The organism is Mycolicibacterium elephantis DSM 44368 (genome assembly GCF_004014805.1).
In the GTDB taxonomy this organism is placed as follows: domain Bacteria; phylum Actinomycetota; class Actinomycetes; order Mycobacteriales; family Mycobacteriaceae; genus Mycobacterium; species Mycobacterium elephantis.
In genome coordinates, this window is the sequence record NZ_ATDN01000012.1 from 1 (window position 1) to 57,671 (window position 57,671).

Here is a 57,671-nt window from a genome sequence, read left to right on the forward strand (position 1 = left end):
ATTCACCATCAAACTGAGCCGACATCAAGTCCGATGAAAAATCGAGGCTAGCCAGCGCGGTGCTCCTCAGCCCCGAAACCCCACCACTCCACGGGACTTACCCGCATATCCCGTAGGCATATTCCCCAGCCATTCAACGACTGTGAGATCGTGCGTGAAGCGGCCTGACTACAGTACGGCGCCTTAGATCACAAAATGTCACGATAAACTTGTGCCGTTTCCGCGGCGCATCGGTCCCATGAAAACGCAGATATACGTGCGAACCCGCGCACCCGCAAATCGGCTTGCAAACTCTCCGTCGTCACAACGAGCTCCAGTGTCGATCTTAGTTCTTCTGCATCGCAGGGATCAAAATAGGCGCCAGCGTCTCCTACTATTTCGGGAATTGAGCCTCCGCGACTGCACACTACCGGGCATCCGTGGCTCATCGCTTCGAGCGGAGGAATGCCGAAGCCTTCGTATTTCGATGGGTAGACGAATGCAGCCGCTGTTCGATAGCACTCTGCCAACTTTCGGTCGGATCCACATTCATAGCGCACACGGTCGGCTATACCCAATCGTTCAATCTCTTTACGCTCGTCAAGCTGCAGCGGATGACCGCCGAAAGCTACCAGGTCGAACTGTCGTAATGTCGGAGAACTGCTAAAGGCCTGCAGCACCGTGCTGAAATTCTTATAACCACCACGGTGACCCACGTAGAGAAGCGATGGTCTTTGCCGGGACCCTCGCTCCTCTGCATCCTTGATTTCACTCGTAAGTGAATAACCAAGGTGTACAACACTGGTTTGTGCCGCATCTATGCCGTAAAGATTAATAAGATCACGCCGTGTGGTTTCAGAGATGCAGATTATATGGTCAGCACGATTCACGGCGGCACGCTTGGAGGCGATTACACGCTTAGCGTTGGGCAAAAATAACTCGTGGATCATGTCGTGGACAGTTATCACTCGCCGTCGGCCCTTGCCCACAGGCACCATAGAGTAATAGGTCTCGTGTACGATATCCGCATTCGTGCTCGACCAAGCGATTGGCTGCGCAATGCGATTCGCAACCCCGACCATATGTCTAATACCGGCAAAATCTGCGTGCACGTACCTTCCCTGTCCAAAACGGCGCGCTGAATCAGCCATTAAATAGTTATTTATGTAAACGGGCGCGACGATACGTACTTCTGACACGGCGTCGGACGGCAGGCGGCTCGCTAGCTCGAAAATATAGCGGGAAACACCACCATATCGCTGCATTGAAAAAATTCGGTGGTCGAATGCAACTTTCAAAAGGTCGGAACCTCCTTATCGGCGCAGGGGGCGCGCGCCAAATCGAAATAGGTGAGGCCGATAAGCCCCTGAATGCCATCCATTCTGTGCCACGAAAAATATAGAAACCTCGCGACGATCGAGCTGGCTAATCGGTGCCGCTCAACGACGCCAAGAGGAAACATCTCGAACCCACCACAGCCAGCCGGCCTCAACGAGATCGATCGTCGACTCCATCAGCATCGATGCGGGAACGGTGCGCAAGGCTCAATGCGAAAAGAGCCGCGAACGGCCAATACAAATACCGTTCGACTATCCCGTTGTTAAGTAGCCCAAAGCCGAGCACGCCTATAGCTGAGATGACAAGTATCGGCACAAACACCCCCCGGGTCGAACGTGGCCGCACCAATAGTGGCCGAGTTAGGCATGTATAGAAAACGATAAAATAGAACACTCCACCCGACGTTAGAACTATTAGAGGAACCATTTCCCCATTCCAGCTTCCTACACCAGCGCCGAATAGTGGGTTCGTACCGAGTAGGTCGATGCCTCGTTCAAGGTTTGCTATCCGCGCAGCGTTCGATATCTGTCCCGACTTGCTGAAAAATCTAGAGCTGTCCAAGATGATGGGCACAAAAATGATCGCAAGTGCCGCCGAGAAGGCCAGCATGGGCGGCACCCAAAGGTGGATCCGCTTTGCGAAGACCCCGAGGAACGCCAACGTCACGACGGCTATTACGGCACCACAAAACAGGGCACCACGCGAGCCACTGAGGTATATCGCGTACATAGAGATAGGTAGCGCCAAGACCATGCCAACCTTCACATATTTTCGGGTTGCTCCTACCAGGTAGATCAGCATGGGTAGCGTATTTGCAATCGTTTGCCCGAAAGAATTGGGGTGATTCGCCAAACCGGTAGCTCTGGTGTCGGACACAACGTGATACAAAAATGGAAGATGGCTTAAAAAAGAGCCCTTACCAAATACGTTTAATTCGACCACTCCATAAGTTGCACTAATAGCTGCGCCAATTGCCCAAAAGCGTATGATCTTTTCGACAATAACCTTTGCATTCTCGCTATTCTCTGCCGCAGAAGCCACGATTATTGCTACGGCAGTTATAGAAAATGCCATCCGCGCTATTAACGGTAATGCACCGCCCTGCTCAGCCCCAACCGCATTACCTACTACCCACTCTCTCCATTGGGAAGGGGTTCGAGTCGCTCTCAATGGGTCTCCGCGCACGACGGACCCGACCAAGGCTATAAGAAGAAGGACAAAGGGCGGGAGCACCGCCCACGCATATATCGGAAGTCTGCGACCGTTGTGCACGGAGACCAATATCGCGAAAAACACCCCCGCAACGAGCAGGTAGTCAGCCACGTTGACACCTGCAATTCGTACGCCGGTCCATGTGCTCGTGAGGGCAGCGCAATATGCCAAAATCTGGCTAGCAGTCCGCGGTACGCCCTTGCTCACCGAAAATCGGTTCCTACTTGCACCTGAAGCAAGGACCGTAGCTTGATTCACGACCATCCTTCCGTGGCTCAACGGTTTCCGTGTCTCTTCGGTGACTCGGACACCGCTAGTCTGCACCAGGCAGTCGCGCTATGACAGGCGATTGGTAACGCTCCAGACGTCTAAAGCGATCGCCCTAAGGGTGCTGGGCGTCCCGCCAGGGAAATTGGATCGCATCGGGTTGTTACTGACAGCAGAAACTAGACGCTGTCTCGTTGCTGTGCAGCGGCCGATACCTGGGTCGCCTTTAGCTAGTGCGATTCCGGGCCCGTTTCTTGTCTGATGAACGGGGTTCGAGTCCTTTCTTGGGGGTTGATGGTTTATCTGGCTCTTGCGACCATCTAGAGTCTTGAGGCCTAGTCGCATGCTGCCGACCCACGCCGGCTAAGCACCCCAGGCCCTACATTCTCGTAGGGAAGGCGCGATTCATCCACGGCTAGCAGGCGCCACTTTGGCAAACGACGTCGGCGCACCACAACGTAGCCGCTCCAGGGCAGCCCGCTATCGCGACCTTGGTAACGGGTGACATAGTTTCCGCGTGCAGACGGGCACTGACAGACGTCCCGGACCTGAGTCGCCAAAGTGGTCGCCGCCCGAATCGGTCACACGGCATTGGAATGCTTAGAAGTTCCTTCGACGTCTACACGACAAAGGAGAACTTCCGGGCTCTCTACCGGAATTAAATGTCCGTACCAGGGCCAGAGCCTCAAATTTTGTGTGTCCGGAGCCCTCCTCGCAACACACACCCTGCCGGCAAGTATGAAACTACGACGCAATGCTCCAAATATCCGCTTCGGGTATTAGCATGGCGGTGTGCCAAACCACGCAGGGATTGATCACGACGTCCCAGACGACAACGCCAACGACGCGCAGCCGCAGAAGGCTGCTCGAACTGCGACTGACACCGAGCCTTCCCGGGAGATCACGTCGGCGAGGGAAAGCACACAGCTACGGCTTATCTCTGCGCTTCCAATGCTGTTGGGTGTTTCCGTTCTCGCCGTAAATCTCCTCGTAATAATCAGGCTCTGGCGGAGCATAATCAGATTGCCCGGTGTCGTGGCGCTCGCGTTAACCGTGACGAGTTTGCTCGCCGGCCTCTTCTTAATCGTTTACGGCCTTACACTTCGGCGTCTTGATTCTACTGGAAAGACGATTTCAGCGGAGTCGCGAGCGAGCTCCGGTCTCAACGCAACAGGCACCTACGCCAGGTGGATTGGAATTCCGATGCTTGTGGCGCTATCGGCCTCGGCAGCGACAGTCTGGGCCGCAGAAATTGCCAAACCCAAGCTGCCAGACCCCGCAGATATGAAACCTTGCATCGAACTTTATCAACAGGCGCTAGCCATCCATAAAGAAAACCCCCAATTTAGGATGCCGGCCGGTGACCGTGACAACGCCAGGTGCACAATTAATTATGTGTTGGGTTTGGCGTAATACTCGGTGATCTGTTAAGTAATTTGCAGCTAGTCCATCGTCCGAAATTCTACGGTCGGTTCACTCCGACGGCGAGGTTGCACGAGCCACGACTCTCACGTAATCGACTAGCTCGATAACGACACACCCGCCCAATCCAGTAAGAACCCCGCCCAGAGCCATAGGCACGCTAGCTGAGGCTGCCCCCAGGCTAACCAAAGGCAACCCCACTGCGGAGCCTATAATGACAGCCTTTGCGACCACCTGAAGGCGTCCAAAGGTGGCCAACGCGGCGCGCGCGAGTGTGGCTTCAAAAAAGCCTACCGAAACACATAATGAAATCAATAGAATTCCGGGCCACGACACTGACACATGTTCTTTTCCCAACCAGTCAATAAGATGAGGCGCCACTATCAACGTCATCGCAAACAGGAGGAGGGCGAAACTACCCGCGCCTGCCAGGGCGATATTTGCGCGCCGGACGCGAGTTGAATCACTTCCCCGGGGGACCCAACCCTGCAGAACAACCACTGCGGGTATTGCCACAGCGTGGATCTGCCGAATTACCTTGTCTGCCAGCGCAAACACTGGTTGAATACCGGGCGCAATTAAAGAAACTATGGCAAGGGGAGCCGCATTGTATGCCGCACCGCCCAAGGCTGAAATCATGCCGTGGCGGTTGAGTACGAGGATCTCGGTTGGCCTGCGAAGCCGAATCACCTCCGCGCCATTTCGCGTTGTCTCGAGAACAATCCAAACCGATGAACAAGTAAACCCCGCGAACATTCCTGCGGCCATACTCATAGGTCCCACCACGGCGCTATGCCCTATCTGCATTAGAGCTACGCCTAACAAAATTCCTGTCACACGTGGGATTGTTTCTAACACCAGGAATGGAAGGGGGCGAGCGAGGCCCACGAAATACCATTGCGCGGTGAGACCCACACTGGTCATGGAAACCGCGCCCACGGCCGCGAAATGTGGCGTACCGGGAGCGAGCAGATAGGCGACAACTGCAGCTGTTGCCGAAGCTGGGAGTGCAAGTAATAGCCGCGTATATACGGATTCAAGGTATTCGGCTCGCCTCACCCCCGCGGGAGCTCGGGCAATTCTCGCCGGGCCGTACCAGCCCCAACCGTAGAGGACGGCCACCGCGGAGATGGCGCCAACAGCCTGTCCGAGCGCTATCGACCCCCAGGCTGCAGCTCCACTTGCTGCGATCATCGCAGGAATCAAGACCAAAGCTGCTGCTGCAAGCAGCAGAACGGATGCTCCGAAGCCTATTAGCTTTCGTAGGCCGGAGCCGGCAAGCTTTCTGCCCCCGATTGACGAAAAGAGACGACGCGCTCGACGCATGGGTGGGCGTCCTCAGATAATCGATAATTTTCGATGCAGAACACCGATGATTCTAGAATCCCCAACACTTGCCAGAGGTGGCAACGGATGCGTGCCCTTATGTCGAATTGAACCCCGAAAACCGCGGGAGCTTTGCGCGTGGACCGGACGACCGGTGACCTTGACGTGTTGGACGTAAGTCGCGCGGCTTACACCGTCTGCCTTCAGGAAACCGCCTCGCTGCATGCGGCCCCGCATCGTCAAATTTTCTCCAGCAAATACGAGTACTCAACGCCGATGGGAGTGGTCGCTTTTCGTGCGTCGATAATTCGCAGGCTCGCGTTTTTTACCGAACGTTGGATCCATTGCTGCGAAACCGCCACGCCGCCATTCGCGCTTCGGAACTGGCGAATGAAGCCCGGCAGACCGCGTCTGACAGATGCAGTCACGATGACGTACCTTGATGTGACCCTGGCGAGCTCCCTAATTACCTCTAATTTTGCTGACTCAGGAAGGTGCTTCAACAATGCGTGGCAGAAAGCGAGGTCAAAGGTACGATCCTCAAATGGGAGTTGTTCTGCAATGCCCTCCTGGAACTCAATCCTTATACCTCCGACCGAAACTGTTCTCGCCTTTTTGAGCATCGTGGGGGACGCATCGACCGCCACGATTCGATCCGGTTGTAACACCGCAAGGTTGGGCAGCCACCGTCCAAGCCCAGTCGGACAGTCCAATATGTCTTGTACCTCGGACTTCGGTATCTGAGCGATTAAACTGTTGACTGCGCGCTGTTCACGCCGGTACCGATACCGTCCCAGGACGCCGCTGAAGCGGTTCCGCATATAGTTTTGGACTACATCCTCCGCCAGATAATTCTTTCGGGCCGCGTAGCCAACGTTTTCATCGGGACTTTGCGCGCTCACGGCGTACCTCCATGGTCTCGTCAAAAACAGCGACCCTCGCATCGCTGAGAACGTCTGGGCTCACTGTCGCCACTGCGCGTTGCCGGGCCCCCCTGCCGAGAGCACGCCGAAGTTCGGGGGAAGCAATAAGTTCCTGCAGGCAATCCGCGAGCCGCGCCGTATTCCCTGCGGGAAAAACTCTACCTTCCCCGTTCGACACGATTTCCGGGAGAATACCGCTGTCGCTGACTACGCAGGGCACGCCCGATGACATCGCTTCGAGAACTGCGCGGCCGTCGTGCTCCTGATGATCGGGCAGCACGCGCGCAGGCATGACAAACAGGTCGATATCAGCCATGAACAGATGTAGATCGTCATTATTGATGGCTCCGACATGATGTACATCATCCGCCGACATAATTGCTGCTTGAGTAACCGGGTCGGTGATTCTCCCGGCGAGCCACAACTCGATTGGAACCTCACTACGCTCACGAACCTGTTCAAATGCGGCTAGCAACTCCGGTACGCCTTTCGTGGTGCCGATTTTGCCAACGAAACCGACCCGCAACTCTTTCTGACCAGCAGTTGCCTCCACCGGATGGAAACGCGAAACATCTATCGGAAGGTGAGGCTGAACGTAGACCGAAGACTCTCGTGCGCCGAGCACCCGAATGTAGAGGTCCCGCGTTATCTCACTCGCGGCAATGATCGCGCTAGTCCTGCGTATACCCCACCGAGCAATCAGGCGCTTACCCCTGCCTAGCAACGAATTCGGGGCACGAAAAGTATTCTTTTTGACAATGAGGATGATGCGCGCGCGAGACCGTGCGGCAAGTAGGTTAAGCGCTACCTGTACGAACTGCACATGCCAGGCGTCATAATCCACGCACACGATGTCCGGCTTTGTAGACCGGAGAGTCTTTAAGAGACCGCGCAAAAGAAATTGCGACCGGCCCAATTGTACTGCAGGAAGTGGAATTACATCGAGCAAGTGTGCTTCATCATCCCCCGGGGGTTGCAGCGCTCCATTAGTGTTCTCTCGTGGACCCACAAGGGTCAAGTCAACCCGCCTGCCGAGTGAAGCAAAAGGTGTAATTCTGCCCGGCTCGTTATATGCGTGACTGACGAATACTACGCGGAGTCGACCAGTCTGCTTGGGTTCTGGCCGCATTTTGCTCGCTCTCGTGAAGTTTGCGTCTAACAAATTCTCACTCCCTGTACGGGACCATTCCAAGAAGCCCGTTACGACTCATCAGAACCCGTTAGCAGTGCCCTGACTAAGTGCTACGCAGCGAAGCGACATGCTCGCGGTACCACGCCACTGTGCGCTCTAATCCCTCCCGCAAGTCGATTGTCGGCACCCAGCCCATTCGGGCAAGTTTAGATACATCTAGGAGCTTCTGCGGGGTCCCATCGGGCTTTGAAGCGTCCCACCGCGTCTCACCCACGAAGCCGACCACCGATGCGACTGTTTCAGCGGCCTCTCGTATCGTGACATCCGTACCACTGCCGACATTCACCTGTTCGGGACCGTCATAATGCTCTAGGAGGTGCAGGCACGCATCAGCCATGTCGTCTGAATACAGGAACTCACGTCTTGGCGAACCAGTTCCCCAATTGGTAACTGACGCTGCACCGGACGCTACCGCCTCGTCATAGCGTCGAATCAGTGCGGGCAAAACATGCGAATCCGTCGGTGAAAAATTGTCATTGGGCCCGTAGAGGTTCGTCGGCATCGCCGAAATCCACGGCAAGCCATACTGGCGGCGCACAGCTTGAACGTGCAAGATGCCCGCGATTTTGGCGATCGCATATGCGTCGTTCGTCGGCTCAAGATGGCCGGTGAGCAGAGAGTCCTCGCGGATGGGCTGCTTCGCGAACTTTGGGTAGATGCAAGAAGACCCGAGAAACAGTAGGCGCTCAACTTCGACTTCACGAGCTGCGTCGAGGACATTGCACTGAATGCGCAAGTTTTCGCTTAAGAAGTCCACGGGGTAGGTGTTGTTCGCGAAGATTCCACCAACCTTCGCCGCGGCCAGCACGACGTACCTCGGCTTGGTTTCAATGAAGAAGTCGAAAACCTCGCTACGAATCTTGAGGTCAAGTTCCGCTGACGTCTTACCAACGATATTCGTGAACCCCGCGGCCAGAAGTCTGCGGACAATTGCCGAGCCGACCAACCCACGGTGCCCTGCGACATAAAATGTTGCCCCACGGTCGAGCGCAGCCGGTGTGAAGCCTACGCCAGTGGTCATCCCGCGACTGCCCCACGAACTGTCGGCGTTTCCCAAGTGTCCAGTTGCACCGTGTCGATCCACGGCCTACCCGCATTTTCGAGAGCCTCGACATCAGCGTCTACCATCAGGCGCGCAAGGTCGCGTCCGTTGACGGTGGGTTGCCAGCCGAGTTTGGTGCGGGCGCGTGTTGAGTCGCCGATGAGCGAATCGACCTCCGTGGGGCGAAGGTAGCGCTCATCGAACCGGACGTGATCTTCCCAATTGAGGCCGGCATGCGCGAATGCAATCTCAAGGAATTCTCGCACGGTGATTCCCACGCCCGTTGAAAGGACATAGTCGTCGGGTTCATCAGCTTGCAGCATTCGCCACATTCCCTCGACATATTCCGGAGCGTAACCCCAATCCCGCACGGCATCGAGATTGCCCATATAGAGGCACTCCTGCTTACCGGCCTTGATCGCTGCGACTGCACGAGTGATCTTGCGGGTGACGAACGTTTCGCCACGGCGGGGTGATTCGTGATTAAACAAGATGCCGTTGGCAGCGAAAATCCCGTAGGCCTCACGATAGTTTCTGGTAATCCAGTAGCTATAGAGCTTGGCGGCCGCGTACGGTGAACAGGGCGCGAACGGGGTGTTCTCGTCCTGCGGCGACGGCGTCGTCCCGTACAGTTCGGAGGACGATGCTTGGTAAAAGCGAGTTTCTATGCCCGAGAGTCGGACCGCCTCTAGCATCCGAATAGTTCCAGTCCCAGTAGTGTCTGCTGTGTGTTCGGGCTCGTCGAACGACACGCGCACATGAGACTGCGCGGCTAGGTTGTACACCTCAGCCGGCTTAATATCGGCGAGGAGCGTCACCAAGCGTGCACCGTCACTGAGGTCTCCGTAGTGCAAAAACAATCTTGCATCCGGTGAATGAGGGTCAACGTACAAATGATCGATGCGCGAGGTATTGAAAGTAGAGGCTCGGCGGATGACCCCATGTACCTCATAGCCCTTGTTCAGCAATAGCTCCGCCAAGTACGAGCCATCCTGACCGGTAATGCCAGTAATCAAGGCACGTTTCGTCATAAATACCTTCCCCCGTTGCCAGCGGCAGTGCCGCCCCGCAGTCGATTAAGCACCCTACCGACGGCGGGCCAGTAGCTCCTCCGCATCGCCAATCGGACTGTCTCTTGACAGTACCCAACTTGGCGACTCGACGAAGCATCCAACGGGACAAAAGCCCGCCTGCCCGATGAAGGTCTGCAGTCACCAATGGCCCTGAAACCGCGGCGATCCGCGAGCCAGTGGCCGGCCTCGACCTGCACCAAGGCAGCGTCGACCCAGTTGCCAATTGCAGCCTGCGCGTTGAGACCTTCGATGCGAGATGCTGTCCGCCCATAGGAGTGCTGCCACCCTCCGATTTGCAGGGCGCGAAAGCCACGGCCCATCGATAGCGCAGCACCGACGGCTTGGAATTTGGATAGTACATACGAGAACACCCCCGCAGCGGAGGCAGATGCATCACCGGTCACCTGAAGGCACCCTTGCGCCGCCTTGAGATATTTACCGCGGGTTCACTCACGACTTCGTCGATGACTCGACAAAATGCCTCAATGGCAGCATCCGCATTCAACACCTCCATACGATAGCGACGACCCGCCGCACCATATCGTTCTGCCTTATCACCGTCATCCAGCAATGTAAGAGCGGTGTCAAGAAGCATTTGCGGGTCGCCGGAAGGCACCACGACGCCAGCCCGTGACTCCTCGATCTCTCCTGCGGTAATACCGTTTGGGTCGGTAGCGGCGACTATCGGGCGCGCTGCGTCAAAATAAGAGGTGAGCTTGCTGGGCACGGCCATTGTGGCGACACCAGGCAGCTCATTCACCAGGAGGCAGTCGGCCGCGGCAAGCGCGCTCCTATAGTCAGCTTCGCTGAGAGGGTCGATGAACTCAATCCGGCGAATTCCCCGCGCCAACTGTTCTAATCGCGCTCGTTCACCTCCGTCCCCTACTAGTACGAACTTGATCGGCGCCTGCTTCTCATCGGCCAGCCGTGCCGCTTCGACTACGTTCTCAAGGCCCTGCTTTGCACCCATATTGCCCGTGTGCACCGCCAACAAGGTGTCCGTTGGCCACGAGAGCCGCGCTCGCGCATCAGCCTTCGAGACTTCAGGCGCCGGTTCGAGATGAGTCCAGTTGCGGATGACAGTAATTCGATCACGTTCGATGCCTACGTCTTGACTTAGGTAATCGGCAAATCTGGGGTGGATCGCGACGACCCGATCAGCTGAACGAAGTACAAATCGTTCAACCAGCTTTGTAATGGTTACAGCGACACCCCCTCCCTCTTTGGTTTCGACCATTCCGAGCGTGTAAATGTCCTGGACCCAAACGACGAGGCGTGGCCGCCATGGGGTTAGTCGCAGCCGCAATACCACGAGTGCCGTCGCAAAAAGCGCCGGCGAGACGGCCACGGCGACCGAGGCAGAACTAACGTTTCGGAAAAATAGTCTCACCCCCAAACTGAGCTCAGACAGGACCCGCCGCATTCCTCGAGGAGGGCGTGGGACGTAGTGCCGGAGCCGATGAACAGTGACTCCCGCAATGTTCTCGGTTGTCTTCCATTGTCCGTAGCCTGGCCGAATCTTCCACTCAGGATAAAAGGGGTGTGCAACGTATGCCGTTACGCGATGTGCCCGGCGGCTGAGACCCGCTGCCAATGCGCCGGCATATGGCGCCACACCCGTCGCATCTGGCGGGTAGTGCAGACTCAGTATCGAAATTCGTTCCCGCGCACGACATGACATTACAAACCTCCGGCGGTATGCATCAATCCAGCGATTTCGTTCAGACGGAAATTTCTCAGAATCCTGAGATGGCAGACAATCGAACTCATGCTGACCGACAAATGGTCGTGACCAATCGCCCAAGCGGCGGGGTGTGTAGGACTTGGTATGTGGTGCCGTGACCAGGCTGTAGATCGATGCCAATATCGGTCTCAGTAGGCGCCACTGCGTCCGAACACGACCTTTGGTGTCTGCGCGATGATCCGGAGATCCCACATTAGGGACCAAGACCGCACATAGGCGGAGTCTAAATGCTGGAGATCTGCATACGTCAGGTCGCTACGGCCACAAACCTGCCAGAGTCCGGTGATACCCGGCTTGACATCGAGGCGAGCTAGCGCGGCACCATCAATGCGATCGCACTCCTCGGTCGGCAAGGGCCGCGGGCCGACCAATGACATCTCACCGCGTACCACGTTGATGAGCTGAGGCAACTCGTCAAGGCTTGTTTTACGGATGAACGCGCCAACGCGAGTAACGCGGGGGTCATCGGCCATCTTGAACAGTGGTCCATCTACTTCGTTGTGCTGTGCGACCGTATTGCGCCGCTCCCACGCATCAGCGGTCATCGAGCGGAACTTGAAAATTCGAAATGGCTTCCCGGCCTGGCCGCCTCGCTCCTGACGGAAAAACACCGGTCCTGGACTGTCCAGCTTGATCGCTAGTGCGACAATGAGCATAACGGGCGAAGCGACCACCAATGCCAGAGTCGCAAGCGTTACATCCATGAACCGCTTCAACATTCGCTCACTTGCTGCTAAGGACACGGTGGGCAAATGCATCAGCGTCAAGCCATGCAACTCCTCCGCTTCGCTACGCCAGTTGTGCAACTCAAAGTAGCGGGGAATTTCCGATACCGGCACCTGGCCTTGAAGCTGACGCAGCGCTTCGAGCACGATCGCGTCACTAGTATTCGGAAAGGCGACAATAACGCGATCGATGTTGTTGGCAGCGCACACAGACGATAGATCGGACAGCTCGCCGAGCACGTTAGTGCCCGTTGCCACGTTGTCGTCAACGTGACCGACAACGACTGTATCCGGACACCGTCGCAACCTCGAGGTCAATCGATCGGTGATCGGCCCCGTCCCGATGATTAAAATACGAGTCACCGTCGGGTCGAAAAACCGCACCACCATCCGCCGGCCGAACGGGACCAGCGCAACGGCAGGCAAGGTCATTGCCACCGCAGCTGTCAAGGTCATTCGGCCACTTTCGAGAAAAATTGCGCCGCCAGCGAGGGTGACCAACGCAGCCGTCGGTACGCAACGGGCAACCACCATGGGTCGCCACCATCCGCTGGGCCTCAACCGAGAAGCTGGCCGCCGGTATAAACCGTGCAGGTGCAGTGTCACAACCATCGCAACTACGGCTAGAACGATCTCTCGGAGCCCGAGATCTCCTGCACGCACTGGGCTTATCTGGCTGAGCGCCACGGCACCAAGGACCGCCGAACCAGTCAGAGTAGCCAAATCCGCGCCCTGTAGAAGGTTGCGATGTCGCCTGGCGAGCTGGGGCGCCTCGGGGCATGGCTTGAGTTTATCTGTTATTCGTTGCGGCGCCTGCGAAGTTCCCCCGCCCAACACTACTTCCGACGCGGGACGTGTCGCGACCAGGCGCGTGCCCGGCGCCACAGTCGCTTTCGGAGGCGTCGCCTCAATGGTCATTTTTCCCCCAGTATTTGAACGCAGTTACCAGCCGAAGCCCACCAAGCGCAGACCCGACTCCGCGAAGCTCGTCCCCGGCAAGCAGTTTCGGCCATCCAAGACAAGATCGCCGCGCATAACACGATGCAGGCGCGCCGGATCGATTTCGCGGAATTCCGGCCACTCCGTCACCACTACCACTGCGTCAGCGCGGTCAGCCGCATCGTAAACATCGGACGTGAGTCGGACCGTATCGAACTCTTCGGGCAGCGCTTTAAGTACCGGGTCGAAGGCTGAAACAACAGCGCCGGCAGCCAACAGCCGTCCCGCTATGTCTAGCGCTGGAGCATCGCGAAGATCATCCGTCCCTGGCTTGAAAGTCAAGCCAAGCAATGCAATTCGGCGACCCTTCAAGATGTGCAATTCGCGCTGGAGCTTGCGTATCGCGCTCGCACGCTGCAACTTGTTGACTTCGACGGTGGCCTGCAGGATCGAAGGCATGTAACCATACTCCTGGCCCGTCGAAGTCAGCGCCGCGATATCCTTACCGAAACACGAACCACCCCAGCCCACACCAGGATTGAGAAACGCGGTACCAACCCGATGGTCGGCGCCGATGGCGGGAAGCACCTCGCGGGCGTCGGCACCGAAAAGTTCACACAGTTGTGCCATCTCGTTGGCGAAACTAATCTTCGTCGCCAGAAAAGCATTAGCGGCATATTTGATCATTTCCGCGGATGCAAGTTCGGTTGTGATGAGCGACGGTTTGACGTTGGGCCGCCCACCGTCGAATGACTGGTCGAGAACGGGCTGATATAGCTCGGCCACGCGGGTGACGTCCTGAATGGCGCCGCCCAACACAATCCGATCTGGGTAAAGGAAGTCGTCGATTGCACTTCCCTCGCGCAAGAACTCGGGGTTCGAAACGACGTGGAAGGACAACTCTCGATTACCCTCCAACGCGTCCTCGAGAATGGTCCGTGTCCAGTTCCCTGACCCGACCGGAACCGTTGATTTGTTGACGATCACCGCGTCGGCAAGCAGATAGGGAGCCAAGGAATGGATCGCGCTTTCAAGCTGGGTGAGGTCTGGTGATCCATCGGGACCCGGAGGCGTTCCGACGCAAAGAAAGACGAACTCCGCGTCTGACAACGCCTCGGCGGGGCAATCGGTGAACCGCAGGCGACCCGTTGACAACATTGCTGTCAACATCTCTGGGAGTCCGGGCTCATGGAAGGGCGCCTGTCCATTGTTGAGCTGACCAGCACGCGCCGAATCTGCGTCGAGGCCGCAAACGATATGTCCCAACGATGCCAAACAGGTAGACGTAACCGCTCCGACGTAGCCGGTGCCAATCACGGCCACTTTGTGGCGTGAAGACTCCTGCTTTTGATGCACCTTCTGAAGTGCCGACGATCCAACCCGCGATGGGCCCGCGGTAGTGTTGCGGAACCAGTCGATGGTTTCTAACAGACCATCTCGCACATCTACCTTAGGCTCCCAATGAAGTTCTGTGCGGGCGAGCCCAATGTCAGGTTGGCGCTGAGACGGATCGTCCTGCGGACGATTAATGAATTCCACTGGAGCGTCGGATCCGGTGAGTTCGCGGATGAGAGTTGCTAACTCCAGAACAGTCATCTCGTGCGGATTACCGATATTGACTGGACCTGACAGATCGGAGAACAACAGCCGCACTGCCCCTTCTACGAGGTCGTCCACGTGGCACACCGACCGCGTCTGGCTGCCGTCGCCGTGAACAGTGAGAGGGGCACCAGCCAGCGCCTGACAGATGAAATTAGGAATTGCCCGACCGTCATTTGGCCTCATCCGCGGACCGTATGTGTTGAATATGCGCATGATCGCGGTGTCAACACCATGCTTCATGCGGTACGAATGAGTTAGCGCCTCGGCAAAGCGCTTCGCCTCGTCGTAGCACGCACGCGGACCAACCGGATTTACATTTCCCCAGTAGCTCTCAGGTTGGGGATGCACGAGGGGATCGCCGTACGTTTCCGACGTCGAAGCCAATAGGTACCGTGCACCCTTTTCCTTCGCCAACCCGAGTGTGTGCAGTGTCCCGAGCGACCCGGCCTTCATGGTCTCGATCGGTAGCTCTGCGTAGTCCACCGGTGAGGCCGGAGAGGCGAAATGTAAAACGTAGTCAACCGGTCCCGGGATCGACAAATAGTCGCTGACATCGACCTTCATGAGCCGAAAGCCGTCACGCCCCTGCAAGTGGGCAACGTTGTCCGGGCTACCAGTGACGAAGTTGTCGATGCACACCACATCGATGTCGTGTGCTAGCAGTCGTTCCGCGAGGTGAGAGCCCACAAATCCTGCGCCCCCGGTAATTACTGCCCGCCGCCCCATACTTCCCCCTGAATCCGCCTCAACCAATCGCGGCCCCGTGTATCAGCCGTTACAACGTCGACGCCACTGGTGCAGCACGCGTGAACCCGCCCCGTAGCCGTCCGTTACGGCTGTGTCGCTGAGTACTTGCGATTGGACGGCCCACACATGCAAACCCGCAATGCGGTTCTAACCCGCCTTCTCGCCGTTCCCAGCTAGACAAACAGCATATTAACTGAAGCTGGCCGGAGGTATCAGGGGTTTCCCTATGATTCACCAAGCTCTCGTAAAATTAACGTAACCGTCATTCCAGAAACTCCGCTGCTGATGACCGTACGAGCGCCGGTAGGGTCCGATACGAGGGCGCGGGTGCTTAGCCATACCGCTTACCGCGGTGGCAGCTGACGGCGAATTATTGGGTTAGCTGGGCTCAGCGCTCGGACTGAACTTACCAGGATGTCAATAGCAGCGTTCCACTTCTGTGATAGCCGGCGGCAACGGCGCCCCATCACATACCCCAAAAATCCCCGCGGCCTTACCGATCGCATCGCGAAGGGATGCGTGCCGTTCCTATTCTGAAGCGGTCAAAGGTCGGGTACTACGACGAGTTAGGATCTGACCTCGTCGCCACCGCGTTGGCGGCGCCCCAAAGCCGGCAGCGATGTCGACTGGTGGTGCGGATTCAGTCACGCTTAGCGACGCAGCACCGCAGATGAGCCTACGAACTTTACTCTGCCGTTCGGATGCGGCTCCGATATGCCGATCACCCAACGCACGCGCGATCCTCCGACTACATCAGGGTCTGTCCCGGTAGCAAGCCTCGGTGTTGACGCCGGAGCCGGTGTGCCGGTTCACTGCCCTCGGAAGTCGTTTGAGGCACCCCGAGGAGTTGCACTGCTAGTACTTTTCGTTTGCACTGGAAACATCTGTCGCTCCCCGTTGGCGGAACGACTTGCCGTAGCCCACGCCAGGCGACTGGAGATCTCGGGATTTAGCGCGTCAAGCGCCGGGGTGCGCGCGGTAGTCGGTCATCCAATACACCCACATGCCGCCCACGTCCTACGGCAGCTAGGCGGTAATGCTTCCGACTTTGCTGCACGACAGCTCACAGCCAAGATCGCCGCAGACGCCGACCTTGTACTGACAATGACGAAGGCTCACCGCGACGCTGTTTTGGAAGTTGCTCCACGGCAACTCCGTAGGACCTTCACACTTAGTTCCGCAGCTCGACTCGTCTCGGACTTCAAAGCACGAACCTTCGACGATCTCGCGGCACTTCGGCCCCGTCTTCCCACGGACGAGATGTTGGATATACCTGACCCGGTCGGCCAAGGCCAGGAGTTCCATACGCTTATCGGTTCAGAAATCAACGCTCTCCTCCCGCCCGTACTTCAGCTTTGGCGTAATACCGCAAGCTAATCCGACCGAAGGGATACGTTTTAGTCTATGATCGGCCGGTTGTTCGATCCACCTGTGGGCACGCTCGTCGTTCCGGATGACTGGGGTGGTGCTTGACGACGGGTAACGTATGTCCTAGGTCCCGCATGCAGAGAGGACATGCCGTCCTTTGCCCGTCAGACTTCGTGTTTCCCTAACGGTCACCGCAATTGCCGTTCTGCTATTCGCGATAGCCGCACTACTCACTCGGGCAAAGGATCTGTCGAACGTCGTCGAGCTCATGCTCGCGGTCACGTTCCCATACACTCCGGCATTGGCACTTCTTGGAGTCGTACTTTGTTTGCTGTGTCGTAAGGTTTTCCTAGCGGTCGCCGCGGTCGCTATCGTAGCGGCGGCTGTCTCAGCCCAAGCTCTTTGGTATTACGCTGGCGATCCAGCAGACGTCGGGCAATACGCCGAGATCCGATTAATCTCATCTAACCTTCGTAAAGGGCAGGCTGAGGCATCACCATTTGTGGAACTCGCGAAGAATAGCGCAGATGTGATCGCAGTGTCGGAGTTGACTCCCGAGGCGGTGCAACGCTTCAAGGCAGCGGGCATCACGGAGGCATTCCCGTTCTCGGTACTGAAACCGGCGGCAGGTGCCGGAGGAATTGGCTTATGGAGTCGAACCCCGCTCGACGGAGCATCTCTCGCACAGCGCCAGCACACCAACATGGTGGCCGCGAAACTAGAGGTCTCCGGCGTGCGGTTCAAACCGCTGGTGGCCAGCGTACACATCACGTCACCGGTCACGGCCGAGCCAGGTTCATTCGACGCATGGCAAAAGGGGGTGGTCGACACGCAGCGGGACTTGGAAAATTTCGCCGAACTCTCCGAACCCGCCGCGGTCGTAGTCGCCGGCGACTTCAACAGCACACCGGATATGCGGCAATTTCGTGATTTACTTTCCAATGGTTATCGAGATGCGGTGAAGCAGACGGGAGCAGGCTTCGCGCCCACCTTCCCGTCCAACATATTGCCCGGGCCCCTTCTTGTGATCGATCACGTGCTGATCCGTAACGCAGCCGCCTCGTCGATTCGCACGGTAGATGTCCGAGGTTCCGATCACCGCGCTCTGCTGGCTAGCATTCGAGTGCCTCTCGACCCGACCGCGCCATAAAGCCCGTCGAAGAGAGTCGAGCCGGTACCTGTACCTCCCCGAAACGTCTCATCAGCGCACGCAAAATCTCGGCGACCAATCGGCGGGCTCGCGCCGCCACGGGCTCCGCAAGTCATCCTGCGAACTGCAACGTTTGTGCATCCGCGGCGGAAGCGTTCGGACCCGCCGTTATCATGGCTTTATGTGCAGTAGGCCCGATCCGCGGCTCTAGCGAAGTCTTGACTCTCAGCCAAGCTCCACCCCATGTCATCACCTATCGCGAACGCGACGCGCCACTTGTTCGCGTTCGGCCGGGTCTTGTTCAGGCAGTAATCCTTCGCGGCACGGATCACCTCCGTTTTGTTCGCAAAGGGCACCCTCTCTAGATCGAGTAGCTCAATAAACTCGTCGTCGTCCTGGCCGGCGTGTGCAGGCGCGACGGACAAAACGCCGCCGAACGCCACTAGAAGAGCTGCTACCGCTGCGCTTGCGCTACGTCGAAAGAAAGTCGATTTCATCTAACCCCCTGCTTCCCCCAGTCGCTTCTGCACTATGTGTTAGAGCAACGTGTTAGAGCAACCGAATAGATACCGTACCTAACGACAGCCGATTTTTCCCAATATCAAGGGTCTCGCGGTGAAAACGCTTCCTCTCCGGAGGATTCACGATGCACTAGAACGAACGTTGTATTGCTACAACGCCACTCCACCTCAGCACGCCGTACGGATCGCCGGCCATGAAGCGCGTCCCAGCCGAGCTGGCGCCCTCCGTCAGTATCGACGCTGTCTCCCAGGTGATCGTGAGGCTTCCGCCTGACACAAGCCCGTTTTCTTACAGAAGTAGACACAGCTCTTCATGGGTCTGGCTCTTCTGGCACTGCTCCGGATGCGCCTTGATACTGGCCGCCCTCTTTTGTTCCTTCTTGGCCTTCGTCCCTTCCGTGGTCACCGCTGAGTTGCCCGGGTGACCCGGGGTGGCAACGGAATTCGTGTAGTTCAGATCGAGCCGGTATTCATTCTTTCCGATGGTTCCGCCCGCGAGAGTCGAGAAAGATCGACTTGTGCCAGTTGGTGACGGTGCAGTCATCCTGCAGCGCACTCCCCTGCACGGTGGCCACAACCGGCTTGCCGTTCCGCTTGGCGATCTGCGCTGCGGCATCGGAGTACTTCTTCCCGATGTAGGGATCAGCAGACGCTACACCTGGCCCGACCATCACCGAAACCGCCACAGCACCGACGACAGCCAGGATGCGCACGGCCCCACTTCTCATCGGCATTCCCCTCTTCGGGAGATGTTGCGGTCAAACGCTGCCCAACGCCGTTACGCCCAACCACGAGCAGGAGTCAGCGGTCCGCCTAGTCTTGACAACCTTCTCCCAGCAAACCACCAGCTACCTCACAGCAGCTAGGCGCTCTGGTTCAGCACCGGCGGCCGCTTGACGTCGTCCTGGCGCAGATCGCCGGGGAAGCACGGGGAGCTCCCGATCAGCGAGGGCGCCTGGGTCGGGTCGGGCCGGGCCTCGATGTGGAGCACGTAACCGTCTGGGGCATAACCGAACCGGTTCGGCTTGGTGAAGCCGTCGCGCTCGAGGACATCCCAACCCCAGCTTTCCCAGATCCCGCCGACCTGCGCGATCAACGCCTTCACCTCCGTGTCCGGCGGCACCTTCATGTCCCGCCAGTCCTCGAGCTTCACCGGCGCGTTGCGGTCGGCGGGCTCGTCCTCGCAGTACGTCGTGCCGTCACCGACCATGTAGCGCGTCCCGTCCAGGCTGAAGCCCTCCGGCAGCGCGTCGATCGTCTGCTGCATATAGCGCAGCACCGTGTCCTGCGCCTCCTGCTGGCTCGTCGGGATCTTCGGATCGGCGGGAACCGGCAACTGCTCCATGGGACCTCCTGGGATCTCGGTGGCGCCCGACGGCGTGGGCGGCCCGAGTGGACCTGGCTCGTCCGACGAGTTTCCGCAGGCAGCGACCCCCGCCACGAGCAGTGTCGCGGCGGCTGCGGTGACGAGCGTTCGGCGCATCATGGTGTGAAGGTCGGCGGTGTGACGTCAGTTCTTCCGGCAATGATGCGGCCCATGTTATCCAGCGCCGGGTTGCCGGCGCTCCAATAACTGCTGTGCGCGTCGACCGTGGGGGTGCCGAACGGGCCCGCTGCCCCCGGCGCCGCCTCGAACGGGATACCGCCGAACCGGCTGTTCATCGGGTCCGGGCCCAGCGTCGCGTAGGTGGCGACACCGATCATGTCGTTCTCGGCGCGCGACGCGAACACGTTGGCCCCCGACGCCAAACTCAGGTCGCTGGCGTGGTCGGCCAAGATTCCCGGACTGCCCACCGCCACAACGTTGTTCACGTCCAGATGGTTACCGTCCAGCGCCGCCGCCCCCATCAACGTCGAGCCGTAGCTGTGCCCGATCACCGTATCGATCGACGGCACCGCCTCATGCGACGCGCGCAGCCCCGCCTGAAACGCCGCCAGGTCGTCGCCGCCGTCGCGCGCATATCCCGGTGACGCGGCCTCGAACAGGTTCATCGGCCGGTCGTACCCCATCCACGTCGTGACGGAAACGTCACCGGCCTGCAGGTTCGGGTCGGCCCGCATCGCGGCCAGATACATCTGCTCGGACTTCTCGGCGCTGAACTCCAGCCGGGTCAAGTCCTGACCGGTGCCCGGCACGAACGTCGCGTTGCGCTTGGCGGTGTCGGGGTTGCCCATCGACACCGCCGCATGGCCCTCGTCGTCGATCAACCCGAGCAGCCGCGGCACACCGTCGCTCGACTGCAGTTCACCCTGAACGGCCTTGTAGCGGTTCATATCCTGGTGCGCGGCGTCCCAGCGCTGCTTCCACTCCCGGTAGGCCGGCGGATTCGGGTTCGGGCTGACGGGCCTGCCGCCGGCCGCCCACGCCGGATGCTCCTGCGCCAGCCGGTCGATCTCGGCCTGCGTGTCGCTGATCAGCTCGCCCAGATGGCGCCGGTTGTACTTGTCCTTGTCGAGAAACGGCATGCCCGGGTGGTTGCCGACGAAGTGGTCCTGCTCGTAGAGCCAATCCTTTTCGGCTTCGGTCAGCTGCTCCCAGCGCTCGTTGAACTCCTCCGGGTCCTCGGGCAGCGGCTCGGCCACCGCCTCCGGCGAGAAGTCCGGGATCGGCAGATCGCCGTCGGCCATATCGATCGCGCGGGCGAGCTCGTCGTCGACCTGGTTGGCCTCCGCCAAGATCGCGTCCAGCCGGGGCTGCAGCTGCATCATCTTCAGCTCGGCCTCGATCGGCGACGCGCCCGCCATGCCCGGGCCGGGCAGCACCTGGTTGCTCACCGGGTCGATCGCCATGCCCAGGCTCTCCGCGTCGTCGCGCAGCGCCGCCAGATCCGCCTTGACTTTGTCGATGCCGTCGGCGGCGTTGGCCGCGGCCCGGCCGACCACCAGCTTCTCGTCGCCGTTGAGCTCGAGTTCGCGCCGGATCTCGTCGTTGGTCTGCCCCGCGGCGTCGGCCGCGTCACCACCCCAGCTCTCGAACGCCGGCAGCGACGCCAGCACCTCGGCGGTGTGAAACGACGCCTGGGCACTCGCCTGCGCCGCGTGAAACACCTGACGCACCGACTCGGCGTTCCACCGATCGATGTCGGCGACCGTCAGCACCGTCACGGCAGGTCACAGATTCTGCTGCGACGCGAGCCGTTCGACCTCCGCCTTGACTTGCTCAACCTGCTCGGCGCTGTGCTGATCCGTCGCGCCGTACTCGGTGGCCGCGCACTTGAGCGCCTGACCGTGCTCGACGACCCGGGCCTGCAGCGCCGCGTCGGCCGCCTGCCACTTGGCCAGTCGCTTCGCCATCGACAGCGCCGACCGGCCCGTCCAGCCGGTCTGCGCGGACTCGATCTGACCGTGCGCGGAGGTGTGGCCCGTAGCCAACTCCGCGGCCTGACCGTCCGCCTGCACCGCCGATGTGTTCAGGTGCGACAAATTGGCTCGTAGGTGCCCCGACATCCCGTATACCTCCGCCACGACCGAATCAACTCAGACTACCGGCCCGCAAACGGGTGTCCGCGCACCAATTTCGCTCGCGCGACGCCGATCAGACCTCGGCGAAGTTGCGCGTCACGGTCGGGTCGACCGGGATGCCCGGGCCCGTCGTCGTCGACACGGTGACCTTCTTCAGGTAGCGGCCCTTCGACGACGTCGGCTTGGCCCGCAGGATCTCGTCCAGCGCGGCGCCGTAGTTCTCGGCCAGCGCCTTCTCGTCGAACGACGCCTTGCCGATCACGAAGTGCAGGTTGGCGGCCTTGTCGACGCGGAAGTTGATCTTGCCGCCCTTGATGTCCTGCACGGCCTTGGCGATGTCGGTCGTCACCGTGCCGGTCTTCGGGTTCGGCATCAGGCCACGCGGACCCAGGATGCGCGCGATACGACCGACCTTGGCCATCTGGTCCGGGGTGGCGATCGCGGCGTCGAAGTCGAGGAACCCGCCCTGGATCTTCTCGATCAGGTCGTCGCTGCCGACGATGTCGGCGCCGGCGGCCTCGGCCTCGGCGGCCTTCTCACCGACCGCGAACACCGCGACGCGCGCGGTCTTACCGGTGCCGTGCGGCAGGTTCACGGTGCCGCGCACCATCTGGTCGGCCTTACGCGGGTCGACGCCCAGCCGGATCGCCACCTCGACGGTCGCGTCCTGCTTCTTGCTCGACGTCTCCTTGGCCAGCCGCGCGGCCTCCAGCGGGTGATACAGCTTCGAGCGGTCGATCTTCTCGGCGGCTTCGCGAAATGCCTTGCTCTTCTTGCTCATTGATCTCTCCTGTAGTTAGAAGTTGTGGTCATCCGGGCCGATGCCAGCCCTGCCACTTGTCCGTCGAAATAGCGTTCCAGGTTGCTGAACGCTGATGTCAACCGCCCGGAATGCTATTTCGGCGAAGTCTGCTATTCGACCGTGATGCCCATCGACCGGGCGGTGCCGGCGATGATCTTGGCGCCCTGCTCGATGTCGTTGGCGTTCAGGTCGTCCTTCTTGGTCTCGGCGATCTCGCGCACCTGATCCCAGGTCACCTTGGCGACCTTGTTGATGTGCGGCTCCCCCGAGCCCTTCTGCACACCGGCGGCCTTCAGCAGCAGCTTGGCCGCGGGCGGGGTCTTCAGCTTGAAGTCGAAGCTGCGGTCCTCGTAGACGGTGATCTCCACGGGCACGACGTTGCCGCGCTGGTTCTCCGTCGCGGCGTTGTACGCCTTGCAGAACTCCATGATGTTGACGCCGTGCTGGCCGAGCGCCGGACCCACCGGCGGGGCGGGGTTGGCCTGCCCGGCCTGAATCTGCAGCTTGATCAGCCCGATGACTTTCTTCTTCGGGGCCATTTCTTCCTCTCGTTTCCTTGCGATTTGTGTGCGTTTTGTTGCGGTGAGCGCGCCTTAACGCACACAAATCGCTACTAAAGCTTGGCTACTTGGTTGAAGGTCAGTTCCACAGGTGTCTCGCGGCCGAAGATCGACACCAGCACCTTGAGCTTCTGCTGTTCGGCGTTGACCTCGCTGATCGACGCGGGCAGCGTCGCGAACGGCCCGTCCATGACCGTGACCGACTCGCCCACCTCGAAGTCCACCTCGATCGGCGCGCGCTCGATGCCGGTGTCGGCCGCCGCGGCCGCCGTCGACGCCGCCTTGCCCGGCTTCTTCGCCGCCGCCGGCGGCAGCAGGAACTTCACCACGTCGTCCAGCGACAGCGGCGACGGCCGGGACGTCGCGCCCACGAACCCCGTCACGCCGGGGGTGTTGCGCACCGCGCCCCACGACTCGTCGTTGAGTTCCATGCGCACCAGGATGTAGCCGGGTAGCACCTTGCGGTTGACCTGCTTGCGCTGGCCGTTCTTGATCTCGGTGACCTCTTCGGTGGGGACCTCGACCTGGAAGATGTAGTCGCCGACGTCGAGGTTCTGCACGCGGGTCTCGAGGTTCGCCTTCACCTTGTTCTCGTAGCCGGCGTAGCTGTGGATGACGTACCACTCGCCGGGCAGGCTGCGCAGCTCCCGCTTCAGCGCTTCGGCCGGATCCTCTTCTTCCTCTTCTTCGGCGGGCTGCTCGGCGGGTTGCTCGGCAGCCGCGCCGGCGGGGGCCTCGGCGGCGTCGGCCGCGGGCGCCTCGTCGGTCACCGCGTCGTCGGCGACGTCGTCCTTCGTGGCCTCATTGGTGGCATCGTCGACGAGATCGACGGCCTCGGCCGAAGGCGTGTCGCCCTCGAAGCTAGTCACGTGTCAGTCCTCTCACTTCATCCGCTCGTCAGCCGAAAACCAGGTTGACAAGCTTGCTCAGGCCATAGTCGGCAGCAAAGATCATCGCGACCATGAACGCCAGGAAGACCAGCACCACCGTGGTGTAGCTGACCATCTGCTTGCGGTTCGGCCAGATGACCTTGCGCAGCTCGGCGACGACCTGCTGCAGGTAGGTCCAGACGAAAACCAACGGGTTGCGCGACGGGCCGTCACCGCGCTTCTTGGCGGTCTTCTTCTTTTTCCCCGACCCGTTCTTGGTCGGTGCGGCCTCGGTTCCCGTGGCCAGGTCGACGGCGTCGCTCTCCCCCTCCGCGGCTGCGCCGCGCCGCGACCGCTTCCCGGTCGGCCGCGCCGGCGTGGCCACCGCGGTGCGGCCGTCGCTGCTGCGACCACCGCCGGGCTCAGGGTTGCTGCCGGCGCCTGTCGAATCCGGGCGTTCCGGCTCGGAATCGCTCACCGCATGCCTTTCGTCTTGGTCGTGTGGTCACCTTCCAGTGTCCACACTTGTCGAGTATTCAGTTGAGCAGGGGCGACAGGACTTGAACCTGCAACCTGCGGTTTTGGAGACCGCTGCTCTGCCAGTTGAGCTACGCCCCTTCAGGATGGCACGGCAGGCAACCATCCGGTCCGGGGCTCACACAATTTGCGCGCTCCCCGATTCGGTGATCGAAAACCGATGGACAGCGCGCTTGGACTGGGAAAACCCCGAGCTACGAGTGTAGCGCGCCACCCGAGTCAGTTACTAATCCGCCGCCTTCGCCTCGGTCTCGGCGGCCTCGGCGCTGTCGTGCGTGACGGGCTTGCGCGTGACCTGGCCCGTCTTGGGGTCCCAGCCCGCCGAGATGGAGTTGTCCCCCTCGTGGCCCATCAGCGTCGTGAAGGACTCCATCACCACCTCGCCGCTCGGGTCGGTGAGCACGTTGCGGGTGGTGACGATGTCGGCGCCGAACCGTTCGTCGACGGTCTCGATGTGCAGCACGCCGGTGAGCGCGTCGCCTTCCTTGATCGGCCGGTGGTACTTGAACTTCTGATCCACCTGCACGATCTGCATGGTCTCGAAGCCCACGTCGTTGTGCTGGAAGAAGTGCCGCTGGATCATCACCGCGAAGATAGACATGAACGTCAGCGGCGCGACCAGCCCGTCGTGCCCGGACGCCTCGGCGGCCACCACGTCGTAGCTCTGCGGGTCCTCGGCCTTGACCGCGTTGGCATACTGGCGGATCTGCTCGCGACCCACGACGAACGGCTCGGGGTACTTCCACACCATGCCCCGGATGTCGATTTTGAGGGCCATGAGCTACGCCAGCTTCGCGACAGCGATCGCGCGGCCGAAGATCTTCTTCCCCCCGGCGGTGGCGGACAACGCGATCGTGACGGACTTGGTCTCGGGCTCAACGGATTTCACGCGGCCGTTGAAAACGATCTCGGCGCCGACACCGTCGTTGGGCACGGGCACCACCGCGGTGAAGCGCACGTTGTACTCGGTGACCGCGGCCGGGTCGCCCACCCACGAGGTGACGTATCCGCCGCCGAGGCCCATGGTCAGCATGCCGTGCGCGATGGCGGTGTCCAGGCCCACCTGCTTGGCGATCTCGTCATCCCAGTGAATCGGGTTGAGGTCGCCGGAGACCCCGGCGTAGTTCACCAGGTCCTGCCGCGTCAGCGGGATCACTTTCTCGGGAAGCTGATCACCTACCTTCACCGAATCGAACTCACGCAGTGGCATCGCTGAAACCCTCTTCTCCCTCTTCACCCGTGCGACCCGCCAGGGTCGTGTACGTCTCCTGCACCAGGTCACCGTTCTCGTTGGTGACGACGTTCTTGGTCACGATGATGTCGGCGCCGTGCGCCTGCCGAACCGAGTCGACGTAGACGTCGCAGTAGAGCTTGTCCCCGGCGAAGATCGGCTTGATGTACTTGAGCACCTGATCGACCTGCACGATCTTCATGTCGGAGAGGCCGATGTTGGCGTGCTCGAAGAACGCCACCTGCGCCATGTAGCCGAACACCGAGGTGAACGTCAGCGGCGCGGGCAGCCGGTCGTGGCCCAGTTCGTCGGCGACTTCTTCATCGAAGAACACCGGATCGTCGTTCTTGACCGCGGTCGCGTACTCGCGAATCTTCTCCCGGCCGACGATGTAGTGGTCGGGATAGCGGAAGTGCATCCCGACGATCCGCTGAGACAGAGACACGCTGAGCGGAACCGCCTACCGCGACTCTTTATGCGGCTGATGCTTGCCGCAGTTCGGGCAGAACTTCTTGATCTCGAGCCGGTCGGGATCGTTGCGGCGGTTCTTCTTAGTGATGTAGTTGCGGTGCTTGCACACCTCGCAGGCCAAGGTGATCTTGGGCCGGATGTCGGTGCTGGAGGCCACTTCTTCAGTCCTTTATCTACGCGTCCGTTGTGCTCTTGTAGCGGTGGGGGGACTCGATCCCCCGACCTCACGATTATGAGTCGTGCGCTCTAACCAGCTGAGCTACACCGCCATACCGGCGCCGCCGCCGCAAGCCAAGTAACCCGTCGCTTCGCTCGCCCGGCTGTCCACCGAGCCCCCTAACGGAATCGAACCGTTGACCTTTTCCTTACCATGGAAACGCTCTGCCGACTGAGCTAAGGGGGCCGCGACCCGCAACCGTACCGCGGGCCTTAAAGAGGGTACAGCCTCGCTGATTGGCGCGCCAAACCGCTGGTGATCGCGGGGGTCGACGGCCGAGTGCGTCACCGGTCCGGGGGTCGACGGCCCAGGCCGAGTGAGTCGCCTGTCCGGGGACACATCCCTCAATGCCAACCTCTGAGCGAAAAATTCGCGGAAGTTACGCACCGCGGTAGTAGGTGAGCGAAAAATTCGCGCGTAGCTTGGCACTTCGCACATCATCCCCCAGAGCGGCCGGGCGGGCTGAGCCGGACCCGCCAGCACCGTCCCCGCCCTGAGCGGCCGGGCGGAACCCGCCAGCACCCCGCCCTCCGCCGTTTCGCGCAATGCGCGCGCCAGGGGTGATAGGACAAACACGTGACCGATTCCGATGTGGCGCGGGTGGCGGTGTACATCGACTTCGACAACATCGTCATCTCGCGCTATGACCAGATCCACGGGCGCAACTCGTTTCAGCGCGACAAGGCCGCCGGCTTCCACAAGAAACCCGGCCGGCTGGCCGATGCCCGCATCGACCTCGGCGCCATCATCGACTTCGCCTCCTCGTTCGGCACCCTGGTACTGACCAGGGCCTACGCCGACTGGTCGGCCGACGTCAACGCCGACTACCGCGACCAGCTCGTCGCCCGCGCCGTCGACCTGGTCCAGCTGTTCCCCGCCGCCGCCTACGGCAAGAACGCCGCCGACATCCGGCTGGCCGTCGACGCCGTCGAGGACATGTTCCGGCTGCCCGACCTCACCCACGTCGTGATCGTCGCCGGCGACTCCGACTACATCCCGCTGGCCCAGCGCTGCAAACGCCTCGGCCGCTACGTCGTCGGCATCGGCATCACCGGCTCGATCAGCCGCTCGCTGACCGCCGCGTGCGACGAGTACGTCTCCTACGACGATCTGCCCGGCATCGCCCCCGTGCGGCCGGCGCCCAAGCGGCGACGCACCAAGGCCGACGCCGAGGAGGAGCCCGAGGCCCCCGACCCGCAGGCCGCGGCGACGGCTCTGCTGGAGCGCGCGCTGCGGATCGGGCACGAGAAGGACGACGCCGAGTGGCTGCACAACTCGGCGGTCAAGGCGCAGATGAAGCGGATGGACCCGTCGTTCTCGGAGCGTTCGCTGGGCTTCCGCTCGTTCAGCGACTTCCTGCGCTCCCGCAGCGACCTCGTCGAACTCGACGAGAGCAGCACCACCCGGATGGTCCGGCTGCGCAGTGACGAGTGAGCCGCCGATACCCTCTTGGCATGGCTAACGACGACCGCCTCTACTTCCGTCAGCTGTTGTCGGGTCGCGACTTCGCGGCCGGCGACATGATGGCCCAGCAGATGCGCAACTTCGCCTACCTGATCGGCGACCGCCAGACCGGCGACGCCGTGGTCGTGGACCCCGCCTACGCCGCGGGCGACCTGGTCGACGCGCTCGAGGCCGACGGCATGCGCCTGTCCGGAGTGCTGGTGACGCACCACCACCCCGACCACGTCGGCGGGTCGATGATGGGCTTCGAACTCAAGGGCCTGGCCGAGCTGCTGGAGCGCGTCAGCGTGCCGGTGCACGTCAACAGCCTTGAGGCGGATTGGGTTTCGCGGATCACCGGGATCGCGCGCAGCGAGCTCACCGAGCATCAGCACGGCGACGTGGTCAAGGTCGGCGACCTCGACATCGAACTGCTGCACACCCCCGGTCACACGCCGGGCAGCCAGTGCTTCCTGCTCGACGGCCGCCTGGTCGCCGGCGACACACTGTTTCTCGAGGGCTGCGGGCGCACCGACTTCCCCGGCGGCAACGTCGACGACATGTTCCACAGCCTGCAGGCGCTGGCCAAGCTGTCCGGCGACCCGGTGGTCTATCCCGGGCACTGGTACTCGATGGAGCCCAGCGCGTCGCTGTCGGAGGTGCGCCGGACCAACTATGTGTACCGGGCGAGCAACCTCGACCAGTGGCGAATGCTGATGGGTGGTTGATCTGCTGCGATGACGACGGCCCCGCCGACGGACAACGACACCCGGAGGCTCATCATCTCCTACACGGTCGCGTGTACGGCCCTGCTGGCGGTGCTGGTACTCCTCGTCATCTACGGGTTGTTCATCAACAAGGTCGCGCTGGTCGCGGAAGATGAACCCGAAACCGGAACGCCCACAAGGGAAGTCGCGACCGGCGGCTGGGTGGCCCCGCCGTCGTCGTCGGCCGTCGACGCCGGGGTCGACGGCGACTTGACGTTCACCGTGCAGGGCTTCGAGGTCGACGGCTCCCGCGTCGTCGTGCACCTGACCGTCGCCAACGTCGGAAACGCGCCGGCCACGTTCCTCGGCGCCCGTCAGACCCTCAAGGCCGACGGCGCCGTCTACTACCTCGACGACGAGGCGACGGCCGCGCTCGGCGGCGACCGCGTCGAGCTGGCCGCGGGCGGCAAGACCGACGTCGCGCTGGCCTTCGCCGTCCCCGCGGGCTCCGCGCCGGATGCCGTCGAACTGCACGCCGACTCCGCCAGCCCCGGCGTCGAGCTGTCGCTGTCCTAGTGCCCGACACCCTCTACGCCGACGTCTCCGAATGGCAGGTCGACGTCGACCACAGCTATCCCCACCGCGTGCTGGCCATCCGCTCCAACGACGGCACCTACCGAGATCGCCGGTGGGACAACAACTATGCGTGGTGTCGACGCTCCGCCGACAGCGGCCGGCTGGCATTCTTCATCGTGTACTTCGTGTGGCGGCCCAACTGGCGCCAGACCGTCGAGACGTTTCAGGAGCAGGTCGGCGCGCCGCATCCGAAGATGGCGGTGATGCTCGACGTCGAGTCGTGCGGCGGGAAGATCCGCGGCGATCACTCGGCGGGCATCAACGCCGCCTGGCGCGCGGTGGGTGCGTATGTCGGGTCGACGGCGAAGGTGCTCGGGTACGGCAACGTCGCCGACCTGAACCGGCTGTGGCCGCACAAGCCGCCCGGCATCCGGCTGGTGGTGGCGGCCTACGGGCACAACCCGCCGTATCCGGGCAAGCTGGCCCACCAGTACACCGACGGCTCCGGGCACGGCGGCGGGCTGCCCGAGGGCACCCCGCCGTTCGGCCGCTGCGACATGAACTCCGCCGACGGACTCGCCCCCGACGATTTCGCCCGCGCATGCGGGGTCTCCACGACCGATTCCGCAGAACCGGCCATCCAGAACGCGAAGAACCGTCGTGAAAACCGGCGATTTTAGCGAAATGCGCATAGACATCGCGATCTTTGCCAGTCAGACTGAAACGAGCGAATCAACCGAGCCGTGGGGGGTTCAGGGTGAAGAAGCTCGTGTTGTGTTTCGACCGCAGAGGCGGCGATCCGGCACAGCGGGAGGCCACCAATGCCGAACGCTTGCTGCGATTGCTCGACGAGGGAAACGAGCAACTCTGCTGGCAACACACCGGTGAGCCGACGCCGCACCGGTTGCCGCGGCGCGGGGCGGCCGCCGACGACGCCAGGACGGCGATTGCTGAGGCCTACCGCTTCCTGGTCGACCATTGGGAGCCCGACGACCGCATCTTCATGTTCAGCTCCGGGCGCGGGGCGTACTGCGCGCAGGCGCTGACCCGGCTGCTCGGCACGGTCGGGGTGCTTCCGGACCTGATGGATTACGTGCTCGACGCGTATGCGGTGCCGCGCACGTCGCGCACGCCGCAGGACTGGCAGCGGGTGGCGCACGTCGCGGCGGGGTTGTCCTCGCGCCACGACGTCAGCGTGCCGGTGTGGTTCCTGGGGATGTGGGACACGCTGCGGATTCCGGGCTTCACCCGCCGCACCACGCCCGCGCCGGTGCACAACGTCGTGCTCGGCCGCCATGCCGTCGCGATCGACGGGTTGCCCGGTGAGCGGCTGGTCACCACGGCGTCGGAGCGCATCGAGGAGGTCTGGTTCCGCGGCTCGCACTGCGACATCACCGGCAGGCCGGGCGCCTGTCGGCCGCTGGCCGCGATCGCGTTCGACTGGATGCTCGACGGCGCGTTGCGGGCGGGGCTCGAGGTTTCGCCGCAGCTGCGGTACGCGCTGCCGGCGCCCACCGAGTGCGACGCGGTCGCGGGCGGTCCGCACCGGCTGGCGCTGCGCCGGCTGCCCGACGACGCGGCGGTGCACTCCAGCCTGGACGTCTACCTGCGCACGCATCCGGAGTACTGGCGGCGGCTGCCCGCGCGGGTGACGTGGGCCGATCCGGAGTGGCTGGCGCGCGGCGAGCGGCTGATTCCGCTCAGCAAGACGGTGGCGCAGGCCCAGCTCGCCGAACTGGTGGCGCTGGCGTCCTGACGGCCCTTCGGCGCTAGCATCCTGTCGAACACCCGTCGTTCGAAGGAGAACCGATGACCAGCGCCGTTGGCTACGACCTCACCGAAGCAGTCGCCACCCTGACCATGGACGACGGCAAGGTCAACGTGCTCGGCCCGACCATGCAGGCGGCCATCAACGACGCCCTGGACCGCGCCGAGAAGGACAACGCCAAGGCCGTCGTGATCGCGGGCAACGAGCGGGTGTTCAGCGGCGGCTTCGACCTCACGGTGTTTCAGTCCGGCGACGTCAAGGCCGGGCTCGGGATGCTGACCGGTGGCTTCGAGCTGGCCGTGCGCTGCCTGACGTTTCCCAAGCCGGTGATCATGGCCGCGACGGGCCCGGCGATCGCGATGGGTTCGTTCCTGCTGCTGTCCGGCGATCACCGGGTCGGCCAGCCGAAGTCGAAGTGCCAGGCGATCGAGGTGGCGATCGGCATGACGATCCCGATCGCGGCGCTGGAGATCATGCGGATGCGGTTGACCCCCGCGGCATTTCAGCGCGGCGCGTCGATGGCCTCGACATTCGCCGGTGACGAGGCGATCGCGGCCGGTTGGCTCGACGAGATCGTCGAAGCCGACCGTGTGCTGCCCCGCGCGCAGGAGCTGGCCGCTCAGGCGACGTCGGGGATTCACGCGGGTGCGCACCTGGCCACCAAGATGAAGGCGCGCGAGTCCGCGCTGGCCGCGATCCGCGCCGGGATCGACGGCCTGGCAAGCGAATTCAGTCTCGGCTAGGCGCCTTGTGAAGAAGGTCCGGGGGCGGGTGTGGCGCGGCGGCAAGCCGCAGGACGGCTTCGTCTTCGAGTCGATCTCTGACTACCTGGCCGACGACGACGCGCTGGTGTGGTGCGACATCTACGACCCCGACCACGAGACGTTCAAGGAACTCGCCGACGAGATCGGGCTGAACATCTGGGCGGTCGAGGACGCGATCGCCGTCGCCGAACGCACCAAAGCCGTTGCCTACCACACCCACACGTTCTTCACCGTGTACGCCGTCACCTGCGCCGAGTCGCCCGAGGAGACCGAGTCGAGGATCCAGACCCATCGCATCTCGGCGTTCGTGCTGCCGCGCGGGCTGATCACCGTACGGCTGTCCCCGGACTTCGAGATCGACGAGGTGTCACAGCGGTTCGACGAGCTCGGCGGGCAGGAGCACGGCGTCGGAGCGCTGGTGCACGGGCTGCTCGACGTGGTCGTCGACGGGCACTTCGACGCGGTGCAGGTGCTCGACGACCGCATCGAGGCCGTCGAGGACGAACTGTTCGCCGACCGTCCGCAGAAGGCGTTGCAGCGACGCACGTTTCAGCTGCGCAAGGACCTGGTGAAGCTGCGCCGGGTGGTGCTGCCGATGCGCGAGGTGATCAGCTTGATCCAGCACCACCGCTTCGACACCAAGACCGCGCCCGAGCTCGACCCGCTCTACGCCGACCTCTACGACCACGTGTTGCGGGCCTCGGAGTGGACAGAGTCGTTGCGCGACATGATCACCACGGTGTTCGAGACCAACCTGTCGCTGCAGGACGCGCGGCTGAACACGGTGATGAAGAAGCTCACCGGCTGGGCGGCGATCATCGCGGTGCCGACGGCGATCACCGGCTTCTACGGGCAGAACGTGATCTATCCCGGCGTCGACACAGTGGACGGTTTCGTGACGAGCACCGTCATCATCGTGCTGCTCGTAATCATCCTGTACGTGAGCTTCAAACGCCGCGACTGGCTGTGAGAAGCTCACCGGCGCGGCGCAGGTCGTCGTCGGCGTTGAGGGTGAGCACGCCGACGAGGTCGCCGTCGGCCTCGTACCAGACCGTGAACCCGTTGTGGTGGTCGACGAGCCGACTGGCGTCGTAGCCGGTGCCCCAGCCGCGGTACTTGAGCACGGAATCGCCGATGGTGCAGGAGAACCCGGGCACCTTGTCCCAGGCCGCGTCGAAGCCTGCGGCGGTGAGCCCGGCGACGTAACCCTGTTGGGCGGCGTCGCGCCAATGCTCGGCGCGGATGGGCCTGCCGGCGGTGACGTTGCGGGCCAGTGCGACGTCCCCGGCGGCGTACACGTTGCGCGCGGAGGTGCGCATGTGCTCGTCGACGACGATGCGCCCGTCGCGCACCTCCAAGCCCGCCTCCCGGGCCAGCGTGATGTCGGGCTTTACGCCGGTGGCGGTCACGACGACGTCGGCGTCGACGGCCTCACCGCTGCCCAGCAGCACGCCTTCGTCGTCGATGCCGATGACGGTGGTGTCGCCGGCGAAGCGGACGTCGTTGTCGGAGAGGATCTTTGTGATGCGTTCGCCGGCCTTCAGGCCGAAGCGGCGGTGCAGCGGAACGGGTTCGGCGGCCAGCAGCGTCGTGGCCACGCCCTGCTCGGCGAGGCAGGCCGCGGCCTCGCAGCCGATCAGCCCGGCGCCGATCACCACCGCGGAGTCGGCGTAGCGCGCGGCCATCTTGAGCGCGACCGCGTCGGCGAACGAGCGCAGCGTCAGCGCCGTCTCGACGCCGGGGATGTCGGGGCGCACCGCGGTGGCACCGGACGCGACGACGAGGTGCCAGTAGGGGTATCGGCTGCCGCCGGCGGTGACGACCTGCTGGCGGTCGAGGTCGATGGAGCCGACGGTGATGCCGCGGATCAGGTCGATGCGGTTGCGGTCGAACCAGGCGGCGCTGTGCAGGTCGTGTTTGTCCTCGCGGCCGCAGAGATAGCCCTTGCTCAGCGGGGGCTTGGCGTACGGCAGGGCGGGGTCGTCGGTGAGGATGCGCACGGGGATGTCGGGGTGCTTTGCGCGGAACGTCTCCGCCGCGCTGACCCCGGCCGGTCCGCTGCCGATGGCGATGAAACCTGGTGCCACCACACCGCCTTCATACCCGTTTGAGGCGCTCGGCACGCGGGGTCAGTCGTCGAAGTCCCAGAGCAGGCAGAACGGGTGGCCGGCGGGCCGAGTTGCCGCAATTCCGCCACCGCAAACGGGAGTGTGCCAAAATCCGCGCATGAACCCGCAGGACGACCCTGAGGAGCGGATCCGCCAGCTCGAGGAGCTGCGGGCCGGGCAGGGCGCCGTCGAACTGGGCACCACCCAGCCGACCACCCAGCCGACGACGCAGCCGGCGACGCAGCTGCCGCCGCCCCCGTATCCGGGCCCGTACGGCGGGTCGCCGTACGGGGCACCGCCGTTTGGGGTGTCGTATCCTCAGGCGCCGCGCCACCGGATGCCGGTCGGGCTGATCTTCACGGTGATCGCGGTGGGCATGCTGGTGGTGTTCGGCATGGTCGCCGCGATCGTGTGGAACATGAGCACACAGGTGCCGAACACCAACCCCGGGGTCGCCGGTGGCGGCGGGTTGCTCGACCCAGGACCGAGCATCGACATCCCCGACATCGAGATCCCCTCGATCGAACCGATGCTGCCGGGCAACGACTCGGTGGTGACCGCACCGCCGGGCGGCAGTCTCAGCGTCGCGGGCGTAGACGGCACCAAGACCGTCGAGTGCGACGACAGCGAGATCAGCGTCAGCGGCGTCAACAACACCGTGACGATCACCGGCCACTGCGCGCTCGTCACGGTCTCCGGCGTCGACAACGAGGTGATCCTCGACAGCGCCGACACCATCCGCGCCTCGGGGTTCGACAACCGGGTGACCTACCACTTCGGCGAGCCGTCGATCGACGCCACCGACCGCAACGTCATCGCACAGGGTTGACCCGCACCGGGGGCCCGGCGCTTCGCCCGGCGTGACCGGCGCTTCCGCGCTCCCCCCGAGCGTGCCCGGCGCCTCCAGGGGGACACTTCCCGAAATGCCAAGCTACGCGCGAAAAATTCGCTCATAACGACTGCCGTTTTCATTAGCAGCGAATAATTCGCTCAGAGCTTGGCACTTGCGACTATCAACCCCGGAGAGCCTCGGGAGGCGCGAGGGGGCCCAGGGAGCCGCGGGACCCGCGGGGCGCGCGGCCGCCGCGGCACCACCCCCTATGGCACGCCCGCGTCGCTCTTGGGATCGATCAGGATCTTGGCGTGCGCCTCGGGATCGCCCAACGCGTCGAACGCGGCCGAGACCCCCGGCAGCCCGACGGTGCCCGTGATCAGCGGGGCGGCGTCGATCTTGCCGTCGGCGAGCAGATACAGCGTGTCGCGGAACTCCAACGGGGTGTAACCGAGCACGAAGCGCAGGTCGATCTCCTTGTTGATCGCCATCGACGGCCGAATTCGGTCGGCGCCCATACACACCCCGACCACCACCACCCGGGAGAACACCGGCGCGCTGGTGATGATGCTCTCGATGATCCCCGGCACCCCAACGCATTCAAAGATCACCGGATGCTTCGGCGTCGTCGCCCCGGCCGCGTCGGCCGCACGCCACACGTGCCACCACGGCAGCCGCAACTTGTGGATCTTCTCGATGGTGCTCAACGCCAGATTCCCTGCGTCGGTGAACGATTCGAGGAACCCGTGCGAACCGTCGAACGGCGACTCCTGCGCGGGATCCACGACGACGTCGGCGCCGCACCGGCTGGCCAGCGCCCGTCGTCCCGCCGAGAAGTCGCTGGCGATCACGGTGCGCACGCCCTTGGCCTTCAACGCCAGGATCACCGCCAGCCCGATCGGCCCACACCCGATCACAATGGCCACCTGCCCCTTGCTCACCTCCCCGCGCTGTACCGCGTGCCAGCCCACCGCCATCGGCTCGGTGAGTGCGGCGACGTCGACGGGTAATCCGTTAGGCACCGGGAACGTCAGCGCCTGCTCGACGAGCAGCTGCTCGGCGTAGGCGCCGGGCGCCTCGGCGGTCAGGCCGATGCCGTGGACGGCCTTGCCGCGGCGCAACAGCGGCATCGCGACCACCGTGGTGCCGGGTTTGGGCGCCTTGCGGGTGCGCGGTCCGTGGTCGCCGACGGTGCCGCAGAACTCGTGGCCGAACACCACCTGCTGATCGGAGCGCATGAACTCGTCGTAGCCGGTCTCGGCCATCACGTCGGCGAGCTCGTCCATGTGGTGGCGCGCGTGCAGGTCCGAGCCGCAGATGCCGCACCGCAGCACCTCCACGAGCAGCTGGCCCTTGTCAGGGATCGGGCTGGGTTGGTCGACCACCTGCAGGTCGGCATTGGTGCAGACGACGGTTTTCACCTGTCCGAGCGTATCCGCGCGGGCCAGCGGGCGTCATGAGTCGTCAGAGCAAGGCGATCGTTCCGAGCAGCACCACCCCGAAGATGAAGCTCGCGGTGTACACCGCCTTCTCGCGAGGGTTCGGGGCGCTGGTGATTTCGGGCAGCAGATCAGCCAGCGCGATGTAGATGAAGTTGCCCGCGGCGAACGGCACCAGGAACGCGACGTCGACATGCCCGGCGAAGCCGTACGCGATCAACCCGCCCAGCGGAAACGTCAGCGCCGAGCCGACGTTGTACAGCAGCGCATTCCGCGCGCTCCAACCGCCGTGCACGAGAATCCCGAAATCGCCCAGCTCCTGCGGGATCTCGTGTGCCACAGCGACCAGCCAAGTCAGGATCCCCAATCGGATGTCGACGATGAACGCGCTGCCGACCGCGACGCCGCCGACGAGGTTGTGCAGGGCGTCGGCGGCCAGGATCAGATAACCGATCGGCTGATGATCGCCGACCGCGCGGTGACAGTGGTGCCAGTGCAGGAACTGCTCGAGGATGTGAAACGAGACCATCCCGGCGGCCAGCCAGACATAGACCGAAAGCTGGTTACCCAGCACCTCGATCGACTCGGGCAGCATGTGAAACAGCGCCCCGCCCACCAGGGTTCCCGCGGCCAGCGCCACCATCGGCAACACCACACGCAGGAACACCCGCTGCGGCAACAGCAGGGCCACGCCACCGACCAGGGCCAACGCGCTCATCGCCAGACCCGACACGACGATCCAGCCCAGCACCGACATAGCCAGACACGTTAACGACCAATAGCCCAACCGGTTAGGGACCAAAGGCCGCAGACACGCCGGCCGACCGGCACCTAACGTCAAGAGCACTTGGGCCTGGCGTCCTTGGAAAGGAGACGAAGTGTCGGATCAACAGGGCATCGTGGTCGGTGTCGACGGCTCCCCCGCCTCGATGGCGGCGGTCGAGTGGGCCGCGCGCGACGCCGAGTTACGCAACGTACCGCTGAAGGTCGTTTATGTCGTCGTGCCGCTGGTGGTCACCGAGGGATGGTCCGAGGCCGCGGGCGACTACGCGCACTTCCAGCAGGAGCAGGCGCGCCAGATCGTCGAGCACGCCCACAAGGTCGCCGTGGAGGCCACGTCCTCGGACCGCGCCGCCCAGGTAAGCACCGAGATCTTTCACGCCTCGGTCGTGCCGACGCTGGTCGAGCTGTCCAAGCGGGCCGACATGGTCGTGGTGGGCTCCCGCGGGCAGGGCGCGGTGGCGCGGGCCGTGATGGGGTCGGTCAGCTCCGGCGTGGCGCGTCGCGCGCACTGCCCGGTGGCCGTCGTCCACGACGACGTACCGTTCGCCGAGCGCGCGCAGGCTCCCGTGGTGGTCGGCATCGACGGGTCACCGGCCTCGGAGCTGGCGACGCAGATCGCCTTCGACGAGGCCTCGCGCCGCGGCGTCGAGCTGGTGGCGCTGCACGCCTGGAGCGACATGGGCCCGCTGGGGTTCCCGCCGACGAACTGGGCGCCCATCGAATGGCGCAACATTAAGGACGAGGAGCGAGCCCTGCTCGCCCAGCGGCTGGCGGGATGGCAGGAACAGTATCCCGACGTCGTCGTGCGCAGGGTCGTGGTGTGTGACCAGCCAACGCCCCGGCTGCTCGAGCAGGCCGAGAACGCCCAGCTGCTGGTGGTCGGCAGCCACGGCCGCGGCGGGTTCCCGGGCATGCTGCTGGGCTCGGTCAGCTCCGCGGTCGCGAACGCCGCGCAGATCCCGGTGATCATCGCCCGCATGCCTCGCGACTGAACAGGGCAGAATCGGTTCGATGGCTCTGTTTATCCATCGGGCTGAACGCACCGACCTGCTCGCCGACGGACTGGGTGCGCTGCTGTCGGACCCGCTGGACGACCCGTTCGCCGAGGAACTGGTCATCGTGCCCGCCAAGGGCATCGAGCGCTGGCTGAGCCAGCGGCTCTCGCACGTGCTGGGGCGGGCCAGCGGCGACGACGGCGTCTGCGCGGGCATCGCGTTTCGCAACCCGCGCTCGCTGATCGCGGAGCTGCTGGGCATCGACAATGGCGCCGACGACCCGTGGGCGCCCGACGCGATGGTGTGGCCGCTGCTGGAGGTGATCGACGCCAGCTGCACCGAGGCCTGGTGCAAACCGCTGGCCACCCACCTCGGCCACTTCGAGACCGGTGAGGAGAAGGAGCTGCGTCAGGGCCGGCGGTACGCGGTGGCGCGCCGGCTGGCGGGGCTGTTCGCCTCCTACGCGCGGCAGCGTCCGCAGCTGCTGATCGACTGGGAGACCGGCGTCGACGGCGAGGTGCCGTCCGATCTGGGGTGGCAGCCGCCGCTGTGGCGGGCCCTGCTCGACAAGGTCGCCGCCGACCCGCCCCATGTCCGGCACGCGAAAACCGTTGCGATGCTGGAGGAGTCGCCCACCGACTTGCCGCAGCGCCTGTCGTTGTTCGGACACACCCGGCTGCCCAGCACCGAGATCGAGCTGCTGCGCGCGCTGTCCACCCATCACGACCTGCACCTGTGGCTGCCGCATCCCAGCGACCGGCTGTGGTCGTCGCTGCGGGGCGTGCACGGGCAGATCCCCCGCCGTGAGGACACCAGTCACCGCGAGGTCGACCACCCGCTGCTGGCCACCCTCGGCCGCGACCTTCGCGAGCTGCAGCGCAGCCTGCCCGCCGACACCCACACCGACGAATACCTGCCCGGCCCCGCGCGCCCCGACACCCTGCTGGGCTGGCTGCAGTCCGACATCACCGCCAACGCGGTGCGCCCGAAGGGCCGGGTGCACAACGCATCTGACCGCTCGGTGCAGGTGCACAGCTGCCATGGCGCGGCGCGTCAGATCGACGTGCTGCGGGAGGTGCTGCTCGGGTTGCTCGCCGACGACCCGACGCTGGAGCCGCGCGACATCCTCGTGATGTGCCCGGACATCGAGACCTACGCGCCGCTGATCGTGGCGGGGTTCGGGCTCGGCGACATGATCAAGGGCGTGCACCCAGCGCATCAGCTGCGGGTCAAGCTCGCCGACCGTGCGCTCACCCAGACCAACCCGCTGCTCGGTGTCGCGTCGCAGCTGCTGGCGCTCGCCGGTGGACGGGCCACGTCCAGCGAGGTGCTCAACCTCGCGCACGCCGCGCCGGTGCGGGCCCGGTTCGGCTTCACCGACGACGACCTCGAGGACATCACCCGCTGGGTGCGTCAGGCCAACATCCGCTGGGGTTTCGACCAAGAGCATCGCCGACCGTTCGGCGTCGACTTCGTCCAGAACACTTGGCGTTTCGGCATCGACCGGGTACTCGCCGGGGTGGCGATGTCCGACGACTCGCGCACCTGGATCGACACCACGCTGCCGCTCGACGACGTCAGCAGCAACCGCGTCGAGCTGGCCGGCAAGCTCGCCGAGTACGTCGCCCGGCTGCAGCGCGTCGCCGAATCCCTCACCGGCGCCCGGCCGTTGAAGGCCTGGCTGGGCGCGCTGACCGACGGGATCGGGCTGCTCACCGATGTCGGCGACGACGACGCGTGGCAGATCAGCCAGTTGCAGCGCGAATTCGGTGACGTGCTCAACAGCGCCGGGTCGCGCGCCGACACCCTGTTGCGGCTGCCCGATATCCGCGCGCTGTTGCAGCGGCATCTGGCCGGCAGGCCGACGCGGGCCAACTTCCGCACCGGCACGCTGACGGTGTGCACGATGGTGCCGATGCGCTCGGTGCCGCACCGGGTGGTGTGTCTGGTCGGGCTGGACGACGGCGTGTTCCCGCGGCGCGGCATCATCGACGGCGACGACGCGCTGGCCCGCGACCCGATGACCGGCGAGCGCGACATCCGTTCGGAGGACCGGCAATTGCTGCTGGACGCGATCAACGCCGCCACCGAGACGCTGGTGATCACCTACACCGGCGCCAACGAGTACTCCGGGCTCGAGCGCCCGCCCGCGGTGCCGCTGGCCGAACTGCTCGACACGCTGGACCTCACCACCGAGCACCCCGTGCGCGAGGACGTCGTCGTCAAGCACCCGCTGCAGCCGTTCGACACCCGCAACGTCGTCCCCGGCGGGTTGATCCCCGAGCAGCCGTTCACGTTCGACCCCTCCGCGCTGCGGGCCGCGCGGGCCCGCGCCGGTGAGCGCGCCGAGCGGCCGTCGTTCATCTCCGGACCGCTGCCCGCTCCCCCGGCCGAGGACGTCGCGCTGGCCGATCTGCTCGGGTTCTTCCGCGATCCGGTGAAGGGGTTCTTCCGCGCGCTGGAGTTCACGCTGCCGTGGGAGGTCGACGGGGTCGAGGACGCGATGCCGGTCGACATCGACGCGCTCGAGGAGTGGACGGTCGGCGAGCGGATGCTGCAGGACATGCTGGGCGGCATGGACCCGCGCGAGGCGCGGGACCTCGAGTGGCGGCGCGGCACGCTGCCTCCCGGCCAATTGGGTTGGCGCACAGCGAAGAACATCTGCGATCAGTCGGCGCTGATCGCCGACACCGCCCGGCCCTACCGCAGCGCCGAACCGCGGGCGCTCGACGTGGACATCGACGTCGGCGGCGGGCGCCGCGTCACCGGCACGGTGTCGCCGATCTACGGCGACCGGCTGGTGTCGGCGACGTACTCCAAGCTCGACGGCCGGCACCTGCTGCAGCCGTGGATCCGGTTGTTGGCGTTGTTCGCTCACGCTCCGTCGCGGGAGTGGACGGCGGTGTCGATCGGCAGGCCGAAGCGGGGCACCACCCCGCGCGTCGAGGTGATGGGCAGGCCGTCGTCGTCGTCCGCGGTGGAACTGCTGGCCGATCTGGTCGCGATGTACGACGAGGGCCGCCGAGAACCGTTGCCGCTGCCCGTCAAGACGTCGTTCGCATGGGCCGACGCCGTGCACGGGCACCGCGACCCGGAGCGCAACGCCACCTATCGGTGGCGGACGGACAACTATCCCGGCGAGGACGCCGAGCCCGCCTATCAACTGGCGTTCGGCAAGGCCTGGGTGAAGGATCTGGTCGCGCGGGGGCTCGACACCTACGCGTGCCGGCTGTGGCTTCCGATGCTGCGAGCGCTGCAATGAGCGCTGCAATGACGGGAATGATGCAGCCCTTCGATCTGCTGGGCCCGCTGCCCGCCGAACGTTCGACCACCGTGCTGGAGGCCAGCGCCGGAACCGGTAAGACGTTCGCGCTGGCCGCTCTGGTCACCCGCTATGTGGCCGAGGGCGTGGCGACGCTGGATCAGATGCTGCTGATCACGTTCAGCCGCGCTGCCACCCAGGAGCTGCGTGACCGGGTGCGACGCCAGATCGTGCATGCGGTCGCGGCTTTCGACGACCACTCCCTGGTTGAGGGCAACGAGATCGTCGAGCACCTCCTCGACTGCGGCGCCGAGGAGTGCGGCCTGCGGCGGCAGCGGTTGCGGGATGCGTTGGCGGCCTTCGACGCCGCGACGATCGCGACCACCCACCAGTTCTGCCAGACCGTGTTGCGGTCGCTGGGGGTGGCGGGTGACACCGACGCCGGTGTCGAGCTGGTGGAGAGCCTCGACGAGTTGACCACCGAGATCGTCGACGATCTGTACCTGCGCCACTTCGGGCGGGAAAAGGAGGCGCCGCTGCTGGAGTACGACGACGCGCTGACGCTGGCGCGTGAGGTGGTCAACAAGCCGGCGACCGAGCTGCGGCCGTCGTCGCCCGACCCGGACTCGCGCGCCGCGGTCTGTGTGCGGTTCGCCAAAGACGTTCTGGCCGAGCTGGAGATCCGCAAGCGACGCCGCCGCATCCTCGGTTACGACGACCTGCTGAGCCGGCTGGCCCTGGCGTTGGAGGCCGACGACTCGCCGGCCCAGCTGCGGATGCATCAGCGCTGGCCGGTCGTGTTGGTCGACGAGTTCCAGGACACCGACCCGGTGCAGTGGCAGGTGATCGACCGCGCGTTCAGCGGCCGATCGACGCTGATCCTGATCGGCGATCCCAAGCAGGCGATCTATGCGTTCCGCGGCGGCGACATCGTCACCTACCTCGACGCCGCGGCGACCGCCGGGGTGCAGAAGACGTTGGGCAAGAACTGGCGCAGCGACGGCGCGCTGGTCGAGCGGCTGCAGGTGGTGCTCAAGGGCGCGCAACTCGGCGATCCGCGGATCGTGGTGCACGAGGTCACCGCGGCCCACAAAGGGTCGCGGCTGGTCGGTGCGCCGTCATGCGAGCCGTTCCGGCTGCGCGTGGTGCGCCGGGAGACGGTGGGCCGCAGCGGAACCCGTCCCGCACTGATCGGCGACCTGCGCCGCCACATTCCGCTCGATATGGCCGCCGACATCGCCGACCTGCTGACCAGCGGCGCGACGTTCGACGGGAGACCGCTCGTCGCCGAGGACATCGGGGTGCTCGTCGAGAAGCACGTGGACGCCCGCGCGTGCTACGACGCGCTGTGCGAAGCGGGCATTCCCGCCGTCTACACCGGTGATTCGGACATCTTCGGCTCCGAGGCCGCCGACGACTGGCTGTGCCTGCTCGAGGCGTTCGACCAGCCGCACCGCCCCGGGATGGTGCGCGCCGCGGCGGCGACGATGTTCTTCGGCAAGACCGCCGAGGAGCTGGTGCACGGCGGCGACACGCTGACCGACGCGGTGGCAGACACGTTGCGGGAGTGGGCCGGTCACGTCCGCGAACGTGGGGTGGCCGCGATCTTCGAGGCCGCGCAACTGGCGGGCATGACCGACCGGGTGCTGTCGTGGCGCGACGGCGAACGACGCATGACCGACCTGGCGCATCTCACCCAGCTGTTGCAGGAGGCCGCCCACCGCGAGCATTTCAGCCTGCCCGCGCTGCGGGACTGGTTGCGCGAGCAGCGCGGTGAGCGCAGCGGCGCCCCCGAGCGGTACCGCCGGCTCGACAACGACGCGGCGGCGGTTCAGGTGATGACGGTGTTCGTCGCGAAGGGGCTGCAGTTCCCGGTGGTGTACCTGCCGTTCGCCTTCAACCGATACGTGCGCGACCCGGAACTGGTGCTGTATCACGAGGGCACCACCCGCTGCCTGCACATCGGCGGTCCCGACAGCCCGGACTACAACGCCGTCGCCAAGCTGGGCCGCGCCGAGGACGCCAGCGACGACAGCCGGCTGACCTACGTCGCGTTGACCCGCGCCCAGTCTCAGGTGGTGGCGTGGTGGGCCGCGTCCAACGACGAACCCAACGGCGGGCTCTCGCGGGTGCTGCGCGGCCGAGTCCCCAACCAGGCAGAGGTGCCCGCGACCGTCGCGCCCACCAAGGTCACCGACGACGAGGCGATGACGCGATTCAAGGAGTGGGAGGCCGCGGGCGGGCTGGTCGTCGAGGAGTCGGTGCTGCGCCCGATCAAACCGCTGCCGCGTGATCGTGTGCCGGAGACGTTGGCGGCGCGGCACTTTCACCGCTCGATCGACACGTCCTGGCGGCGCACGTCGTACTCGGGGCTGATCCGCGCCGCGGAGGCGACCCCGGTGAGCAGCGAACCCGAGGTCGACGAACTCGACGACGAGGTGGCCGAGATCCCGCTGGTGACCTCGCCGGTCGGGGCCGATGTGCCGTCGCCGATGGCCGATCTGCCGTCCGGGGCGAAGTTTGGCTCGCTGGTGCACGCGGTGTTGGAGACCGCCGACCCGTTCGCGCCCGACCTGGCCGCCGAACTGGAGGCACGCGTTGTCGAGCACTCGCTGTGGTGGCCCGTCGACGTCGCGGCCGACGAGTTGGCGGCGGCGATGGTGCCGCTGCACGACACACCGCTGGGCCCTTTGGCGCCGGGAAAGACGTTGCGCCAGATCGGGTTGCGCGACCGGATGCGGGAGATGGACTTCGAGTTCCCGTTGGGCGGCGGCCGGCTCCGCGCGGTCGGTGAGCTGCTGCGGGAGCATCTGCCCGCCGACGATCCGCTGGCGGTGTACGCCGACCGGTTGACCGGCATGGCGCTGGGCAGCCAGCCGCTGAAGGGGTATCTGTCGGGGTCGGTGGACGCGGTGCTGCGCGTCGACGACCGGTACCTGGTCGTCGACTACAAGACCAACTGGCTGGGTGACCCGTCGCGGCCGTTGACCGCCGCGGACTACGGGCAGCCGCGGCTGGTGGAGGCGATGTTGCATTCGGACTATCCGCTGCAGGCGTTGTTGTACAGCGTTGTGCTGCACCGGTTTCTGCGCTGGCGACTGGCCGGCTACGATCCGGCGCGGCATCTCGGCGGTGTGCTGTACCTGTTCCTGCGCGGAATGTGCGGACCGCAGACCCCGGTGGTCGACGGGCATCCGGCGGGCGTGTTCAGTTGGCAGCCGCCCGCGGCGCTGACGGTGGAGTTGTCGGAGTTGCTGGCATGACGAGCGTGGAATGGCGGCGGGCGATCGGCGCGACGGGTCTGCTGCGCACGTTCACCGACGCCGAGCTGATCGAGTCCTCGGATGTGCATGTGGCGCAACGGCTGACGACGCTGGCCGGCGAGTCCGACGAGCGGGTGGCGTTGGCGGTCGCGCTGCTGGTGCGGGCGCTGCGGGGCGGGTCGGTGTGCCTGGATCTGCCGTCGGCGGAGGCGCAGGTGGAGGTGTCGGGGCTGGGCGCGGCGGTGCGGGCGAGCCCGTTGACCGGGGTGGCGTTGCGTGTCGACGGGGATCTGCTCTACCTCGACCGGTATTGGCGCGAGGAGCAGCAGGTCTGCGATGACATTCTGGCGATGCTGGCCGCCCAGCCGTCGCGGGCGTCGGCGGACGTCGACCGGCTGTTTCCGGCGGGTTTCGAGGAGCAGCGCGCGGCGGCGGAAGTCGCGCTGTCGCAAGGGTTGACGGTGCTGACCGGCGGTCCGGGTACGGGCAAGACGACGACGGTGGCGCGGCTGCTGGCGTTGTTGGCGGGCGGCACGCGGTTGCGGATCGCGCTGGCGGCGCCGACGGGTAAGGCCGCGGCACGGCTGCAGGAGGCGGTGCAGTTGGAGGTCGACAAGCTGTCGGCAGCTGACCGGTCGGCGCTGGCGGGCTTGCAGGCGACGACGCTGCACCGGCTGCTGGGCAGCCGCCCGGACACGTCGGCGCGGTTTCGGCACAACCGGGCGAATCGGTTGCCGCACGACGTGATCGTCGTCGACGAGACGTCGATGGTGTCGCTGACGATGATGGCGCGGCTGTTGGAGGCGGTGCGGCCGGAGGCGCGGTTGATCCTCGTCGGCGATCCCGACCAGTTGGCGTCGGTGGAGGCCGGCGCCGTGCTCGCGGACCTGGTGGACGGTCTGGGCGGGGCGCGGATCGCGGAGCTGAAGACGTCGCACCGGTTCGGTGAGTCGATCGGCGCGCTGGCATCGGCGATCCGGGTGGGCGACGCGGACACGGCCGTCGACGTGTTGCGCGCAGGCGATGACCACATCGAGTGGGTCGACACCGACGAACCCGCCGAGCATCTGCGAAAGGTGCTGGTGCCGTGGGCGGTTGCGCTGCGACAGGCGGCGATACTCGGTGACGACAGCGCGGGCTTGGCGACGTTGAACGAGCATCGGCTGCTGTGCGCGCATCGCCGCGGACCGTACGGCGTGCGCTACTGGAACCATCAGGTCGAGCGGTGGCTGGCCGAGCGTACCGGCGAGCCGATCTGGTCGGACTGGTATGCGGGTCGCCCGGTGTTGGTGACGGCCAACGACTATGGGCTGGGCCTGTACAACGGCGACACGGGTGTCACGGTGCAGCGCGACGGGGTGTTGCGGGCGGTGATCGCTGGCACGTCGCGGGTGGAGTTCGCGACCAGCCGGCTGGCGGACGTCGAGACCATGCACGCGATGACCATTCACAAGTCGCAGGGCAGCCAGGCCGACGAGGTGACGGTGCTGTTGCCGCCGGAGGACTCGCGGTTGTTGACGCGCGAGCTGTTCTATACCGCGGTGACGCGGGCCAAGTCGCGGGTGCGCGTGGTCGGCCCGGAGGCGTCGGTGCGGACTGCGATCGAGCGGCGGGCGGTGCGAGCGTCGGGCTTGGCCCAGCGCCTCGCCGGCTGAGCCTTTTCTCGGCGCGACCTCTTGCCGGCGCGAACGTGGGTTACCCGCACACCTTGGCGCCGTTTGGCGTGACACGAGCCCACACTCGGCGGGTGAAGGGCGCACGACGGGTATGCCCGCCCCCGCGAACGTGGGTTACCCGCACACCTACGCGGCGTTCGGCGTGCGTCAACCCCACACTCGGCGGGCGAAGGGCGCACGACGGGTAGGCCCACCGCCGCGAACGTGGGTTACCCACACACCTTCGCGGCGTTTGGCGTGCGTCAACCCCACACTCGGCGGGCGAAGGGCGCAGGAAAAGCGTTTAGGTGCGGTTTTCACCGGCAATCCGCAGTCATCACCAGCGCGGATGGAGCACTCCCATGACCACGCAGAACCAGGTCGCGCCGACCGACGTCGACAAGGCCCTACTCGACACCGCAACGTACCGCAGCCTCGGCGAACAGAAGCTCTCACCGAAGGAGGAGCGCTTCGAAAAGGGCAGGCGGACCATCGGTTTGTTCCTCGCGCCGCTGCTCACGGCCGTGTTTCTCGTTCTGCCGATAGACATCCCGCGCACCCAACAGGTGTTGGCGGCCGTGCTGCTCGGCGTGATCGCGCTGTGGATCACCGAGGCGGTGCCGATCCCGATCGGCGGCCTGCTCGGGGTCGCCGTCGCGGTGTTCCTCGGCGTGGCACCGGTCGACGACGTGCTCGGCCCGTTCGGCTCGTCGACGATCTTCACGTTCATCGGTGCGTTCATTCTCGCGCAGGCCATGCTCAAACACGGTGTCGCCCGGCGCTTTGCGTTCCGCATCCTGGCGCTGCCGCGCGCGGGCCGCTCGACCACCGGCGTCATCATCGCGTTCGGTGTCATCACCTCGCTGCTGTCGGCGTTCGTGTCCAACACCGCCACCGTCGCGATGCTGCTGCCGACGGCCATCGGCATCATCGCCGTCATCGCCAAACTGCTGCAGGAACGCGGCGACGTCGAACCCGACTTCGACCCGCGCCGATTGCGCGTCGGCGCGGCCATCATGCTGATGCTGGCCTACGGCGCCAGCGTCGGGGGCCTGCTCACGCCGGTCGGCAGCCCACCCAACCTGATCGGCCGCGGCCTCATCGAGGAAGCCACCGGCGAGCGAATCAGCTTCGCGCAGTGGATGGTTATGGCCATTCCGATCTGCGCGCTGATGTTCGCCCTCCTGGCGTTCATCCTGCTGCGCCTCAACAGGCCCGAGATCAAACGCATCGACGGCGTCGCCGAGTACGTCGCCAGGGAACGCGAAAAGCTCGGCAAGCTCTCGCGTGCCGAGAAGAACACGCTGATCGCGTTCGGCGTCACGGTGACGCTGTGGATCCTGCCCGGTGTCTTCGCGTTGATCGCGGGCACCGAGTCCGAGGTCTACACGTTCGTCAGCGACCGCCTCGACGAGGGCGTCGTCGCCGTGTTCGGCGCGTCGCTGTTGTTCCTGCTGCCCACCGACTGGCAGAGCCGCGAATTCACCCTGCGCTGGCGCGACGCCGCCCAGATCGACTGGGGCACAATCATTCTGTTCGGCACCGGGATCATCTTCGGCTCGCTGATCGCCGACACCGGCCTGGCCGAGGCCATCGGCACCTCGATCAACGACGCGCTCGGCCTGTCCAGCGTCATCCCGATCACGATCTTCGCGGTGATCCTCGCCATCCTGGTATCCGAGACCACCAGCAACACCGCCTCGGCGGCCGTGGTGGTACCGATCATCATCCCGGTGGCGGTCGCGGCGGGCGTCAACCCGTTCGTGCCCGCGCTGGCGGCGACGTTCGCGGCGTCGTTCGGCTTCATGCTTCCGGTGTCGACGCCGCAGAACGCCATCGTCTACGGCTCGGGCGTCGTGCGGATCACCACGATGATCCGCTCGGGCATCACGTTCGACATCGCAGGCGCGATCCTCATCGTCATCTTCCTGCCGATGATGATCAGCCTGCTAGGTTTGGGCGGATGAGCTCCATCGCCGTCATACCCGGGGACGGGATCGGTACGGAAGTGATCGAATCGGCGCGCGCCGTACTCGACGCCGTCGCCGCCAAACACGAAATCGACTTGTCCTACACCGAATTCGACTGGTCCTGCCAGCGCTACGAACGCGAAGGCGCGATGATGCCCGACGACGGCATCGAAACCCTGAGCGGCTTCGACGCCATCCTGCTCGGCGCGGTCGGCTGGCCCGGCGTGCCCGACCACGTCTCGCTGTGGGGGCTGCTGATCCCGATCCGGCGGGCGTTTCGCCAGTACGTCAACCTGCGGCCGATCAGGGTGTTCGACGGGGTCGCGAGCCCGCTGCGGCTGGCCGGCGACGTGGACTTCGTGGTCGTCCGCGAGAACGTCGAAGGCGAGTACAGCGAGATCGGCGGCCGGCTCAACCGCGGCTTCCCCGACGAGATGGCCGTTCAGGAGTCGGTGTTCACCCGCGCCGGGGTCAGCCGCATCGCCGACTTCGCGTTCGAGCTCGCCCGCAAGCGGCGCGGGTATGTCACGTCGGCCACCAAGTCCAACGGCATCGTGCACACCCTGCCGTTCTGGGACGAAGTCGTCGCCGAGCGCGCCGAGCAGTTCCCGGATGTGCGCTTCGACAGCGAGCACATCGACGCGCTGGCCGCAAAGTTCGTGCTGCAGCCGCAGCGCTTCGACGTCGTGGTGGGCTCAAACCTGTTCGGCGACATCCTTTCTGACCTCGCCGCCGCGGTGGCCGGCTCGATCGGCATCGCGCCGTCGGCCAACCTCGACCCGACCAAGCAGCACCCGTCGATGTTCGAGCCCGTGCATGGTTCGGCCCCCGACATCGCCGGGCAAGGGATCGCCAACCCCGTCGGCGCGGTGTGGTCGGCGGCGCTGATGCTCGAGCAACTCGGCCACCCGGACGCCGCCGCCGACGTGCTGGCCGCGATGGAGTCGACGCTGGCCAGCCCCGAGACGCGCACCGCGGACCTGGGCGGCAGCGCATCGACCGCCGAGGTCACCGATGCGCTCGTCACCCGGGTGAATTCGGTGCGCTGACCATCGCTGAGCGCAGGTTAGCGCACCGAAATCGCTGGTAGCGTGTGCCCATGCGGCTGCTGATCAAGAACGTCGAGATCTTCGACGGCCTGTCCGATCGCGCGACCTCCGGGCACGTGCTCATAGAGGGACGGACGATCGCGGCCGTCGACACCTCACCGATCAGCGAAGACGGCGCCACCGTCATCGACGGCAACGGCCGCACGCTGATGCCCGGCATGACCGACGCGCACGTGCACCTCGTCGGGATGGCCAACGCGCTGATCGACTTCGTCATGGGGTCGCAGACCCAGCTCGCCGCGATGTCGCTCGCCATGGCCAAGGACGTCGTGCTGCGCGGGTTCACCACCGTGCGCGACATGGCCGGCGACACCGCGGGCCTCAAGAAGGTGATCGACGACGGCCTCGCGGTCGGCCCGCGGATCTATCCCAGCCAGGCGGCGGTCTCGCAGACGGCCGGGCACGGCGACTTCGGCTGGGTGTACCAGACGCCGACGGCGCTGGGCGGCAAGCAGTCTCGGGCCGAGGAGATCGGCTTCATGCGGGTGGCCGACGGCCCAGAACGCGTGCTGGCCGCGGTGCGCGAGCAGCTCAAGCTGGGCGCGTCGCAGATCAAGCTGATGGCCGGCGGCGGCGCCGCCTCGCTGTACGACCCGCTGTACACGTTGCAGTTCACCGAGGCCGAGCTGCGGGCGGCGGTGATGGCCGCCGAGGACTACGGCACCTACGTGGCGACGCACGTCTACAACGTCGCGGGCATCCGGCGGGCGGTGGACGCCGGGGTGAAGTCGATCGAGCACGGCCATCTCGCCGACGAGGCGACGATCGCGCTGCTCGCCGAGCGCGGGGTGTGGCTGTCGATGCAGCCGTTCGAGGAGCACGACCACCTGTTCATCAGCGAAGACAGCGCCGCCAAGAACCGCGAGATCTGCGGTGGTACCGTGCAGGTCTACGAGTGGGCGAAAAAGCATGGGGTCAAGACGGCTTGGGGCACCGATCTGTTGTTCGAGCCGGACAAAAATGCGCGCCAGAGCGACATGATGGTCCGGCTCAGCGAATACTTCACCAACGTCGAGGCGCTGAAGATGGTGACGTCGGGCAACGCCGAGCTGTTCCGGCTGGCCGGTGAGCGCGACCCGTACAAGTCCGCGCGGCTGGGCGAGGTGGCCAAGGGCGCGTGGGCGGATCTGCTGCTGGTCGACGGCGACCCGCTGGCCGACCTGAGCGTGCTCGGGGACTCCGGCAAGAACCTGGCGCTGATCGTTAAAGACGGCACGGTCATCAAGAACACGTGCGATATTGGTACCCGTGGCAACGATTGAGCGCACCCGCACCATCGCGGCGCCCATCGAGGAAATCTGGGACGTACTGGCCGATTTCGGCGGGATCAGCGAGTGGGCCGACAACGTCGAGCACTCGTGCATCCTGGTCAGCCGGGCAAAGCCGCTCGGCACCGCGCGCCGCCTCCAGGTCGGGCGCGACACCCTCGTCGAGACCATCACCGAGTTCGACCCGCCGCACACCCTGGCCTACCACATCGAGGGCCTGCCCAAGCAGCTGGGCGAGCTCTCCAACCGCTGGACACTGCGGTCGGCGGGCAATTCCACCACCGTGACGCTGACCAGCACGGTCGAGATCGGCTCGCGGGTGGACCAACAACTGGCCGAACGCGTCATGTGTCGCATGCTGGCCAAACAGTCCGACTCGATGCTGGCCGGGCTGGCGGACCGATTGGAGAGTGCACGTGTCTGAGCATCCCGACATCGTCATCATCATGACCGACGAGGAGCGCGCGGTCCCGCCGTACGAGGCGCCCGAGGTACGCGCGTGGCGGGACCGAACGCTCAAGGGCCGCAAGTGGTTCGAGGAGAACGGCATCAGCTTCGAGCGGCACTACACCGGCTCGCTGGCCTGCGTGCCGAGCCGTCCGACGATCTTCACCGGCCAGTACCCCGACCTGCACGGCGTCACCCAGACCGACGGCATCGGCAAGACGGCCGACGACACCCGCATGCGCTGGCTGCGCAAAGGCGAGGTGCCTACCCTGGGCAACTGGTTCCGCGCTGCCGGCTACGACACCCACTACGACGGCAAGTGGCACATCTCCCACGCCGACCTGCACGACCCGGTGACCGGCGAGCCGCTGGCGACCAACGACGAATGCGGCGTCGTCGACCCGGAGGCCGTGCAGCAGTATCTCGACGCTGATCCACTTGCGCCGTTTGGCTTTTCGGGCTGGGTCGGCCCGGAGCCGCACGGCGCTCCGCTGGCCAACGCGGGGATCCGGCGCGACCCGCTGATCGCCGACCGGGTGGTGGCGTGGCTGATGGACCGGTACGCGCGGCGCCGCGCGGGCGATCCCGACGCGCTGCGGCCGTTCCTGTTGGTGGCCAGCTTCGTCAACCCGCACGACATCGTGCTGTTCCCGCTGTGGTCGCGGAACAACCCGCTGCCTCCGTCTCCGCTGGAGCCGCCGCCGATTCCGAAGGCGCCCACCGCGGATGAGGATCTGTCGACCAAGCCGGCCGCGCAGATCGCGTACCGGGAGTCGTACTACTCGGGGTACGGCGTGGCCCCCGCGATCGAGCGCATGTACACCAAGAATGCGCAGACCTACCGCGATATGTACTACCGGCTGCACGCCGAGGTCGACACGCCGATCGACCGGGTGCGCCGGGCGGTGACCCAGGGCGGCTCGGAGAACGCGGTGCTGGTGCGCACGTCGGATCACGGTGATCTGCTCGGCGCACACGGTGGGCTGCACCAGAAGTGGTTCAACCTCTACGACGAGGCGACGCGGGTGCCGTTCGTGGTGGCGCGGATCGGGTCGCAGGCCACGTCGGCGCGTACGGTGACGGCGCCGACGTCGCACGTGGACATCGTGCCGACGCTGCTCGGGGCCGCCGGGGTCGACGTGGACGCGACGGCGGCGAAGCTGGCCGAGACGTTCAGCGAGGTGCATCCGCTGCCGGGCCGCAACCTGATGCCGGTGGTCGACGGCGAACCCGCCGACGAGTCGCGCGCGGTGTACCTGATGACCCGCGACAACGTCCTCGAGGGCGACACGCTGGCGTCAGGCCTGGCGCGTCAGCTCAAGCAGACCGTCAAACCGCCTGCGCCGCTGCGGATCCGGGTGCCTGCGTTCGTCGGCTCGAACTTCGAGGGCCTGGTGGTGCGTGTCGACGGCGTGCCCGGCGGCGAGGGCCATCTGTGGAAGCTGGTGCGCACGTTCGACGATCCGGGGACGTGGACCGAGCCGGGGGTGCGTCATCTGTCGGCCAGCGCGCTGGGCGGCGAGATGTACCGCAGCGAGCCGGTCGACGACCAGTGGGAGCTCTACGACCTGACCGCGGACCCCGACGAGGCCGAGAACCGGTGGACGGACCCGGCCCTGCACGAGCTGCGCCAGCATTTGCGGATGGAGCTCAAACAGACACGGGCGGTGTCGATTCCGGAACGCAACAACCCGTGGCCGTACGCGTCGCGCAGGCCTCCGGAGCCGGGCCGGGGTGTGCGCGGGGCGCTGCAGCGGGTCGGGATCCTGTCCAGTTGACGAACGCGACCAGCACCACGCCGAGGCGCAACTCGCCGCGGGTGGTGACGTGGCGGTGGATCGCGGCGGTCCTGGCGCTGAGTCAGTTGGCCGCACCGTTCGTCACGCAAGCGGTGGCCGGCGACTTCCTGAAGGCCGGCGCGACGAACGCGGCGCTGATCACCCCGGCCGGCTATGCGTTCAGCCTGTGGGGTGTGATCACGGTGTTGAGCGCGGCGACGATGCTGGCGGTGCTGCGGTTCGGGCTCGGCGCGTGGTGGGAGACGAGCGTGCTGGTCGACGCCAGCGTGGTGTTCGCCGGGTTCAGCGTGTGGCTGCTGGTGACCGCGCAGGGCTGGCTGTGGGTCAGCGTGGTGGTGTTCGCACTGATGGTGTCGGCGTTGAGCCACATCATGCGACTGTTGGTGCGGCGCAGCCACGACATGACGTGTGAGCGGTGGCTGGCGGTGTTGGCGACGGCGACCTTCGGGCTGTATCTGGGATGGGGCAGCGTCGCGGTGTTCGCGAACGTCGCCGCGGCGCTGATCGACAGCAGGGTACCGGCCGCGGTGGTGTGGTGGCAGCTGGCGGTGCTGGTCGCGGCGACGGCGTTCGCGGTCTGGTTGGCGCGGATGCTGCGCGGCACGCCGGCGTATGTGGCCGGGGTGTTGTGGGCGCTGGTCGCGATCACCATCGGTGCTGCGCAGCGCGGCAGCGCGGTGTTGTCGACGACGACGGTACTGGCGGCCGTGCTCGTGCTCGGCACGGCGGTGACGGCGATGCGCCGACGCCGGATCTAACGGTTCCGTACGCCAGGTGCTAAGTTAGCAACCTTCTCTGGCGTCAATACTGCGCAGGCACACTTTGCGGAAGCTCGGTCTTGCGTCAACCTAACTACTTAGCTATGCGCTTTCATAATGCATGGGAAACATCACTTTAGCCGTGGAGGCATGGTAACTTCTTTTTGGTTTTGTGACCGATAAACGAGGGGGTTTTGGGTGGGGGCTCAACATCGGGCAAAGAATCGGCGGGTCAGCGGGAGGGCTCTTGGCCGAAAAGGTCGCCACCGCGCCACCCTGCGGCAGGGCGGCTACGTCGACTTCACTCCCCCATCGCTCGACCTGACGACGGGGCGGTCTCCTGTGATGGCTCCATACGCGCGCTACATCGGGCGGGTGGGCGCGCTGGCTCTGGCGCTCGGCGTCGGGGCGGCTGTGGCCACCGGCCAGGGCGTGGGTATCGCCCGCGCCGACAATGCTGCCACCGGCTCCAACGAGAAGTCCTCGACGGCCGATGCGTCGTCTCCGACCGCGGGCCAGGAAGCCGGCGAGGCTGCGCCGACCGACGGCCAAGACACCGCGATCGACGACGACGACGAGACCGCCGACCTCACCGAAGACGTGGACGACCTCGACGAAGACCTCGGCGACGACGTCCCTGATGACGACGTCCCCGGTGACGACAATGAAGTCGACGCGGAAGACATTGCGGACGAGAGTCTTCCGTCGACGACGGCGGAGCCCATTCCAGCCGTCACGGTCACCCCAAAGCCGGACTCCGAAAGCGAGGTGCTGCTCTTGGGTTCGGTAGCCGCATCGCTGTCGAGCACGTCGCTGACGGAGCAAGAGCCAACCACCAGCGTCGCCTCCGGCGATGAAGCCGAGCCGGTGAGCCCGTTGACCGACGTGAACATCGAAGCGGAGTCGTCGCCTGCCGAGCCGACAGAGGTTTTTCAGCTCGTCGCAACCTTCGTTGACGGGCCCGCCGCGACCACGCTGGCCGACACTTCGCCGGAGCAGCCCACGGTGGCGACGGCCGCCGCATCAGACGATTTAGTGAACATTGCGACAAGTTTTGTCGGAATGCTGTTTTCACCGTTCCTCGCACCGGGTCCGGCCATCCCCGCCCCACCGCCGTTCCTGTGGGCACTCTTGGAGTGGGTGCGCCGCGAAGTCCATCGCACATTCTTCAACCCCACCCCGGTCGCGGTCGCCGACGTCGTCACGGTCACCGGTATGGCTCCGACGATCATCGACGTGCTCGGCAACGACGTCGACGGCGAACCTCTTGCGATCGTCGGGTACAGCCAACCCGCCAACGGCACCGTCACGCTCAACCAAGACAACACGTTCACCTACACCCCGGCAGCCGGCTTCAAGGGCACCGATACGTTCACGTACACCGTCAGCGACGCCGGCGGGGCCTGGCACCTGCACGGCCTGGCCGGACTTTTCGGGCTCGGACACACCGCGACCGCCACGGTGACCATCACGGTGGGTAACCCGCCGCCGGTGGTCGGCGACCCCGCATACCAAGTGAGCGTCAACGAGCTTTCCGGCGTCGTCACGGGGCGGGTCAACGCTACCGATCCCGGCGGCGACGACCTGACCTACGAGCTGGTCACGGACATCGACCCGACCCTGGGAAGCGTGGCCGTCGACCCGACCAGCGGGTTGTTCTACTTCATCCCGACGTCCGAAAGCCGCCGCGCCGCCTATGATTCGACGGGCGACCCCACCGTCACCTTCACCATCGCCGTGACCGACGGCGAGGAGAGCGTCACCGTCGACGTCACCGCGCCGATCTCACCCAGCCAGGGCCACCCCGACGACGACGGCGTGCTCGACCCGAACGATTTGGCGGACCTGGTCGCCGACGGGACGGTCGAGGTGGCCCAGAACGACGACGGCACGGTGCGCGTCATCGACGGCACGTTCACCGACGACGTCGTCCGCAACAGCGCCGACGCCGCACAAGCGCTCAACCGTATCGCCGAACTACTGGGTGCCACAGAAGGATTCGCGGACGCCGCTGACATCCGCGTGGAGACGGTGCGCCAACCAACGCAGGACGGCGCCTTCACCGAGGTGGTCTATCGTCTGGAACAGTCCGTCAACGGTGTCCCCGTTCTCGGCAGCGAAGCCATCCTGGTCACCGACGGCAGCGGCACCGTGCTCGGGGTGTTCAGCAGCTACAACGACCGGGTGTTGTCGGTCGACACCACACCGGACGGCAGCGTCACCGACAAGTCGCAGGCCGAGGCGGTGGCCACGGCCGCGCTGCTGGACAGCCTGAGCGACATCCTCGCCGAAGAAGCCCGGGACAGCTTCGTGGCCTCGCTGGTGTTTGACAGCGAGTTGGTGATCTATGACCCCAACCGGGGCGCCGAACCGCGCTTGTTGTGGTTGGTCAGAGTGTCCACACCGTTGCCGGAAGACCCCGATCCGGAAACGGGACCGCCGCCTTCGGAAACCGGGCTTCCGGTTGTCGGCGGCCGCTACTTCATCTACGCAAATGGCGCCGACGCCGGGCAGATTCGCACGGAGAGCTCAGGATTGGACGGTTTGCACGCTCTGACGTCAACCGTCGACAGGGCGCGTGACCTGAAGGACGTCGAGCGGTGGCTGAACGTCCAAAGATCCGGCAACATCTACGTTTTGGTCGACGCGATACGCAACATCAGGACCATGACGTCGTCCGGTGACTTCGTTCGCAAGGGATTCTTCGGCTGGGACCGGGCAGCCGTGTCCGCTCACGCCAATCTCGCCGACGTATACGACTACTACAAGAATCGACTCGGCAAGCGATCCTTTGACTTCGCGGATCGCTTCGGCCTAGGCACCGGCATCAAGATCACCCTCGACAACGCGCCGCAGGCGAGCTGGTACCTCGACGGCGCGAAGAAGGGCTTCCACTTCGGCGATGAGACTCAGCGCGCAATGGACATCGTCGCCCATGAATTCAGCCACGCCGTGATCAGCGACATTGTCGGTCGCGGATATACGTACGGGTTGGAGGGCAACAAGGAATCCGAGGCGCTCAACGAAGCATACGCGGACATCTTGGGCAACCTGATCGAGAACAAGACCACCAGCGGTCGATGGACGATCGGCGAAGACTACCGCAATTGCAGCCGAGTAGCCTCCTGCGGGCGCAGCATGGCCAACCCGGTGCGCGCAAGATATTCCGCCATCAAGAGCACCGACAGCATCTACGAGATGGCGAGCGTGTTCGAGTACGCCGCCTACAGGATGATGGACGATGAAAGAACCAGCGGGATCTCGAACGAGCAGTGGTCGCGGGTGTTCTACAACTCGGCGCAGCGGCTTCACTTCGGTGCAGGGTTCGGGGACGCCGCCAACGCGGTGATCAGTTCTGCACGCAGTCAAGGCTTTACATCGAGCCAACTTGACGCCGTGCGGAGCGCCTTCGCCGAAACCGAGATGTTGGCTCCGCGAGGCTATGTGCCGCCCGCCTCGGACGGACCGACACCGACGCTGGTCTCGACGATCCCGCTGGGTGAAACCCCGCTGAACGTGACGGTCAGCCGGGACGGACGTTTCGTCTACGTCGACTCGTTCAAGGCCACGTATTCGCCGGAGACGGGCTCGAGGCTGGTCGTAACCCTCACGCAGATCAACACGCTGACCGGACAGACTCAAACCGAGGTGATCTCCGAGAGCGCTGCGGGCGGGAGCATCATCTATCCGTACGGCGTGGCGGCCAGTCCCGATGGTCGCTACGTCTATCTGCTGAACGGGGACAACAGCAATATCGCGATTCCCGCAACTGTCACGGTGTTCGACACCGTCACGCAGCAGCCCGTGGGCAACCCGATTCCGGTCGGCAACACGCCCGCAGGCCGACTGTTCATCAGCCCCGACGGCAGCCGCTTGTACGCCACCACCATGAACCCCGGCGGCCAAGGTATGCCCGCGGGCACGATTTCGGTGGTCAACACCTCGACCAAGACAGTCACGCATACGATTCCGGTCGGCTACGTGCAGGACGTCGCGTTCGGACCCG

The 57,671-nt window shown here is 64.6% G+C and carries 46 protein-coding genes and 3 tRNA genes (1 of these 49 running past the window's edge); 21 read left to right on the forward strand and 28 right to left on the reverse strand.

Annotation, left to right across the window (positions count from 1 at the left end; genetic code table 11):
* Positions 1-188: 188 nt before the first annotated feature.
* The 9 genes from MELE44368_RS09670 to MELE44368_RS09710 form a co-directional block, all read right to left on the reverse strand.
* Positions 189-1,277 carry a glycosyltransferase family 4 protein gene (locus tag MELE44368_RS09670; RefSeq protein ID WP_128108277.1) on the reverse strand — a complete coding sequence of 363 codons (1,089 nt, stop codon included), beginning with the start codon at positions 1,275-1,277 and terminating at the stop codon, positions 189-191.
* Between the two features lie 190 nt (positions 1,278-1,467).
* The gene (locus tag MELE44368_RS09675) at positions 1,468-2,640 is read right to left on the reverse strand and encodes an O-antigen ligase family protein (RefSeq protein WP_128108278.1); all 1,173 of its coding nucleotides are present in this window, start codon (positions 2,638-2,640) and stop codon (positions 1,468-1,470) included.
* 3,143 nt (positions 2,641-5,783) lie between these two features.
* Positions 5,784-6,446, reverse strand: coding sequence for a class I SAM-dependent methyltransferase (locus tag MELE44368_RS09680; RefSeq protein WP_164890072.1), 663 nt, complete (start codon positions 6,444-6,446; stop codon positions 5,784-5,786).
* A complete protein-coding gene (locus tag MELE44368_RS09685; RefSeq protein ID WP_241566560.1) occupies positions 6,424-7,596 on the reverse strand; it encodes a glycosyltransferase family 4 protein in 1,173 nt (390 codons plus the stop codon). Before MELE44368_RS09685 ends, MELE44368_RS09680 begins: the two co-directional genes overlap by 23 nt.
* Positions 7,597-7,702: 106 nt before the next feature.
* Positions 7,703-8,680, reverse strand: coding sequence for a GDP-L-fucose synthase family protein (locus MELE44368_RS09690; RefSeq protein WP_128108281.1), 978 nt, complete (start codon positions 8,678-8,680; stop codon positions 7,703-7,705).
* Positions 8,677-9,732 (reverse strand): GDP-mannose 4,6-dehydratase, encoded by a 1,056-nt coding sequence (gmd, locus tag MELE44368_RS09695; RefSeq protein WP_128108282.1) that lies wholly within the window; start codon positions 9,730-9,732, stop codon positions 8,677-8,679. Before gmd ends, MELE44368_RS09690 begins: the two co-directional genes overlap by 4 nt.
* 442 nt (positions 9,733-10,174) lie before the next feature.
* Positions 10,175-11,455, reverse strand: a complete 1,281-nt coding sequence (locus MELE44368_RS09700; protein WP_128108457.1) for a glycosyltransferase family 4 protein — start codon at positions 11,453-11,455, stop codon at positions 10,175-10,177.
* Positions 11,456-11,646: 191 nt separating this feature from the next.
* Complete coding sequence (locus MELE44368_RS09705; RefSeq protein WP_128108283.1) at positions 11,647-13,161, reverse strand: sugar transferase; 1,515 nt, start codon at positions 13,159-13,161, stop codon at positions 11,647-11,649.
* Positions 13,162-13,185: 24 nt separating this feature from the next.
* Entirely contained in the window at positions 13,186-15,471 is a 2,286-nt protein-coding gene (locus MELE44368_RS09710) for a UDP-glucuronate decarboxylase (RefSeq protein ID WP_241566541.1), read from the reverse strand.
* Positions 15,472-16,245: 774 nt separating this feature from the next.
* Between MELE44368_RS09710 and MELE44368_RS09715 the strand changes: the two genes are divergently transcribed.
* On the forward strand, positions 16,246-16,908 hold the full coding sequence (locus MELE44368_RS09715; protein ID WP_306439145.1) for an arsenate reductase/protein-tyrosine-phosphatase family protein: 663 nt from the start codon (positions 16,246-16,248) through the stop codon (positions 16,906-16,908).
* Positions 16,909-17,167: 259 nt separating this feature from the next.
* Positions 17,168-18,049 (forward strand): endonuclease/exonuclease/phosphatase family protein, encoded by an 882-nt coding sequence (locus MELE44368_RS09720; RefSeq protein WP_128108285.1) that lies wholly within the window; start codon positions 17,168-17,170, stop codon positions 18,047-18,049.
* A gap of 179 nt (positions 18,050-18,228) precedes the next feature.
* Here MELE44368_RS09720 and MELE44368_RS09725 read toward each other — a convergent pair whose 3' ends face one another.
* The 16 genes from MELE44368_RS09725 to MELE44368_RS09800 all read right to left on the reverse strand — a co-directional run bounded on the left by MELE44368_RS09725 (position 18,229) and on the right by MELE44368_RS09800 (position 26,905).
* Positions 18,229-18,546 (reverse strand): DUF732 domain-containing protein, encoded by a 318-nt coding sequence (locus MELE44368_RS09725; protein ID WP_128108286.1) that lies wholly within the window; start codon positions 18,544-18,546, stop codon positions 18,229-18,231.
* 494 nt (positions 18,547-19,040) lie between these two features.
* Positions 19,041-19,283, reverse strand: coding sequence for a hypothetical protein (locus tag MELE44368_RS27025; protein ID WP_241566543.1), 243 nt, complete (start codon positions 19,281-19,283; stop codon positions 19,041-19,043).
* Positions 19,284-19,432: 149 nt separating this feature from the next.
* Entirely contained in the window at positions 19,433-20,056 is a 624-nt protein-coding gene (locus tag MELE44368_RS09735; RefSeq protein WP_241566544.1) for a hypothetical protein, read from the reverse strand.
* Entirely contained in the window at positions 20,053-21,675 is a 1,623-nt protein-coding gene (locus tag MELE44368_RS09740; RefSeq protein ID WP_241566545.1) for an alpha/beta hydrolase, read from the reverse strand. The genes MELE44368_RS09735 and MELE44368_RS09740 overlap by 4 nt, the downstream gene beginning before the upstream one ends.
* A gap of 6 nt (positions 21,676-21,681) precedes the next feature.
* Positions 21,682-22,035 (reverse strand): WXG100 family type VII secretion target, encoded by a 354-nt coding sequence (locus MELE44368_RS09745; protein WP_128108287.1) that lies wholly within the window; start codon positions 22,033-22,035, stop codon positions 21,682-21,684.
* 70 nt (positions 22,036-22,105) lie between these two features.
* Positions 22,106-22,813 (reverse strand): 50S ribosomal protein L1, encoded by a 708-nt coding sequence (gene rplA / locus MELE44368_RS09750; RefSeq protein ID WP_064919501.1) that lies wholly within the window; start codon positions 22,811-22,813, stop codon positions 22,106-22,108.
* 131 nt (positions 22,814-22,944) lie between these two features.
* A complete protein-coding gene (rplK, locus tag MELE44368_RS09755) occupies positions 22,945-23,373 on the reverse strand; it encodes a 50S ribosomal protein L11 (protein WP_046751206.1) in 429 nt (142 codons plus the stop codon).
* A 74-nt stretch (positions 23,374-23,447) separates the two neighbouring features.
* On the reverse strand, positions 23,448-24,263 hold the full coding sequence (gene nusG / locus MELE44368_RS09760; RefSeq protein ID WP_128108288.1) for a transcription termination/antitermination protein NusG: 816 nt from the start codon (positions 24,261-24,263) through the stop codon (positions 23,448-23,450).
* A 28-nt stretch (positions 24,264-24,291) separates the two neighbouring features.
* Entirely contained in the window at positions 24,292-24,741 is a 450-nt protein-coding gene (gene secE / locus MELE44368_RS09765) for a preprotein translocase subunit SecE (protein WP_128108289.1), read from the reverse strand.
* A gap of 67 nt (positions 24,742-24,808) precedes the next feature.
* Positions 24,809-24,881, reverse strand: a tRNA-Trp gene (locus MELE44368_RS09770).
* Between the two features lie 145 nt (positions 24,882-25,026).
* The gene (gene hadC, locus MELE44368_RS09775; RefSeq protein ID WP_128108290.1) at positions 25,027-25,578 is read right to left on the reverse strand and encodes a (3R)-hydroxyacyl-ACP dehydratase subunit HadC; all 552 of its coding nucleotides are present in this window, start codon (positions 25,576-25,578) and stop codon (positions 25,027-25,029) included.
* Between the two features lie 3 nt (positions 25,579-25,581).
* A complete protein-coding gene (hadB, locus tag MELE44368_RS09780; RefSeq protein WP_046751210.1) occupies positions 25,582-26,010 on the reverse strand; it encodes a (3R)-hydroxyacyl-ACP dehydratase subunit HadB in 429 nt (142 codons plus the stop codon).
* Positions 25,997-26,476: a (3R)-hydroxyacyl-ACP dehydratase subunit HadA gene (hadA, locus tag MELE44368_RS09785; protein WP_128108291.1), complete on the reverse strand. Its 480-nt coding sequence runs from the start codon at positions 26,474-26,476 to the stop codon at positions 25,997-25,999. Before hadA ends, hadB begins: the two co-directional genes overlap by 14 nt.
* A 15-nt stretch (positions 26,477-26,491) precedes the next feature.
* On the reverse strand, positions 26,492-26,659 hold the full coding sequence (gene rpmG / locus MELE44368_RS09790; RefSeq protein ID WP_046751212.1) for a 50S ribosomal protein L33: 168 nt from the start codon (positions 26,657-26,659) through the stop codon (positions 26,492-26,494).
* Positions 26,660-26,697: 38 nt separating this feature from the next.
* A tRNA-Met gene (locus tag MELE44368_RS09795) sits at positions 26,698-26,771 on the reverse strand.
* A gap of 61 nt (positions 26,772-26,832) precedes the next feature.
* Positions 26,833-26,905: transfer RNA gene (locus MELE44368_RS09800), tRNA-Thr, on the reverse strand.
* A 390-nt stretch (positions 26,906-27,295) separates the two neighbouring features.
* Between MELE44368_RS09800 and MELE44368_RS09805 the strand changes: the two genes are divergently transcribed.
* The 7 genes from MELE44368_RS09805 (at position 27,296) to MELE44368_RS09835 (ending at position 32,947) form a co-directional block, all read left to right on the forward strand.
* On the forward strand, positions 27,296-28,153 hold the full coding sequence (locus MELE44368_RS09805) for an NYN domain-containing protein (RefSeq protein WP_128108292.1): 858 nt from the start codon (positions 27,296-27,298) through the stop codon (positions 28,151-28,153).
* 20 nt (positions 28,154-28,173) lie between these two features.
* Positions 28,174-28,890 (forward strand): MBL fold metallo-hydrolase, encoded by a 717-nt coding sequence (locus MELE44368_RS09810; RefSeq protein ID WP_064919499.1) that lies wholly within the window; start codon positions 28,174-28,176, stop codon positions 28,888-28,890.
* A gap of 9 nt (positions 28,891-28,899) precedes the next feature.
* The gene (locus MELE44368_RS09815; RefSeq protein ID WP_128108293.1) at positions 28,900-29,445 is read left to right on the forward strand and encodes a DUF4352 domain-containing protein; all 546 of its coding nucleotides are present in this window, start codon (positions 28,900-28,902) and stop codon (positions 29,443-29,445) included.
* Complete coding sequence (locus MELE44368_RS09820; RefSeq protein WP_241566546.1) at positions 29,445-30,125, forward strand: glycoside hydrolase family 25 domain-containing protein; 681 nt, start codon at positions 29,445-29,447, stop codon at positions 30,123-30,125. Before MELE44368_RS09815 ends, MELE44368_RS09820 begins: the two co-directional genes overlap by 1 nt.
* Positions 30,126-30,202: 77 nt before the next feature.
* Positions 30,203-31,201 carry a phospholipase effector Tle1 domain-containing protein gene (locus MELE44368_RS09825; RefSeq protein ID WP_128108294.1) on the forward strand — a complete coding sequence of 333 codons (999 nt, stop codon included), beginning with the start codon at positions 30,203-30,205 and terminating at the stop codon, positions 31,199-31,201.
* 53 nt (positions 31,202-31,254) lie between these two features.
* Complete coding sequence (locus MELE44368_RS09830) at positions 31,255-31,956, forward strand: crotonase/enoyl-CoA hydratase family protein (protein ID WP_128108295.1); 702 nt, start codon at positions 31,255-31,257, stop codon at positions 31,954-31,956.
* 7 nt (positions 31,957-31,963) lie between these two features.
* Positions 31,964-32,947: a magnesium transporter CorA family protein gene (locus MELE44368_RS09835; protein WP_128108296.1), complete on the forward strand. Its 984-nt coding sequence runs from the start codon at positions 31,964-31,966 to the stop codon at positions 32,945-32,947.
* Here MELE44368_RS09835 and MELE44368_RS09840 read toward each other — a convergent pair.
* Positions 32,925-34,067 (reverse strand): NAD(P)/FAD-dependent oxidoreductase, encoded by a 1,143-nt coding sequence (locus tag MELE44368_RS09840; protein ID WP_128108297.1) that lies wholly within the window; start codon positions 34,065-34,067, stop codon positions 32,925-32,927. The two genes, MELE44368_RS09835 and MELE44368_RS09840, sit on opposite strands and share 23 nt — an antisense overlap.
* Positions 34,068-34,203: 136 nt before the next feature.
* On the opposite strand from MELE44368_RS09840, the gene MELE44368_RS09845 reads away from it, so the two are divergent.
* On the forward strand, positions 34,204-34,914 hold the full coding sequence (locus tag MELE44368_RS09845; RefSeq protein WP_206613731.1) for a DUF3060 domain-containing protein: 711 nt from the start codon (positions 34,204-34,206) through the stop codon (positions 34,912-34,914).
* Between the two features lie 269 nt (positions 34,915-35,183).
* Here the strand turns inward: MELE44368_RS09845 and MELE44368_RS09850 are convergent, their stop codons facing one another.
* Both MELE44368_RS09850 and MELE44368_RS09855 read right to left on the reverse strand, forming a co-directional pair.
* Positions 35,184-36,338 (reverse strand): zinc-binding dehydrogenase, encoded by a 1,155-nt coding sequence (locus MELE44368_RS09850; RefSeq protein ID WP_128108299.1) that lies wholly within the window; start codon positions 36,336-36,338, stop codon positions 35,184-35,186.
* Between the two features lie 43 nt (positions 36,339-36,381).
* Positions 36,382-37,113, reverse strand: a complete 732-nt coding sequence (locus tag MELE44368_RS09855) for a ZIP family metal transporter (RefSeq protein WP_241566547.1) — start codon at positions 37,111-37,113, stop codon at positions 36,382-36,384.
* Between the two features lie 121 nt (positions 37,114-37,234).
* On the opposite strand from MELE44368_RS09855, the gene MELE44368_RS09860 reads away from it, so the two are divergent.
* The 11 genes from MELE44368_RS09860 to MELE44368_RS09910 form a co-directional block, all read left to right on the forward strand.
* Positions 37,235-38,131, forward strand: a complete 897-nt coding sequence (locus MELE44368_RS09860; protein ID WP_128108300.1) for a universal stress protein — start codon at positions 37,235-37,237, stop codon at positions 38,129-38,131.
* A 19-nt stretch (positions 38,132-38,150) separates the two neighbouring features.
* Positions 38,151-41,396: an exodeoxyribonuclease V subunit gamma gene (gene recC, locus MELE44368_RS09865; RefSeq protein WP_128108301.1), complete on the forward strand. Its 3,246-nt coding sequence runs from the start codon at positions 38,151-38,153 to the stop codon at positions 41,394-41,396.
* A 20-nt stretch (positions 41,397-41,416) separates the two neighbouring features.
* Positions 41,417-44,659, forward strand: coding sequence for an exodeoxyribonuclease V subunit beta (gene recB / locus MELE44368_RS09870; RefSeq protein ID WP_128108462.1), 3,243 nt, complete (start codon positions 41,417-41,419; stop codon positions 44,657-44,659).
* Positions 44,656-46,314, forward strand: a complete 1,659-nt coding sequence (gene recD, locus MELE44368_RS09875) for an exodeoxyribonuclease V subunit alpha (protein WP_128108302.1) — start codon at positions 44,656-44,658, stop codon at positions 46,312-46,314. The genes recB and recD overlap by 4 nt, the downstream gene beginning before the upstream one ends.
* A gap of 362 nt (positions 46,315-46,676) precedes the next feature.
* A complete protein-coding gene (locus MELE44368_RS09880; RefSeq protein ID WP_128108303.1) occupies positions 46,677-48,281 on the forward strand; it encodes an SLC13 family permease in 1,605 nt (534 codons plus the stop codon).
* Positions 48,278-49,333: a tartrate dehydrogenase gene (locus tag MELE44368_RS09885; protein WP_128108304.1), complete on the forward strand. Its 1,056-nt coding sequence runs from the start codon at positions 48,278-48,280 to the stop codon at positions 49,331-49,333. The genes MELE44368_RS09880 and MELE44368_RS09885 overlap by 4 nt, the downstream gene beginning before the upstream one ends.
* 50 nt (positions 49,334-49,383) lie before the next feature.
* Positions 49,384-50,655: a metal-dependent hydrolase family protein gene (locus MELE44368_RS09890; protein ID WP_128108305.1), complete on the forward strand. Its 1,272-nt coding sequence runs from the start codon at positions 49,384-49,386 to the stop codon at positions 50,653-50,655.
* Complete coding sequence (locus MELE44368_RS09895) at positions 50,642-51,085, forward strand: SRPBCC family protein (protein WP_046751226.1); 444 nt, start codon at positions 50,642-50,644, stop codon at positions 51,083-51,085. Before MELE44368_RS09890 ends, MELE44368_RS09895 begins: the two co-directional genes overlap by 14 nt.
* A complete protein-coding gene (locus MELE44368_RS09900; protein WP_128108306.1) occupies positions 51,078-52,886 on the forward strand; it encodes a sulfatase family protein in 1,809 nt (602 codons plus the stop codon). The genes MELE44368_RS09895 and MELE44368_RS09900 overlap by 8 nt, the downstream gene beginning before the upstream one ends.
* Positions 52,883-53,665, forward strand: a complete 783-nt coding sequence (locus tag MELE44368_RS09905) for a TspO-related membrane protein (protein ID WP_128108307.1) — start codon at positions 52,883-52,885, stop codon at positions 53,663-53,665. The genes MELE44368_RS09900 and MELE44368_RS09905 overlap by 4 nt, the downstream gene beginning before the upstream one ends.
* 345 nt (positions 53,666-54,010) lie before the next feature.
* Positions 54,011-57,671 carry the 5' portion of an Ig-like domain-containing protein gene (locus tag MELE44368_RS09910; RefSeq protein ID WP_128108308.1) on the forward strand. Its footprint extends 554 nt past the window's final position, so only the first 3,661 of its 4,215 coding nucleotides appear in the window; it begins with the start codon at positions 54,011-54,013; the stop codon falls past the right edge of the window.

Excerpts from the sequence above, each read along its gene's own strand:
- MELE44368_RS09685 (WP_241566560.1), bottom strand. The coding sequence starts at position 7,596 with ATGCGGCCAGAACCCAAGCAGACTGGTCGACTCCGCGTAGTATTCGTC.
- MELE44368_RS09690 (WP_128108281.1), bottom strand. The coding sequence starts at position 8,680 with ATGACCACTGGCGTAGGCTTCACACCGGCTGCGCTCGACCGTGGGGCA.
- gmd (WP_128108282.1), bottom strand. The coding sequence starts at position 9,732 with ATGACGAAACGTGCCTTGATTACTGGCATTACCGGTCAGGATGGCTCG.
- MELE44368_RS09700 (WP_128108457.1), bottom strand. The coding sequence starts at position 11,455 with ATGTCATGTCGTGCGCGGGAACGAATTTCGATACTGAGTCTGCACTAC.
- MELE44368_RS09705 (WP_128108283.1), bottom strand. The coding sequence starts at position 13,161 with ATGACCATTGAGGCGACGCCTCCGAAAGCGACTGTGGCGCCGGGCACG.
- MELE44368_RS09715 (WP_306439145.1), top strand. The coding sequence starts at position 16,246 with ATGCCGATCACCCAACGCACGCGCGATCCTCCGACTACATCAGGGTCT.
- MELE44368_RS09720 (WP_128108285.1), top strand. The coding sequence starts at position 17,168 with ATGCTCGCGGTCACGTTCCCATACACTCCGGCATTGGCACTTCTTGGA.
- MELE44368_RS09725 (WP_128108286.1), bottom strand. The coding sequence starts at position 18,546 with ATGAAATCGACTTTCTTTCGACGTAGCGCAAGCGCAGCGGTAGCAGCT.
- MELE44368_RS09735 (WP_241566544.1), bottom strand. The coding sequence starts at position 20,056 with ATGATGCGCCGAACGCTCGTCACCGCAGCCGCCGCGACACTGCTCGTG.
- rplA (WP_064919501.1), bottom strand. The coding sequence starts at position 22,813 with ATGAGCAAGAAGAGCAAGGCATTTCGCGAAGCCGCCGAGAAGATCGAC.
- rplK (WP_046751206.1), bottom strand. The coding sequence starts at position 23,373 with ATGGCCCCGAAGAAGAAAGTCATCGGGCTGATCAAGCTGCAGATTCAG.
- hadC (WP_128108290.1), bottom strand. The coding sequence starts at position 25,578 with ATGGCCCTCAAAATCGACATCCGGGGCATGGTGTGGAAGTACCCCGAG.
- hadB (WP_046751210.1), bottom strand. The coding sequence starts at position 26,010 with ATGCCACTGCGTGAGTTCGATTCGGTGAAGGTAGGTGATCAGCTTCCC.
- MELE44368_RS09810 (WP_064919499.1), top strand. The coding sequence starts at position 28,174 with ATGGCTAACGACGACCGCCTCTACTTCCGTCAGCTGTTGTCGGGTCGC.
- MELE44368_RS09815 (WP_128108293.1), top strand. The coding sequence starts at position 28,900 with ATGACGACGGCCCCGCCGACGGACAACGACACCCGGAGGCTCATCATC.
- MELE44368_RS09830 (WP_128108295.1), top strand. The coding sequence starts at position 31,255 with ATGACCAGCGCCGTTGGCTACGACCTCACCGAAGCAGTCGCCACCCTG.
- MELE44368_RS09845 (WP_206613731.1), top strand. The coding sequence starts at position 34,204 with ATGAACCCGCAGGACGACCCTGAGGAGCGGATCCGCCAGCTCGAGGAG.
- MELE44368_RS09855 (WP_241566547.1), bottom strand. The coding sequence starts at position 37,113 with ATGTCGGTGCTGGGCTGGATCGTCGTGTCGGGTCTGGCGATGAGCGCG.
- recC (WP_128108301.1), top strand. The coding sequence starts at position 38,151 with ATGGCTCTGTTTATCCATCGGGCTGAACGCACCGACCTGCTCGCCGAC.
- recB (WP_128108462.1), top strand. The coding sequence starts at position 41,417 with ATGCAGCCCTTCGATCTGCTGGGCCCGCTGCCCGCCGAACGTTCGACC.
- recD (WP_128108302.1), top strand. The coding sequence starts at position 44,656 with ATGACGAGCGTGGAATGGCGGCGGGCGATCGGCGCGACGGGTCTGCTG.
- MELE44368_RS09880 (WP_128108303.1), top strand. The coding sequence starts at position 46,677 with ATGACCACGCAGAACCAGGTCGCGCCGACCGACGTCGACAAGGCCCTA.
- MELE44368_RS09885 (WP_128108304.1), top strand. The coding sequence starts at position 48,278 with ATGAGCTCCATCGCCGTCATACCCGGGGACGGGATCGGTACGGAAGTG.
- MELE44368_RS09890 (WP_128108305.1), top strand. The coding sequence starts at position 49,384 with ATGCGGCTGCTGATCAAGAACGTCGAGATCTTCGACGGCCTGTCCGAT.